General features: G+C 27.6%; 62 protein-coding genes (1 of these 62 running past the window's edge). 37 read left to right on the forward strand and 25 right to left on the reverse strand.

Annotated features, from left to right (window positions below):
• Window positions 1–208 precede the first annotated feature (208 nt).
• From Q1X91_RS02915 to Q1X91_RS02935, 5 genes are all read left to right on the forward strand, one after another.
• Window positions 209–1,075 (forward strand): ankyrin repeat domain-containing protein, encoded by an 867-nt coding sequence (locus tag Q1X91_RS02915; RefSeq protein ID WP_300753256.1) that lies wholly within the window; start codon window positions 209–211, stop codon window positions 1,073–1,075.
• Window positions 1,076–1,097: 22 nt separating this feature from the next.
• On the forward strand, window positions 1,098–1,928 hold the full coding sequence (locus Q1X91_RS02920) for a PD-(D/E)XK nuclease family protein (protein WP_300753258.1): 831 nt from the start codon (window positions 1,098–1,100) through the stop codon (window positions 1,926–1,928).
• A gap of 56 nt (window positions 1,929–1,984) precedes the next feature.
• Window positions 1,985–3,265 carry a GNAT family N-acetyltransferase gene (locus tag Q1X91_RS02925; RefSeq protein WP_300753260.1) on the forward strand — a complete coding sequence of 427 codons (1,281 nt, stop codon included), beginning with the start codon at window positions 1,985–1,987 and terminating at the stop codon, window positions 3,263–3,265.
• Window positions 3,266–3,320: 55 nt separating this feature from the next.
• Complete coding sequence (locus Q1X91_RS02930; protein ID WP_300753262.1) at window positions 3,321–4,286, forward strand: Rpn family recombination-promoting nuclease/putative transposase; 966 nt, start codon at window positions 3,321–3,323, stop codon at window positions 4,284–4,286.
• Between the two features lie 64 nt (window positions 4,287–4,350).
• Window positions 4,351–5,544, forward strand: coding sequence for a class I SAM-dependent RNA methyltransferase (locus Q1X91_RS02935; protein WP_300753264.1), 1,194 nt, complete (start codon window positions 4,351–4,353; stop codon window positions 5,542–5,544).
• 65 nt (window positions 5,545–5,609) lie between these two features.
• On the opposite strand, the gene Q1X91_RS02940 is transcribed toward Q1X91_RS02935, so the two are convergent.
• A complete protein-coding gene (locus tag Q1X91_RS02940; protein WP_300753266.1) occupies window positions 5,610–5,960 on the reverse strand; it encodes a MerR family transcriptional regulator in 351 nt (116 codons plus the stop codon).
• A gap of 152 nt (window positions 5,961–6,112) precedes the next feature.
• On the opposite strand from Q1X91_RS02940, the gene Q1X91_RS02945 reads away from it, so the two are divergent.
• Window positions 6,113–7,006 carry a LysR family transcriptional regulator gene (locus tag Q1X91_RS02945; RefSeq protein ID WP_300753268.1) on the forward strand — a complete coding sequence of 298 codons (894 nt, stop codon included), beginning with the start codon at window positions 6,113–6,115 and terminating at the stop codon, window positions 7,004–7,006.
• On the opposite strand, the gene Q1X91_RS02950 is transcribed toward Q1X91_RS02945, so the two are convergent.
• The 9 genes from Q1X91_RS02950 to Q1X91_RS02990 form a co-directional block, all read right to left on the reverse strand.
• Window positions 7,003–7,671: a DUF4405 domain-containing protein gene (locus Q1X91_RS02950; RefSeq protein WP_300753270.1), complete on the reverse strand. Its 669-nt coding sequence runs from the start codon at window positions 7,669–7,671 to the stop codon at window positions 7,003–7,005. The two genes, Q1X91_RS02945 and Q1X91_RS02950, sit on opposite strands and share 4 nt — an antisense overlap.
• 120 nt (window positions 7,672–7,791) lie before the next feature.
• On the reverse strand, window positions 7,792–9,261 hold the full coding sequence (locus Q1X91_RS02955) for a flavodoxin (RefSeq protein ID WP_300753272.1): 1,470 nt from the start codon (window positions 9,259–9,261) through the stop codon (window positions 7,792–7,794).
• Between the two features lie 104 nt (window positions 9,262–9,365).
• Window positions 9,366–9,815 (reverse strand): cupin domain-containing protein, encoded by a 450-nt coding sequence (locus Q1X91_RS02960; RefSeq protein ID WP_300753274.1) that lies wholly within the window; start codon window positions 9,813–9,815, stop codon window positions 9,366–9,368.
• 32 nt (window positions 9,816–9,847) lie between these two features.
• Window positions 9,848–10,357 carry a flavodoxin gene (locus tag Q1X91_RS02965; protein ID WP_300753276.1) on the reverse strand — a complete coding sequence of 170 codons (510 nt, stop codon included), beginning with the start codon at window positions 10,355–10,357 and terminating at the stop codon, window positions 9,848–9,850.
• Window positions 10,358–10,627: 270 nt separating this feature from the next.
• Window positions 10,628–11,605: an aldo/keto reductase gene (locus tag Q1X91_RS02970; RefSeq protein ID WP_300753278.1), complete on the reverse strand. Its 978-nt coding sequence runs from the start codon at window positions 11,603–11,605 to the stop codon at window positions 10,628–10,630.
• Window positions 11,606–11,885: 280 nt separating this feature from the next.
• A complete protein-coding gene (locus Q1X91_RS02975; protein ID WP_300753280.1) occupies window positions 11,886–12,800 on the reverse strand; it encodes an aldo/keto reductase in 915 nt (304 codons plus the stop codon).
• 96 nt (window positions 12,801–12,896) lie between these two features.
• A complete protein-coding gene (locus tag Q1X91_RS02980) occupies window positions 12,897–13,742 on the reverse strand; it encodes an aldo/keto reductase (protein WP_300753282.1) in 846 nt (281 codons plus the stop codon).
• 129 nt (window positions 13,743–13,871) lie between these two features.
• Window positions 13,872–14,333: a cyclophilin-like fold protein gene (locus Q1X91_RS02985; RefSeq protein ID WP_300753284.1), complete on the reverse strand. Its 462-nt coding sequence runs from the start codon at window positions 14,331–14,333 to the stop codon at window positions 13,872–13,874.
• A gap of 11 nt (window positions 14,334–14,344) precedes the next feature.
• The gene (locus tag Q1X91_RS02990) at window positions 14,345–14,734 is read right to left on the reverse strand and encodes a MerR family transcriptional regulator (protein WP_300753286.1); all 390 of its coding nucleotides are present in this window, start codon (window positions 14,732–14,734) and stop codon (window positions 14,345–14,347) included.
• Between the two features lie 393 nt (window positions 14,735–15,127).
• Between Q1X91_RS02990 and Q1X91_RS02995 the strand changes: the two genes are divergently transcribed.
• From Q1X91_RS02995 to Q1X91_RS03070, 16 genes are all read left to right on the forward strand, one after another.
• Window positions 15,128–15,832, forward strand: coding sequence for a beta-ketoacyl synthase chain length factor (locus Q1X91_RS02995; protein WP_300753287.1), 705 nt, complete (start codon window positions 15,128–15,130; stop codon window positions 15,830–15,832).
• A gap of 50 nt (window positions 15,833–15,882) precedes the next feature.
• On the forward strand, window positions 15,883–16,143 hold the full coding sequence (locus Q1X91_RS03000) for a phosphopantetheine-binding protein (protein WP_300753289.1): 261 nt from the start codon (window positions 15,883–15,885) through the stop codon (window positions 16,141–16,143).
• A 22-nt stretch (window positions 16,144–16,165) separates the two neighbouring features.
• Complete coding sequence (locus Q1X91_RS03005; protein ID WP_300753291.1) at window positions 16,166–17,512, forward strand: AMP-binding protein; 1,347 nt, start codon at window positions 16,166–16,168, stop codon at window positions 17,510–17,512.
• Window position 17,513: 1 nt separating this feature from the next.
• Complete coding sequence (locus Q1X91_RS03010; RefSeq protein WP_300753293.1) at window positions 17,514–17,858, forward strand: 3-hydroxyacyl-ACP dehydratase; 345 nt, start codon at window positions 17,514–17,516, stop codon at window positions 17,856–17,858.
• A gap of 11 nt (window positions 17,859–17,869) precedes the next feature.
• A complete protein-coding gene (locus Q1X91_RS03015; RefSeq protein ID WP_300753295.1) occupies window positions 17,870–18,832 on the forward strand; it encodes a glycosyl transferase family 2 in 963 nt (320 codons plus the stop codon).
• 3 nt (window positions 18,833–18,835) lie between these two features.
• On the forward strand, window positions 18,836–19,276 hold the full coding sequence (locus Q1X91_RS03020) for a thioesterase family protein (protein WP_300753297.1): 441 nt from the start codon (window positions 18,836–18,838) through the stop codon (window positions 19,274–19,276).
• An 81-nt stretch (window positions 19,277–19,357) separates the two neighbouring features.
• Window positions 19,358–19,936, forward strand: coding sequence for an outer membrane lipoprotein carrier protein LolA (locus Q1X91_RS03025; protein ID WP_300753299.1), 579 nt, complete (start codon window positions 19,358–19,360; stop codon window positions 19,934–19,936).
• Window positions 19,923–22,202 carry an MMPL family transporter gene (locus tag Q1X91_RS03030; RefSeq protein ID WP_300753301.1) on the forward strand — a complete coding sequence of 760 codons (2,280 nt, stop codon included), beginning with the start codon at window positions 19,923–19,925 and terminating at the stop codon, window positions 22,200–22,202. Before Q1X91_RS03025 ends, Q1X91_RS03030 begins: the two co-directional genes overlap by 14 nt.
• An 82-nt stretch (window positions 22,203–22,284) precedes the next feature.
• Entirely contained in the window at window positions 22,285–23,457 is a 1,173-nt protein-coding gene (locus Q1X91_RS03035) for a beta-ketoacyl synthase N-terminal-like domain-containing protein (protein ID WP_300753303.1), read from the forward strand.
• 23 nt (window positions 23,458–23,480) lie between these two features.
• Window positions 23,481–23,972 (forward strand): 3-hydroxyacyl-ACP dehydratase, encoded by a 492-nt coding sequence (locus Q1X91_RS03040; RefSeq protein WP_300753304.1) that lies wholly within the window; start codon window positions 23,481–23,483, stop codon window positions 23,970–23,972.
• Window positions 23,973–24,009: 37 nt separating this feature from the next.
• Window positions 24,010–24,738: a 3-oxoacyl-ACP reductase FabG gene (gene fabG, locus Q1X91_RS03045; RefSeq protein ID WP_300753305.1), complete on the forward strand. Its 729-nt coding sequence runs from the start codon at window positions 24,010–24,012 to the stop codon at window positions 24,736–24,738.
• Between the two features lie 121 nt (window positions 24,739–24,859).
• On the forward strand, window positions 24,860–25,528 hold the full coding sequence (locus Q1X91_RS03050) for an ankyrin repeat domain-containing protein (protein WP_300753306.1): 669 nt from the start codon (window positions 24,860–24,862) through the stop codon (window positions 25,526–25,528).
• 40 nt (window positions 25,529–25,568) lie between these two features.
• Window positions 25,569–26,195 carry an SIS domain-containing protein gene (locus tag Q1X91_RS03055; RefSeq protein ID WP_300753307.1) on the forward strand — a complete coding sequence of 209 codons (627 nt, stop codon included), beginning with the start codon at window positions 25,569–25,571 and terminating at the stop codon, window positions 26,193–26,195.
• Between the two features lie 116 nt (window positions 26,196–26,311).
• On the forward strand, window positions 26,312–26,635 hold the full coding sequence (gene gatC, locus Q1X91_RS03060; protein WP_300753309.1) for an Asp-tRNA(Asn)/Glu-tRNA(Gln) amidotransferase subunit GatC: 324 nt from the start codon (window positions 26,312–26,314) through the stop codon (window positions 26,633–26,635).
• Between the two features lie 24 nt (window positions 26,636–26,659).
• The gene (lepB, locus tag Q1X91_RS03065) at window positions 26,660–27,391 is read left to right on the forward strand and encodes a signal peptidase I (protein ID WP_300753310.1); all 732 of its coding nucleotides are present in this window, start codon (window positions 26,660–26,662) and stop codon (window positions 27,389–27,391) included.
• A gap of 36 nt (window positions 27,392–27,427) precedes the next feature.
• Entirely contained in the window at window positions 27,428–28,657 is a 1,230-nt protein-coding gene (locus Q1X91_RS03070; protein ID WP_300753312.1) for a sugar MFS transporter, read from the forward strand.
• A gap of 90 nt (window positions 28,658–28,747) precedes the next feature.
• On the opposite strand, the gene Q1X91_RS03075 is transcribed toward Q1X91_RS03070, so the two are convergent.
• Window positions 28,748–29,701 carry an Rpn family recombination-promoting nuclease/putative transposase gene (locus Q1X91_RS03075; protein WP_300753314.1) on the reverse strand — a complete coding sequence of 318 codons (954 nt, stop codon included), beginning with the start codon at window positions 29,699–29,701 and terminating at the stop codon, window positions 28,748–28,750.
• Window positions 29,702–29,752: 51 nt separating this feature from the next.
• Window positions 29,753–31,918, reverse strand: coding sequence for an ankyrin repeat domain-containing protein (locus tag Q1X91_RS03080; RefSeq protein WP_300753316.1), 2,166 nt, complete (start codon window positions 31,916–31,918; stop codon window positions 29,753–29,755).
• A 121-nt stretch (window positions 31,919–32,039) separates the two neighbouring features.
• On the opposite strand from Q1X91_RS03080, the gene Q1X91_RS03085 reads away from it, so the two are divergent.
• Together Q1X91_RS03085 and hydA are read left to right on the forward strand one after the other, a co-directional pair.
• Window positions 32,040–33,017, forward strand: coding sequence for an Rpn family recombination-promoting nuclease/putative transposase (locus tag Q1X91_RS03085; RefSeq protein ID WP_300753318.1), 978 nt, complete (start codon window positions 32,040–32,042; stop codon window positions 33,015–33,017).
• A 107-nt stretch (window positions 33,018–33,124) separates the two neighbouring features.
• On the forward strand, window positions 33,125–34,564 hold the full coding sequence (gene hydA, locus Q1X91_RS03090; RefSeq protein ID WP_300753321.1) for a dihydropyrimidinase: 1,440 nt from the start codon (window positions 33,125–33,127) through the stop codon (window positions 34,562–34,564).
• 305 nt (window positions 34,565–34,869) lie between these two features.
• Here hydA and Q1X91_RS03095 read toward each other — a convergent pair whose 3' ends face one another.
• Genes Q1X91_RS03095 through Q1X91_RS03115 form a run of 5 tightly spaced genes read right to left on the reverse strand, consistent with a single transcriptional unit; the run spans window position 34,870 to window position 38,346 of the window.
• A complete protein-coding gene (locus Q1X91_RS03095) occupies window positions 34,870–35,919 on the reverse strand; it encodes an ATP-binding cassette domain-containing protein (RefSeq protein ID WP_300753322.1) in 1,050 nt (349 codons plus the stop codon).
• A 20-nt stretch (window positions 35,920–35,939) separates the two neighbouring features.
• On the reverse strand, window positions 35,940–36,608 hold the full coding sequence (gene modB / locus Q1X91_RS03100) for a molybdate ABC transporter permease subunit (RefSeq protein ID WP_300753323.1): 669 nt from the start codon (window positions 36,606–36,608) through the stop codon (window positions 35,940–35,942).
• Between the two features lie 13 nt (window positions 36,609–36,621).
• A complete protein-coding gene (modA, locus tag Q1X91_RS03105; RefSeq protein WP_300753324.1) occupies window positions 36,622–37,422 on the reverse strand; it encodes a molybdate ABC transporter substrate-binding protein in 801 nt (266 codons plus the stop codon).
• Between the two features lie 26 nt (window positions 37,423–37,448).
• Complete coding sequence (locus Q1X91_RS03110) at window positions 37,449–37,925, reverse strand: MogA/MoaB family molybdenum cofactor biosynthesis protein (RefSeq protein WP_300753327.1); 477 nt, start codon at window positions 37,923–37,925, stop codon at window positions 37,449–37,451.
• Window positions 37,897–38,346 carry an MOSC domain-containing protein gene (locus Q1X91_RS03115; protein WP_300753329.1) on the reverse strand — a complete coding sequence of 150 codons (450 nt, stop codon included), beginning with the start codon at window positions 38,344–38,346 and terminating at the stop codon, window positions 37,897–37,899. The genes Q1X91_RS03110 and Q1X91_RS03115 overlap by 29 nt, the downstream gene beginning before the upstream one ends.
• 167 nt (window positions 38,347–38,513) lie before the next feature.
• Between Q1X91_RS03115 and xdhC the strand changes: the two genes are divergently transcribed.
• The 13 genes from xdhC to Q1X91_RS03180 all read left to right on the forward strand — a co-directional run bounded on the left by xdhC (window position 38,514) and on the right by Q1X91_RS03180 (window position 50,208).
• On the forward strand, window positions 38,514–39,374 hold the full coding sequence (gene xdhC, locus Q1X91_RS03120; RefSeq protein ID WP_300753331.1) for a xanthine dehydrogenase accessory protein XdhC: 861 nt from the start codon (window positions 38,514–38,516) through the stop codon (window positions 39,372–39,374).
• A gap of 38 nt (window positions 39,375–39,412) precedes the next feature.
• Window positions 39,413–40,624: a molybdopterin molybdotransferase MoeA gene (locus tag Q1X91_RS03125; protein WP_300753333.1), complete on the forward strand. Its 1,212-nt coding sequence runs from the start codon at window positions 39,413–39,415 to the stop codon at window positions 40,622–40,624.
• Window positions 40,608–41,405, forward strand: a complete 798-nt coding sequence (locus Q1X91_RS03130; protein WP_300753335.1) for a radical SAM protein — start codon at window positions 40,608–40,610, stop codon at window positions 41,403–41,405. Before Q1X91_RS03125 ends, Q1X91_RS03130 begins: the two co-directional genes overlap by 17 nt.
• 25 nt (window positions 41,406–41,430) lie before the next feature.
• Complete coding sequence (moaC, locus tag Q1X91_RS03135) at window positions 41,431–41,883, forward strand: cyclic pyranopterin monophosphate synthase MoaC (RefSeq protein ID WP_300753336.1); 453 nt, start codon at window positions 41,431–41,433, stop codon at window positions 41,881–41,883.
• A 102-nt stretch (window positions 41,884–41,985) separates the two neighbouring features.
• Window positions 41,986–43,287, forward strand: a complete 1,302-nt coding sequence (locus Q1X91_RS03140) for a serine dehydratase subunit alpha family protein (RefSeq protein WP_300753337.1) — start codon at window positions 41,986–41,988, stop codon at window positions 43,285–43,287.
• A 147-nt stretch (window positions 43,288–43,434) separates the two neighbouring features.
• Window positions 43,435–43,914, forward strand: coding sequence for a chemotaxis protein CheW (locus tag Q1X91_RS03145; RefSeq protein WP_300753339.1), 480 nt, complete (start codon window positions 43,435–43,437; stop codon window positions 43,912–43,914).
• 5 nt (window positions 43,915–43,919) lie between these two features.
• A complete protein-coding gene (gene rbfA, locus Q1X91_RS03150; protein ID WP_300753340.1) occupies window positions 43,920–44,276 on the forward strand; it encodes a 30S ribosome-binding factor RbfA in 357 nt (118 codons plus the stop codon).
• Window positions 44,277–44,313: 37 nt separating this feature from the next.
• Complete coding sequence (locus Q1X91_RS03155) at window positions 44,314–45,309, forward strand: bifunctional oligoribonuclease/PAP phosphatase NrnA (RefSeq protein WP_300753342.1); 996 nt, start codon at window positions 44,314–44,316, stop codon at window positions 45,307–45,309.
• 3 nt (window positions 45,310–45,312) lie between these two features.
• Entirely contained in the window at window positions 45,313–45,804 is a 492-nt protein-coding gene (gene rnhA, locus Q1X91_RS03160) for a ribonuclease HI (protein ID WP_300753343.1), read from the forward strand.
• A 67-nt stretch (window positions 45,805–45,871) separates the two neighbouring features.
• On the forward strand, window positions 45,872–47,188 hold the full coding sequence (locus tag Q1X91_RS03165; protein WP_366945485.1) for a cyclic nucleotide-binding domain-containing protein: 1,317 nt from the start codon (window positions 45,872–45,874) through the stop codon (window positions 47,186–47,188).
• Between the two features lie 114 nt (window positions 47,189–47,302).
• On the forward strand, window positions 47,303–48,343 hold the full coding sequence (locus tag Q1X91_RS03170; RefSeq protein ID WP_300753344.1) for an ABC transporter permease: 1,041 nt from the start codon (window positions 47,303–47,305) through the stop codon (window positions 48,341–48,343).
• Window positions 48,343–49,749 carry an ABC transporter permease gene (locus Q1X91_RS03175; RefSeq protein ID WP_300753346.1) on the forward strand — a complete coding sequence of 469 codons (1,407 nt, stop codon included), beginning with the start codon at window positions 48,343–48,345 and terminating at the stop codon, window positions 49,747–49,749. Before Q1X91_RS03170 ends, Q1X91_RS03175 begins: the two co-directional genes overlap by 1 nt.
• 3 nt (window positions 49,750–49,752) lie before the next feature.
• On the forward strand, window positions 49,753–50,208 hold the full coding sequence (locus Q1X91_RS03180; RefSeq protein WP_300753348.1) for a hypothetical protein: 456 nt from the start codon (window positions 49,753–49,755) through the stop codon (window positions 50,206–50,208).
• 4 nt (window positions 50,209–50,212) lie between these two features.
• Here Q1X91_RS03180 and Q1X91_RS03185 read toward each other — a convergent pair whose 3' ends face one another.
• The 8 genes from Q1X91_RS03185 to Q1X91_RS03220 form a co-directional block, all read right to left on the reverse strand.
• On the reverse strand, window positions 50,213–50,980 hold the full coding sequence (locus Q1X91_RS03185) for a hypothetical protein (protein ID WP_300753350.1): 768 nt from the start codon (window positions 50,978–50,980) through the stop codon (window positions 50,213–50,215).
• Between the two features lie 15 nt (window positions 50,981–50,995).
• Window positions 50,996–51,358 (reverse strand): hypothetical protein, encoded by a 363-nt coding sequence (locus Q1X91_RS03190; protein WP_020004317.1) that lies wholly within the window; start codon window positions 51,356–51,358, stop codon window positions 50,996–50,998.
• A gap of 288 nt (window positions 51,359–51,646) precedes the next feature.
• Window positions 51,647–52,360: a 23S rRNA (guanosine(2251)-2'-O)-methyltransferase RlmB gene (gene rlmB, locus Q1X91_RS03195; protein WP_300753352.1), complete on the reverse strand. Its 714-nt coding sequence runs from the start codon at window positions 52,358–52,360 to the stop codon at window positions 51,647–51,649.
• Window positions 52,361–52,363: 3 nt separating this feature from the next.
• Window positions 52,364–53,617 carry an LptF/LptG family permease gene (locus Q1X91_RS03200; protein WP_300753353.1) on the reverse strand — a complete coding sequence of 418 codons (1,254 nt, stop codon included), beginning with the start codon at window positions 53,615–53,617 and terminating at the stop codon, window positions 52,364–52,366.
• A 1-nt stretch (window position 53,618) separates the two neighbouring features.
• Window positions 53,619–54,185, reverse strand: a complete 567-nt coding sequence (locus Q1X91_RS03205) for a hypothetical protein (RefSeq protein WP_300753355.1) — start codon at window positions 54,183–54,185, stop codon at window positions 53,619–53,621.
• Entirely contained in the window at window positions 54,185–55,285 is a 1,101-nt protein-coding gene (gene sppA, locus Q1X91_RS03210) for a signal peptide peptidase SppA (RefSeq protein ID WP_300753357.1), read from the reverse strand. Before sppA ends, Q1X91_RS03205 begins: the two co-directional genes overlap by 1 nt.
• A complete protein-coding gene (locus Q1X91_RS03215) occupies window positions 55,177–57,084 on the reverse strand; it encodes a ribonuclease J (RefSeq protein WP_300753359.1) in 1,908 nt (635 codons plus the stop codon). Before Q1X91_RS03215 ends, sppA begins: the two co-directional genes overlap by 109 nt.
• A 223-nt stretch (window positions 57,085–57,307) precedes the next feature.
• On the reverse strand, window positions 57,308–57,671 hold the final stretch of the coding sequence (locus Q1X91_RS03220) for a hypothetical protein (RefSeq protein WP_300753361.1). The gene runs 1,241 nt beyond the window's last position; 364 of the gene's 1,605 nt are visible here — the last part of the coding sequence; its start codon lies beyond the right edge, outside the window — the gene reads right to left on this strand; the stop codon is at window positions 57,308–57,310.

Consider the following 57,671-nt stretch of genomic DNA (forward strand, 5'->3'; position numbering starts at 1 on the left):
AAAAGAACTGGGGTTTGGGGCAAAGCCCCAACTATAATTTAAAAATCTTAAATAAAAATTTATAAATATTAATAAATTTAGTTTTGAAACAAGTATAATATATTAAATAATATTATATTAAAATTCTTATATTTCTTATTGTGTATTTTAAACTTTTATAATATAATTTGCAACGTTATAATATTAATATGGAAGGATATAATTATTTATGAGAAAACTATATATTATTTTCAGTTTGTTTTTATTAAGTTTTGCCTTATATTCTCAGGAAATAACAAATTCTGAAATTATGACTAATTACGAACAATCTGCTAATTCTAACAATATATTTTTTACTTCTATAGAAAACGGAGATATTAGTAAGGTAAGAGAACTTCTTAAAAATGGTACAGATGTTAATAGTACAAATGCTGAAGGATGGTCAGCTTTGCATTTAGCCGTAAAAGCTAATAAGCCTGCTATAGTAAAAGAGTTATTATCACATAAAAAAATTAATATGAACCCTACACTTCCTGTTGACAGTGTATTTACAGATTCAGATACTAAATGGTATGCTGACGGACAAACACCTCTTTTGCTTGCTGCATATTACGGATATAGTGATATAGTGACTATGCTTTTGAGCTATGGGGCAGATATTTTGGCTAAAGACAGTATAGATGATGCTATGGCTATACATATCGCTTCAGCAAAAGGGTATTATAAGGTTGTTGAAGCTATATTAGATTCTGCTGCTGCTAGAAACTCTAAAATATATATTGTTAATGTAGGGGATAATACGGGTACTACTCCTTTAATGTGGGCTGCTATGAATAATCAGGTAACAGTTATATCTATTTTAATTAGATATAAGGCTGATGTTAATATGCAAGATGATGACGGCTGGACTCCATTACATTTTGCTGCTGCTTCAGATAGTTACAGAGCTGTTGAGATTCTTTTGAATAATGGTGCTGATGCTAATATTGCAGATATAGAAGGTAAAAAGGCTGTTAATGTAACTAATGATACTGATATAGAAGCATTGTTAAATAAATATATGACTGTAAATAATACTCAGACAGAAAACCAATAATTTTTTATATTCTTTATATTTTATGGAAGCAAAAAAATTACAAAGATTTAGTGAATATAGTATGTCTACATATTTGCTTTGTCCTAGAAAGTACAGATATACATATATTGAAAAGCCTTTTAAAAAGCAAAAAAGAAGTGTTAATGTTTACTTTATCTTTGGTAATGCTATTCATTTGGCTTGTAAGGAGTTTTATGAGCAGAGGGCTGAGGAGCGAACTTTAGAGAATTTATATAATATATTTAGAAATGTATGGAAAAGAAGCGGTATAAGAGCTTTCTTTAACAGCAGAGAAGAAGAAAAGGAATTGGGAGAGAGAGGACTTTATATGCTTTCTAATTTCTTTAATTCTTTCTCAAATAAAGTGCCTTATAAAATGGAAAGCTATATGGAAAATAGAGTTAGAGATTACATTTTATTTGGCAGAATAGACAGAATAGATTTATCGGCTGACGGTACATTGCAAATAGTAGATTATAAAACTACTAAATATTATGATGTAGGCGAAGATAATGATGAAAGAGACAGAAAAACTATACAGTTAAAATTATATGCATGTATATTGGACGGTCTTAAATTCAAAGTTACAAGCGGCTCTTATTATCATTTTGAAGATGATAAATTTGATACTGTTGAGTTTACTCCAGAATCTATTAATTATTTAAGAGAATGGTTTGATGAAATAGTTGATGATATAAGATATGATAGAGCCTTTGATAAAAAAATGGGAAGGCATTGTGAGTTTTGCGATTTCTTTAAGCTGTGTCAGGGAAAAGAAGATAATGTTGAGGATTTAGTTCTTCCGTCAGATGAGCTTTTTATGGCTAATATAGAAAATTCTAATGATAATTAATTTTTTATAAAAACTTATTAATTCTACAGGTCATTAATTATAAAATAGGTAATTTTATGAGCAGTCATAATAAAAAAGAATATTCAAAAGAAAATATAATAAAAAGAAAAAAAGATAAGTTTAAAATAAGATATTTAACATTAGAAGATTTAGAAATGTTTAATAATCTTTTAAGATATGCATTTCAGGTAAGCAATAATGAACTTATTACTTTGGGTTATGAAATAGACGAAATAAAACAGGCAAAATCAGCTGTATTAAGTAAGGCTAAAGTACTTGGCTGGTTTGACGGAGAAAAACTGGCTTCTCAAATAGCAGTGTATCCTATGAAGATGAATATACATGGTGTTATATATAAAATGGCTGGTGTTACAGGGGTCGCTACATATCCCGAATATTCTAATCTTGGTCTTATGAATGATTTGATGATAAAAAGTATAGAGATTATGAAAAAAGAAGGTCAGACTATATCAGTGTTATATCCTTACTCTATACCTTTTTATAGGAGAAAAGGCTGGGAGATTATTTCAGATAAGATGAGTTTTGAAATTAAAGATACTCAGCTTCCAAAGACTATTACAAACAGCGGAAGGGTAGAGCGTGTTGCTTCAGACAGTAAGGATTTGAAAGAGCTTTATGATAAGTTTTCTCACATGAGGCATGGGGCATTGATTAGAGGTGATTTAGAGTGGGAAGAGTATTGGCGATGGGACGTTGATGATACTATAGTTGCTATATATTATGATGAAAAAGATGAGGCTAAGGGTTTTTTAGTTTATGTTATAGAAAATGATATTTTTCATGTTAAAGAGATGGTTTATCTTAATTTTGAGGCAAGGCTTGGACTTTGGAATTATATATCGGCACATTTTTCTATGGTAGATAAAGTTCATGGATATAATTATACTAATGAACCTATGGCTTTTTTACTTGAAGACAGTGAGATAAAAGAAACTATAAGACCTTATATAATGGCTAGAATTACTGATGTTAAAGCGTTTATTATCAATTATCCTTTTTTAAGAAAGCCTAAAAATAAAAAGATAAATCTTATAATAAAAGATAATATGGCAAAATGGAATAACGCTAGCTTTTTAATATATTGGGACGAAGATAGAAATACTATATGCAAAAGATTAAATAAAGAATATAAAAGAAACTCTAAAGACAGATATATTATAAAGATGAATATTCAAACTCTTACAGCTATGCTTATGAGCTATAAAAGTCCGTCTTATTTATACAAAATCGGAAGAATAGAATCTACTATAAAAGGTATTAATTTACTTGAATCTATTATACCAAAAGAACAAGTTTATTTTTCTGATTATTTTTAAGTTAATAATATTATGCCTCTTTGACAATTTATATTTATTTTAGTATAATAATGCTGTGAAAGAGATTAATAGACTTAATGATTTATTTGTGCGATACTTAATCGGTACTGAAGGCAATGAGGATATATTAGAAAATATTGTCAATGCTGTTTTAAATGATGTTGGTTTTGAGTCTGTAAGAAATCTTGAAATAATTAATCCTTATAACTTGGCAGAAAATGAGAATTTAAAAGAGTCTATCCTCGATGTTAAAGCAAAAACTAAAGATGGTAAAAAGGTACTTGTTGAAATACAATTAGTAGGAAACAACAATTTTATAAAAAGAATATTGTATTATATTGCAAAAAATATAGCTTCTGAGTTAAAAGAAAGTGATTTGTATATCGGTATAAGTCAGATGATTAGTATTAGTTTTATTAATTTTAATTTAGATATAGGAACTGAAACTGATATAAGAAGAGAGCATAAATGTTTAACATTTGCTGATATTCATAATCCTAGTATTAGACTTGATGATTTTCAGATACATTTTATAGAAATCAAAAGATTTGCAGAAATACTAAAAAATACTAGTATAGACAACTATAATAAAAATAATCTTTTATCTTGGATTGATTTTTTTACAACTAAAGATTTAGAGAAAGATATTGATAAGTTAGTAGGAGGTAACAGCATCATGTCTAAAGTAATAGATAAATATAAAAGATTTGTAGCCGATGAAAAAGAGATGTCTGCATATAATGAAAGAGATACTTTTCTTTATGGACAGGCTGCTATGCTTCAATATGAGAGAGCAGAAGGAAAAAAGGAAGGTATAGAAATAGGTTTTCAGCAAGGTATAGAGAAAGGTATAGAGAAAGGTATAGAGAAAGGTATAGAGAAAGGTATAGAGAAAGGTATAGAGAAAGGTATAGAGAAAGAAAAATATTCATTAGCTAAAAATATGAAAAATAAAAATATGGACATTAATCTTATTAGTGAATTAACAGGACTCAGTATAGAAAAAATAAAAAACTTGTGATTGATTAATATTTGTAGATTATTGCTAGCAAGTTTTTTATATTATAAATGGATAAAATTATTTTATGAAAGTTGAAATTATAGATACGGCTTACGGCGGATATGGAATTGCTAAAAATAATGACGGAAAGGTTATATTTATTCCTCATAGTGTGGATGGGGATATATTAGATATAAATATAACAAAAGAAAGTAAAAAATTTTCTTATGCATATATAGAAAAAATAATAGAGCCTTCCAAATACAGAATAAAACCAAGATGTAAATATACTGGTATTTGCGGAGGATGTGTATTTAATCATATAGATTATAATAAACAGCTTTCTATAAAAAAGAATATAGTTTTAAATGCTGTCAGAAATATTGAATATAAAAAAGATATAAATATTATTTATGATAAAAATTATAATTACAGACTTAGAGTTAATATGATATGTTCAAATGGCAATATTGGTTTTTATAGATTTAAAACTAATGATTTTGAAGCAATTGATGAATGTATTGTTTTGAAAGAGAGTTTATTTAAAAGAATAAAAGATTTCGCAAAAGAAAATAATATTACAGGCAGTATTTATGCTATAGAAAATAATGATAGAGAGTCTCTTGCTTTTTTAGAGTGCAATAAAAAAATAAATATAAAATCATATGAAAAATATTTTAATGGTATAACTATAAAGCATAATAAAACAGTTAGAAGTTTTGGAGATATGAGTATGACCTATAAAACTAAATATGGTAATATAGGCATAGGGCATAAAACATTTTTTCAAAGCAATTTATATTTGCTTGATATTTTTCAAGAGGAAGTTGTAAAATATATAAATCAAGATGATAATACTATAATAGAGCTTTATGCAGGAAGCGGATTTTTTACAGCAGCTATAGAAAGCAAATTAAAAAGTTTTAATAAACAATATAAATTTATTTCTTCTGAGATAAGCAAAGATTCTGTATATACAGCAAATAAATATAATTTTAATATAAAAAATGAAGAGGCTTTTATAACATTAAAAAATATTGATTATTATATTGATGTATTGGTATTAGATCCTCCAAGAGAAGGAATTGATAAAAACACTATAAAAGAGATAATTAGAATTAAGCCCAAAAAAATTATATATGTTTCATGTGATCCTATGACTTTTGCACGTGATATTAATTTATTAAAAGACTATTACAAATTATTAGATTTAAGTATTATAGATATGTTTGCTGATACTTATCATATAGAAACTGTATCATATTTAGAGAGGCGTTAATTTAAATAAAAGTGAATTATGAAGAATAAAATTATTATCTTCATAATTCAAACTCTAATAATTTTTTAATTAAAAAAATCTTTTTCTTCTAGTTTTTTATTTAGCTTTTCTAATTTTATTTTTAAATCATTAAAATGTCTTTGCATTTCATCTCTTTCATTAATTAATATTGATTTTCTTTCGTTTATTGTATTTTGTCCTTTTTTGTATAGCTTAATATATTTAATAATGGAGTCTATTGATATACCTAAATCACGCATTGATTTTGAGAACTCTATACATTTTAAATTATATTCATTATAGTTTCTGATACCGCTTTTGCTTCTTCCTATTTCTGGTATTACACCTATTTTTTCGTAGTATCTTAAAGTGTCTTTTGTTAATCCTGTTAATTGGCTTACTTCTGATATAGTCATGATGTACTCCTTATTATTAATTATGAGGCTATTTTAATATATTAATATTAATATATCAAATACTTATATCTTATAATTAGTTATAATAAAAAAGTATTACTAAATATCATTATATATGATATGATAAACAGAAAATAATAATTGGAATATATATGGATATAAAATCATTAAAATATTTTCTAACTTCGGCTAGAGAGGGCAGTATTACAAAAGCTGCAAATACTCTTAATCTTACTCAGCCTAATCTTTCAAGACAAATAAATAATTTAGAAAAAGAAATAGGTAAGAAACTTTTTGTAAGAAGCAATTACAGTATAAAACTTACATCTGACGGTGTGCTTTTAAAAAAGAGGGCTGAAGAGATAATTGATTTAATGGAAAAAACTAAAATGGAGTTTAAGTCTTCTGAAGATGTAATAGCAGGAGATATTTATATAGGAAGCGGAGAGACATATTATATAAAAATTATAGCGGATATCATAAAAGAGTTAAGAGAGTTGTATCCAAATATAATATATCATATTCATAGCGGAGTATATTCAGATATTACAGAAAAATTAGACAGAGGACTTGCTGATTTCGGACTATTAATAGGAAGTTTTGATGATGCTAAATATGATTATATAGAAATGCCTCATAAAGAATTGTACGGTTTATTAATGAAAAGAGATTCTCATTTATCAAAAAAGAAGTTTATAACTAAAGATGATTTATTAAATATTCCAATAATATGTCCAAAAAGATTTTTTAATAATAAATCAAAAAGCAATAAATTTTATGAATGGATTGGTGAAGATATTGATAAATTAAATATAGTTTTAACTTATAACCTTATTTATAATGCGGCTATTATGGTTGAAGAGGGCATAGGATATGTCATTACTATGGATAAACTTATAAATACGGTGAGTGAAAGTGATTTATGCTTTATACCTTTAAAACCAAAATTATATGTAACTTCGAGTATTATTTGGAAGAAAAATCAAGTATTTTCCAAAGCATCAAAGATATTTTTAGATAAAGTTAAAGAAAAATTAGGAAGTTAATATTTATTTAATTTTTTATTTATCTTATATGAAGCTATGAAAATTAAATGCACTATTTGAGCAGCTCCTATAGTCATCATTATATACTGAAAATAAAAATATAAATCATAAAATGAATGATTTTCTTTAGGTATAAGGAACATGGAGTTAATAATTCCGCTTATTATAAAAGAGTATAATCCTAAAGATAAAACTATTAAAAATAAAACAATATAAATATATTTTAAATATGTATTTTTTACTTTTGTATATATACTTCTGAAAATATTATTAGTATGAAGTCCCAGATGAAATATCATAAGCACAAATCCAGATGATGTTGATACTATATGCAGATTTCTTGCAAACTGATTAGCTATGAAAGGAGAGAATGCAAATATATCCCCAGACATCATGATAGAGCTTACTGCCATTATAATCATATCTAAGAATAATAAAAAATTAATAGTTATAAATAGTTTTTTTATAAAGCCGTATTTTCCTTTTGTAATGCTGCCATACCATTTTATATTTAATATATGATGAAGTATAAATAAAATAAATAGAGTAAAACCGAATATACCATGAAGAAATAAACCTCTTCCTGGTCTGTAGCTCATAAGATAAATAAATATGATGTACATTATAATATCTATTATAATTTTTATTATTTTTTTTAATTTCATTAATAGTCTGCCTTATTAAATTTTTCACTTAACTCCCAATACTTTTATCAATATTGGGAGCATATAAACTATATAAGTAAAAGGAAAATAAAATAAAAAAATTTTATGTAAAAATTCAAATTATATTTCATTTATAGCATTTAATTTTAACCACTCGGAAATTCTATTTTTTAATTCTCTTCCTCCCGAATAATTAAACTCTAAAGCTAATCCTACATAAGCATCTGGTATAAGTTTAGCCAAATCAGAAACGCTTTCTCCAAACATAGTACCGCCATGACTGCTGAATGTAATAACACTTTTTCCAGAAAAATCATATTCTTTTATAAATGAAAATACAGGCATCGGCATAGTAGCCCACCAAGTAGGGTAGCCTAAAAGTATGACATCGTACTCTTCCATATTTTGAACATGATCTGTCAATTCTGGATATACATTATTATTCAAATCTATCTGAGATGTTTCATATATGTTTCCTCTTCCTCTGTATGGGGTTTTCATTTTTATTTCTATTATATCAGCCCCAGTTTTTTCTTTTATAATCTCAGCAGCATTTCTAGTATTTCCAGAATAAGAAAAATAAGCTATTAATATTTTAGGGCTTTGAGGTATTTTTTTATTTATAGAATAAACTGTTTCTATAATATCATTAATAGGTTTGGCATTTCTTGCTATTCTAAATCCTGTATTTCTGTCTGTGCTTAAAGGATTGCAGGCAGAACGGTATGCAGCTCTTAAATGTTTGGCAAAGTCAATATAGCTTCCGCCTCTGCTTACTCTTAAAGAACCATTTTGATTACCATAAGGATTATTATTATTTTCTGTATCATATTCTCCGTAATAATCAAAACACCATTCTGATACATTTCCATGCATATTATAAAGTCCGAATTGATTAGGGCTTAAACTATTTACTTCTAATGTTCTTCCTCTATAACGGCTTGTTTTTACATCAGGGTTATGAGGGTTAACATAATTTTCTTCTATAAGATACGGATAGCTTCCTTCAAAGTTGGCATTGTCGCTTGTAATATGATTAAGAGAATTAAATACTGTTCTTGTGCCTGCTCTTGCAGCATATTCCCATTCTGCTTCAGTTAAAAGTCTGTAGCCATTAGCATTTCTATTCCATTTTACTGTATTTCCTTCTATGGTATATGCTGGAGTAAGTCCTTTGGCTTTGCTTAAAGCATTGCAGTACTCTGCAGCATCATACCAAGTAACATTTTCTACTGGAAGATTTTCACCTTTAAAATGGCTTGGATTTTTACCCATAATATTTTGATAATCCTTTTGACTAACTTCATACGGATCTATGTAAAATGGATTTAGTGTAACTTCATGTAAAACTTCATCTTTATAACGCTGTCTTTCAGTATCTGGGCTTCCCATCATGAAAGTTCCGCCTTCTAATAATATCAAATTATCATTTATCATTTTTTCATCTCCTGAATTATTTGACTGTGTGTTTACTTCCTGAGCAAAAACCTGCTGATTTTGAATTATATTGTTCTTTGATTTGTTTAATGCATAAAAAACTATTACAGCTATAATCAGAACGGATATTGATACTATTTTTTTATTTTTCATAATTTCCTCCCTTTAATTAAAAATGAAGTTTATAATATATTTTATTAATCTTTATTTAAGATGAAAAAGTTATGTAGAAAAAGTTATAGAATAAAAATCATATATTATTTTTTATTCTTTTTATAAGCATTATATTCTTCATCGCTAACATGTTCCAACCAAGTAACATTATTACCGTCTTTATCACCTGTTATTGCAATATGCTTCATTCTGCAGTCTGGGGATGCACCATGCCAATGTTTTTTATCTTTAGGGCAGTAAAGTGCTTCTCCTTCATGAAACTCTAAAATCTCTCCTCCTTCTTCCTGAGTAAGCCCTATGCCTTCAACTACTATCAAATGCTGACCGCATGGGTGAGTATGCCATGCACTTCTTGCACCTGCATCAAATGTTACATAGGCTACAGAGAAATGAGAATCTTCATTAGGCTCAGTCAATAATTCTACTTCAACATCGCCCGTAAAACATTCTTTAGAGCCTTTAAATTTTTTACCTTCTCCTTTTTTTATAAATATTGTTTTTTCTGGTGCTTTTTGGTATTCATAATCTGACATTTTATTTCTCCTTATTTTAATAATTTAATTTTTTATTTTACGTTTATTTTTATATTTTTAATCCATTTTGCTATTTCACTTTCTGAATTATTTATACTGCTTGTACTTCCATATACACTTAATATTTTTCCAACTTGTTTTGATTTACTTAATTTTTCTATATCTGCTCTAATAATGCCAGCTCCGCCTCCGCCATGTGTACAGAAAGGCATAATAATTTTATTAGAAAAGTCAAAACTGATTATAAAAGAGCCTACAGGACTTGCCATTGTATTCCACCAATTAGGACTTCCTATAAATATAACATCATAATCCTCTATGCTTCCAATATTGTTTTTTAATTTTGGTTTGTAATTATTTTTTATATCTCTTTTAGCTTCATCTAGTACTTTATTATAGTTTGATGAGTATGGTTTTTCCGGTTCAGTATAGAAGAAGTCTATTTTTATATTTTGAAATTCTGATTTTAAAACTTTTCCTATAATTTCAGCAAGTTTTTTAGTATTTGCTGAATGCGAATAATATGCTATTAATGCTTTCATAATTTCTCCTATTATTGCTAATAAAAATTGTTCGCTTCGATTATCTGCTAAATAAATTTAGCAGATGCTCACAATTTTTATGATTATTGCTAATAAAAATTGTTCGCTCGCTTTGCGTGCCTTTGGCAGATTATCTGCCAAATAAATTTAAGAGATGCTCACAATTTTTATGGTTATTGCTAATAAAAATTTCGAGCTTAAAGCCTCTTAAAATACGCCCCAAATTTTTATATTTGCCGCTGTTAATAAACTTATTCTTAAGTTGCTACTTTATTTTCCTACTATCTCTAAATGCTCCTTTGGATATCTGTCTCCATATATTTTTATGCCTGAAATAGCTTTATTAATATCTTCTAATTCCTCTTTGCTAAACTCTACATTGACAGAAGCTATATTCTCTCTTAATCTCTCTATTTTTCTTGTTCCAAATATTGGTACTATAAATGGTTTTTGATTTACTACCCAAGCTAATGCTATTTGAGATTTTGTTGCATTTTTTCTTCTTGCTATATCTTCCAAAACTTCAACCAAAGTATAATTATCTTTTATATTCTCTTTTTGAAATCTAGGAATAGAACTTCTAAAATCATTATTCGAAAAGTCTGAAGCATTATTAAATCTTCCAGTAAGGAATCCTTTACCCAAAGGTGAGAAAGGCACAAAACCGATATTTAATTTTTCTAATAACGGTATAAGTTCTTTTTCTGGCTCTCTCCACATTATAGAATATTCGCTTTGTATGGCTGTTAATTTGCATACTTCATCAGCTTTTTTTATAGTATTAACACCTGCTTCAGAAATGCCCCAATGCTTTATTTTACCTTCTTTTATTAAATCTTTCATTGTGTCGGCTGCTTCTTCTATTGGGGTATTAGGATCAACTCTGTGAATATAGTACAAATCAATACAGTCTGTTTTAAGTCTTTTTAATGAACCTTCTAATGATTTTATTATAGTTTCTCTTTTAGCATTTAATACAGGTTTGCCGTTTACAGTTTTTATTCCGCATTTTGTAGCTATCACAACTTTATCTCTGTATTTTTCTAATGCCTCTCCTACAACCTCTTCATTTTTGTATGGACCGTACGCCTCTGCTGTATCAAAAAAATTAACACCCAATTCTATAGCCTCATGTATAACGGATATTAATTCTCTTTTGTCATAATGCTCATCATACACTACACCATATCCCATACAGCCTAAACCTATTTCTGATACTTCTAAATTTCCTAATTTTCTTTTTTGCATAATTTCTCCTATTATTGTTAATAAAAATTGTTCGCTTCAAGTATCTGCCAAATAAATTTAAGAGATGCTCACAATTTTTATGGTTATTACTAATAAAAATTGTTCGCTCGCTTTGCGTGCCTTTGACAAATCATCTGCTAAATAAATTTAAGAGATGCTCACAATTTTTATGTTTGCTGCTATCAATAAACTCATTTAAAATGAGATATTAACAAAACTTACTATATAATTTTTTATTTACTTAAAAAATCTATATATACAGGCACATTACAATTAATTTTTAATACCAATCATGTTTTTCATCACGGTTTAATTCTGCTATTTTCCTCATATCTTCATCACTTAATTCAAAATCATATATTTCTGTATTTTCTATTATATGCTCTCTATTACTAGAACCTGGTATTACAATTACTTCTCTTTGCAAATTCCATCTTAATATAATTTGTGCAGCTGACTTATTATATTTTTGAGCAATATCTTTTAATACTTTATCATTTAAAAGTTCTCTCTGATGTCTTCTTCCTCCCAAAGGATACCAGCCTTGAACAGCTATACCCAAACTTTGAATATACTCTATAACATCACTATCCTGATAATAAGGGTGTATTTCATTCTGAACTAAGGCAGGCATTATATTTATTTTAGGAAGAAACTCTTTTAATTCTTTTATGTACCAATTAGAAAGTCCAATAGAGCGAATCTTACCTTCTTTTACCGCTTTCTCCATAGCCTTGTATGCTTCAACATCGTTTACGCTTGGGTGATGAAGAAGCATCATATCAATATATTCAACATCTAATTTTTTTAATGCCTCATTTATAGCATTTTCTGCATCGCTGTATTGATTAGGATATAATTTTGTAATAATAAAAATATCTTTTCTATCAATCTTTGAATCTCTTACAGCTTTTCCTACTTCTTCTTCATTTCTGTATATATAGGCTGTATCAATTAATCTTACACCATTTTGTAATGCGAAAAGTATAGAATTGTAGCATTCGTCATTTAATAGACTGTATGTTCCTATTCCGTTTAATGGTATTTCATATCCGCTGTTTAATTTTGCTGTTTTTGTATTAAAGTTAAAAACTACTTTATTATTTTCCATATTAGTATTTGCCTCTGCTTTTTTGTTTAATGAAAATATTGTTATAATGAAAGTAAATAACAAAGCAAAAAATATTTTTTTCATTATTTATCCTTTTTATTAATTTATAAACTATACACCTATAGTGCATTACAATATTTATTATTCTATGGAAGAAATTTATAATTAAGTTACAAACTATCAAATTTTATAATTGCATAAATATTTTACAGTTTCAATATCCGTATGCGATAAAAATAAGCTATTTTTTGTATCGAGCTTTAATATTTCATTCATATCACTATCATCTAATTCAAAATCAAATACATTAAAGTTTTCTATAATTCTTTCCTTATGAACACTTTTAGGTATTACAACAACATTTCTTTTTATGAGCCAATTTAATATAACTTGAGCAGCAGTTTTATTATATTTTTTTGCTATTTTTGTGAGGGTTTCATTTGTAAACATATTATTTCTTCCTTCTGCAAAAGGTGCCCAAGATTCTATTTGAATGCCGTATTCTTTCATAAGTTTATTATCTTCTTCTCTTTGAAAAAATGGGTGAGTTTCTATTTGATTAATCATAGGAGTTATTTTATTATGCATAACTAAATCTAATAATCTATCTGGATAAAAATTACAAACTCCTATAGCTTTAATTTTTCCTTCACTATATAAATCTTCCATAGCCCTCCAAGAACCATAATAATCCCCGAAAGGCTGATGTATCAAATATAAATCCAAATAATCTAAACCTAGTTTTTCCATAGATACTTCAAAAGCTTTTTTGGCATTATCATATCCTGCATCTGTTATCCATAATTTAGTAGTTATGAATAATTCTTTTCTGTTAATACTGCTTTCTTTTATAGCATCGCCCACAGCTTTTTCATTAAAATATGCTGATGCAGTATCTATCAATCTGTACCCTGCTTCGATGGCATTTAATACTGATTTTTTACATTCTTCATAATCTGGTACCTGAAAAACACCGAATCCTAATATAGGCATTTCAAGTCCGTTATTTAATTTTACAGTTTTCATGTTTGCTCCTGTTATTGCTGTAAATAAACTCACTTATAATAAAATTTACATTCAACCTTATTTATCAATTATTTTCAAATTATAGCATTAGAGTGCACTCCAATGTCAATAGTTATTTTTATAATTTTTTTAATTTGCACTAAAAGTTATTTCAACGCTTCCTCTTCCAAGTGATTCTTTTAAACCCTCTGTGTTTTCTATATATCCAAGTCTTGTATAACTATATGAAGTTCTAAAACTTTCATAGAACAATACTATGCAGTTATTGCCATATAGTAAAAAATCACCTGTTTTTATACTGCCTATATCTTCAGTTTTAGTTGTAAGATTTTTACTCAAGTTATAATATTTTTCATTTCTGTTTAAATCATTCATATCAATAGTCAAAGGAAGAATAGCTAAAAAATCTTTTGCTGTTTGATTATCATATAATTTTAATTTGTATTCTTTATCTTTTATTTTTACATTAACTGAAGTATTTAAAACATTTAAATTTTCCATAGTTGTATTATCTCCATAAACTGAATTGCAGGCAATAGATGACATAATAGAAAAAATTAATAAACTTAAAAAATATTTTTTTATTTTCATTATATTTATCCTTAATCATTTTTAGTTTTAAGCATATCTTTTTCATGTACTGACATTTGATGCCCGTAATTTTCTATTTTTCTATTTAGTTTATCTAAAGTTGCCTGAAGTTCATTTAATTTTTCCTGCATTGCATCTCTCTGACTTACTAAAAGCTGTTTTCTAGCTTCTAATGTAGCATCACCTTTATTGTAGAGTTTTATATACTCTATTATTGATTCTATGGACATACCAGAGTTTCTCATACATTTTGAAAACTCTATCCAGCCCAAGTCGTAATCAGTATAATTTCTTATTCCGCTTTCGCTTCTTTCTACTTCTGGTATTATTCCTATTCTTTCATAATACCTCAAAGTATCAGCGGATAATTCTGTTTTTTTGCTTACTTCTGCTATTGTCATAATCTTAATTACCTCCTTAATTTTTATACATTATAGCATTAGAGTTTACTCCAATGTCAATATTTATTTATTGAAAAATGATGATATTAGTCTAAATTATTAGTAAAATATATCAAATACTTATGTATTATAATTATTTATAACAAAAAAGTATTGAATAATGAAGCTTAATATTTTTATATACACTTTGTTTTATAAGTTATTATAATGCTTTATATTTGATTTTATTTGTAAGTTATATATTTAATAAGATGTTTTAAAATATGCTTTAAATGATTGAATAATGTTTTAAATTATTTAATTTATTATGAAACAAGTATTTAATAGTTGACTTTATAGTATAATTTAGTATAATTTGTAAAAGTAGAATTACAATTTTTATTTAGGAAATTTATGTCAGATTTATGTTTTAAAGTTTTAGATTGGGACTTTTTTGCTCCTAATATAGATAAAAAATTTATATTGGATAATATAAATAATGATATAAAAATTACTTATGATGAGGCTAATCCCGATTTGGATTTTATACCAAGAGCTCAGAAACGAAGGCTTAGTCAGATAACTAAATTATCATTTGAATCTGTAAAAAATATACTTAAAGAAAATGATCAAATGCCTATATTCTTTGTATCTAAATATGGCGAGATAAAACAGCAGTATAATATATCTAAAAAGATAGTTACAGAGCATGAGGTTTCTCCTGCACTTTTTAGTTTTTCTGTTTTTAATACGGCAGCAGCACAGCTTACTATATTTTATAAAAATCATGAAAGAGCAGTTGCTGTTACCTGCTATGATAATTTTGTAGATACAGCACTTATACAGGCTATTTCTTTTTTAAATAATTCTGAACATACTAAAGCACTTATAATAATAGCTGATGAAAAACTGCCTGAAAGCTATGAAGCTATATCAAAAGATATTAATTATTCTTTTGCCTTTTCATGCATTATTTCAAAGGAAGATGCTGATATAAATATGAATATAATTGACAGTGATATTAAAAAAGATGAAAACTCTATTATTGATTTTATTAAATTTATATCAACAGATAATGCCAATTTGAAATTGGGAAAAATCGAATTAACAAAAAAATAACTTAATTATTATTAGATTTATGTAAAATTATTATTAAGGAGAATTATAACATGACAATTGAAGAACAAATAAAGCAAATAGTGATAGAGGCGGCAAATTTGGAAGGTATGACAATAGATGATATAGATACAGATGCTCCTTTATTTGGTGATGAATTGGGGCTTGATTCTATAGATGCCTTAGAAATAGGTGTTGCTATTAGAAAAAAGTTTAATATAAGTTTTTCTGATATAGAAGAGAATAATAAAAAACATTTTTATTCTGTTGCAGCATTGGCAAAATATATAAGAGAAAATTCAGATAATAAATAAAATTAAGAAACATAAAAACATTATGAGAAAATTAAGCAATACAAATTTTTATTCATTAAAAGATTCAGAAGATATTTTTCTTTTGCATAAGGAAAATACAAGTTCTATAAAATATAAAGACTTTATTTGTGATATAGTTAGAGCTTTAGAGTATATTTCTAAATATGATGAAGATACCATTACAATCTTTATTGAAGATGCATACAGATTTATTGTAATAACTGTATCCGGATTTATACTCAAAAAAAGGGTGAATGTATTAAATAATAATAGTCCTAAATATGTAGAAAGTATAATAAGCAGTTCTATGGTTTATATATCAGACAATGATAAATCAGATATAAATTTGGATAAAGTATTTGAAAGTGTATGTAATGATAAATGGTTTGATGTACTTAAAGAAACTGTTATAGATGAAAATATTAATATCAATTTTTATACTTCAGGCTCTACTGGATACCCTAAACTTATAGAAAAAACTCTTAAGCAATTTGAGGCAGAGGCTTCAAAAATAGTTAATCAATTTGCTGATGATATGAAAGATTCTGTATTTTTGTATACAGTGCCTCATTATCATAGTTATGGTTTTGTTTTTGCAGTATTAGTCCCTTATATGCTTGAACTTAGATTTTTAGATAATAGAATAAATTATTTAGAAACAGTTAATAATTTTCATGAATATAAAAAAATTACTATAGTTACAACGCCTGCATTTTTAAAGAGAATAGATAGATCTTCATTAAAAATAAGAGCGGATTGGCATTTATTTTCATCTACAGGATTATTAGACAAAGAAGTTAATGAACTTGCTAAATATGTATTTGGTGTTGATGTTACAGAGATTTACGGCAGTACTGAGGCGGGGGCTATGGCTTATAGAAGAAGAAGCGAAAATGATTTATGGACAAGACTTAGTGTAGTAAGTCTCAAAGTTGATGAGCATGGAAGTATAGAATGCTGTTCTGGATACACTGGAGATAATGTTTGGATACATGTCGGCGATGTAGTTAATATGAAAAATGAAAATGAGTTTGAGCTTATTGGAAGAGAAGATTCTATAGTAAAAGTTGAAGGAAAAAGAATCAGTGTGCAGCAGATAGACAGACAAATACTTATGGATAAGCATTTTAAAGACAGCTACACAATATACTGCAGGTCGGATAAAAGGGAATATATAGCTTCTTTTATAGTGCTTAATAATAGCAATAGAAATTTAGAAGATATGAAGAGATATGTCATAGATTATTTAAAAGGATATTTTGAAACAGTTGTACTTCCTAAAAAGATATATTTTGTGGATAGTATTCCAAGAACTGAAATAGGAAAGATAGACAGAAAAGCACTTGATACCATAATGCAAGGAAATTAATTTGGATAATTATATTGATTATAAAGATTATAAGATAGAAGAAAAAACTTCTGATATGTTTAGAGTAAAAATTTTTATAGATGAAAGAATGCCTTATTTTGACGGGCATTTTGAAAACTTTAAACTTTTACCTGCTATAGCTCAGGTTAAAATCGCTCTTGATATATATAGAAGTATTTTCAGCAGAGATTTTTCTGTTAATAAACTTATGAAATTAAAATTTGTTAATATGATTTTTCCAAATACTATTATTACATTAGAATGTTATTATTTAAATAATACTCTTTCTTTTAAGATGTATGATGAAGATAAAAAATATTCTGACGGTAAGATTTATTTAAAATAAAGGTTCATCTTATGAGTCATTGGAGCGAAGAAAAAGAGATAGGCACAAGATGGAAAGCTATATTTTCAGCTTTTGTTTATAAACTTCTTGGAAGAACTTTTGTTATAATATATCTTATTCCAATAAGTATAGTTTATTTCTTTTATTCTAAAAGCAGAATGAAAGCTTCAAGAGAATACCTTAAAAGAATGTCTAAGTATAATAAAAAAGTAAAATCTAACTTTATTTGTTCTTATAAGCATTTACTTTCATTTGTTGTTTCTGTAGCTGAAAAAATAGCAGCTTGGAATGGGGATATACCTATAAAAGACCTTATAGTAAAGACTGAAGATGAATATAAAAAAGTTATTGATTTGCTTAACAGTAAAAAGGGAATGATAATATTATTTTCTCATATTGGAAATGTTGAGCTTTTAAAGGCACTAGCAGTTATAAACGAAGGAAACCCTATAAAAAATTATAAGATAAATATAATAATAGATTCGCGTGTTAATAAAAATGTCAATCTATTAATGGGAGAGGGTAAAAATAATTCTTTTATAGATTTTATTGATGCTTCCAATATAGGACCTGAAACTATTTTAAGTATTGAGAACAAACTTGATAACGGAGAGATAGTTGCTATAGCAGGAGATAGAACATCCAATAAAACTGACAGAGTAAATTATATAGAGTTTTTAGGTGATGAAGCTCCTTTTCCATGCGGTGCTTTTCTTATACCTATTTTACTTAAATATCCTGTTTACTATTTCTTTGCCTTGAGAGAAAATGATAAAATACTTTCAAAAAAATATAACTTTTATATATATTCTTCCAAAATAAAACTTGATAATACAGAATTAAAAAACAGAAAGAAAAAAAATGAAACTATTTTAGATTTAACTAAAGAATTTGCTTCTATTATTGAAAAAAAAGCTATAGAATATCCTTATCAATGGTATAATTTTCATGATTTTTGGTATAAGGGGAATTAATTTATGAAAAAACGTACTGATAATAAAAAAGTTTATTTAGAAAATGATTATTATATAAAGCCTTCTTTTTATGATTTGGATCCTATGGGTGTAGTTTGGCATGGGAATTATATAAAGTTTATGGAGCAGGCTAGGGAGGCTATGCTTTCCATTATAGATTATGATTATGATATTATGACAGCTAAAGGTGTTATGTGGCCTATAGTAAAACTTGAAATAAAATATATTAATTCTATAAAATTAAATCAAAAGGTTAGAATACATACTGAAATTACAGAATATTTAAATGGTATGAAGACAGAATATACTTTTTATGATGAAAATGATAAAATTATATCAAAGTCAAGTACATTGCAGATGCCTATAGATTCTGAAACTAGAAAAGGTTTTTTAAATAGTCCTAAAGATTTTGTTGAAAGAATAGAAAAACTTAATAAACTTTGATGCTATTTATATAAAATTTTTTTACAAATTATTGTTTTTTTTGTATTATAATATATACTAATAATAATTGGGGAATAATAAATGAAAAAATTTTGTTTATTAATGATATTAGCTCTTTCTTCTCTATTATTTGGACAAGTAAAAGATGAATATAAAAATGCCAAACTATTAAAAGGTACTTATACTCAGATAGTTAGCCAGAAAGGAAGAAGTTTTGAATCATCTGGAGATTTTATAGTTGCAAGCGGATACGGTATATGCTGGATTACAAAATTGCCTAAAGAATCAATAACTGTTATGGGAGAGAAAAATGTTGTGCAGATACTTCCTAACGGAAAAAAGAAAGTTATGGCTGATTCAAGCAATGCTATGTTTTCTGAAATAGCTAATATTATAAAGTCAATTTTTACATATGATGAAAAAACTATATTAGAATCATTTAATCAAAGTAAAGAAAACAATAATATAGTTTATACTCCTAAAACTGAAGAGTTAAAAAAGATAATAGAAAAAATAGAGGTGAGTTTTGCAAAAGAAGGATATATAGAAAAGATAAAAATGTATTCTTCAAATAACAGCACCACAGAGTATATTATGAAAGTTTTATCCAAATCAAATACTTTAACTTCTGAGGAGATAAAATATTTTGAAGAAGAATAAACTTCTAATAGCTTTATGGATATTTTTTCATCTATCTGTTTTAATTTTATTTATAGCAAGATATGATAAAACGGCAAAGATAGATACGAATTTTTTGTCCATAACGCCTAAATTTTTAGAAGACAAAGATTTTCAAAAGCCTTTGGAAGATTTCTTTTTAAAAAACTCAAGCAGTATTAAAATATTTATAGAAAGCGATAATTTTGATACTGCTAAAAATAGTGCATTAAAATTAGAAGAATATATAAATAACTTAGACAGCAATGTTTTAGTTAATCTATATTCAAGAGATTATGATGATATTTTAAATATAATGATAAAATATAAATATCAGCTTCTTCCAAAAGAGATAAGAGATTATCTTTTAAATGATGAGGCTTATATTGTTGCTGAAAATTCTATTCTTAACTTTTATTCTCCTTTTTTTATTCCTATAGTTGATAATATTGAAGATGATCCTTTTTTTGTAGTTAATTCAAAAATAAATGAAATTTTAGTTTCTGAAAATAATATTCAGTCAAGGGACGGCATTCAGTTTGTAAATTATAATAATAAATATAATATACTCATCAATATAGATATGCCCAAAAAGATAGATAGTGAAAGTTTTTTTAATAATCTTACAGTTTTTTTAAATGATTTGTCAGTAAGTGATAATGTAAAAACATATATATCAGGTGTTCCTATTCATACATATTATAGTCAGAAAAGTGCTAAAAAAGAAATTACAATTATATCTATAGTTTCTTTTGCAGTTATATGTATAATGTTTATATTTATATTCAAATCACTAAAGCCGTATATTATTTCAATGTGTACTATATTTATAGCAGGTGCTGCAGCATTTTTGTATTCATCGGTGTTTTTTAATTCTATTCATATATTTACTTTTGTATTCGGAACTAGTTTGATAGGCATATCAATAGATCATTCAATACATTTTATCACAGAGTGGTACAATGAAAAAGATAAAAAAGAAGTATTAAAAAAAATATTTCCAAGTATGATTTTAGGTTTTTTAACAACCATAATAAGTTATTTATCACTTTTCTTAACTTCTCTTACATTATTAAAACAGATAGCATTATTTTCTATATTCGGGCTTATAAGTTCTTTTCTTACTGTAAATATAATGTATCCAATTATATTTAAAAATGATAAAAGAAATATCAAACAGTCTGTATTATCAGGCAGCAGAAATATATTAAGTGAATATGTAAAAATAATAAATATAAAAACTGTTTCTGTTATTTTTGTAATAGTTATTATACTTTCTATAATATTTATACCTAGAATAAAGGTTAATTTTTCTGCAAATCAGCTTTATGATACTCCGGATTTTCTTCTTGAAAGTGAGAGTGAAGTTTATAAGAGATTGAATACATCACTTGCAAAAAATATTATAATATCAAGCGGAGAAACTCTTTCAAAGGCACTTGAGGCTGAAGAGAGTATAGAAAATTATTTTACTAATAATTATAATGCTATATCGAGAATATTATATTCTGAAAAAAAGCAGATAGAAAATATAAAACTTACAGAAGAGAAATTAATGCCTCTTTTAAGAGAACAGATAAGAGAGCTTAATTTAGATGAAAGTTCGTATAATACAATAAAAGCAGAGTTTGAAAGTATAAAAAATGATGTTCTTGATATAAATAGTATAATAGAATCAGACAGTTTTTCTGAACTTAAAAAAATTATTACTACCAATAATAATAAATATTTTATTATAGCTACAAGTGATTATGATACTAACAATACTATAAAAATTACAAATAATAATGTAAAAGTGTTTAATCTTAATGAAGAGATTAATGATGCATTAGACAGCACGGCAAAAACAGCAGTAAAAATGGCTTTGATAGCATATATTTTAATATTCATAGCCATGTCTATATTTTTTAATAATAAACAGGCTGTGGTTATAATACTAGTTCAATTAATGTCTGTTTTGATAAATTTATCTATACACTCTATATTTGGTATTAATATAAATATATTTTCTATATTTGCCTTGATACTTTCTATAGGGATATCTATAGACTATGCAATATTTTTCTCAAATAGTGCTGCTGATAAGGAGATTACATTTTTGGCGGTATTTTTATCTATGATGACAACGGTATTATCATTTGGTACTTTGGCATTCAGCAGTTTTATACCTGTTAAATCTTTTGGTTTATTTTTGTTTATAGGAGTTTTATCATCATTCATAATTTCTCCTGTATTATTTAAATTTAATAGATTAATAGATAAAGTTTAATATAAATAGTATATTTTATGTATATATGAACTATTTGACATTTTTTTTATAGAATTATATACTTGACGTTTGAGGTGATAACATGAGCAATATATTACTTGATTTCGGCATTATTAATTGTTTGGCTAGAGATAAAGAAGAGCTTTATAATAAGTATTTCATAAAAGGAGAATACGGCTTAAAAGAGAATAATGATTATAATAAAAAATTTTTTCTTGGTAAAATAGATAATGACTTTTTTAATTTTAAGCTTGAAGATCCTTATAATAATAAAATAAACAAAATGGCTTTGCATGCTGTAAATCAATTAAAGCCTATTATAGATGAAGCAAAAAAAAGATATAAAAAAAATAGAATATCTGTTATAGTGGGTACATGCGAAAACGGAAGCGATGAAACTAAAGATTATATACTAAAAGGTTCTGTTTCTGATGAGAGAAGAATATTAGTTATGCAGAGCCTTAATATATGCTGTAATTTTTTACAAAAGTATTTTGATGTTTCAGGACCTTCTTTTACTATATCTACTGCATGTACATCAAGTGCTAATGCTTTAATAGCTGCTGACGAGCTTATAAGAAGCAACATAATAGACGCTGCTATAGTTGGCGGTGCTGATGTTGTAACTGATACTGTTGTTTATGGTTTTGATTCTCTTGAAGTTGTTTCATATAACAAAACAAATTCTTTTTCAAAAAACAGAAGCGGAATAAATTTGGGAGAGGGTGCTGCTTTTACAGTTTTGGCAAGAGAGAATTTTATTGATTCTAAAGATGCTGTATACCTTAAAGGCTACAACAGTAATTCTGACTCTCATCACATGACAAGCCCTGATATAGACGGAAGCACTACAAGCAAATGTATCGATGACGCTTTAAAATATGCATCTATGAATATTGATAATATAGATTATATTAATCTTCATGGCACAGGTACTTTGATAAATGATAAAATGGAGAGTACTACACTAAACAGAGTAAATGCTTCTGATATATGGTGCAGTTCTAGTAAAACGTCATTCGGTCACACTATAGGGGCAGCTGGTGCTATGGAGCTTGGGGTTTGTTTTATTACTCTTTCATCTATGAATAAAGAAAAAATACTTCCACCGCATTTATATGACGGAGTGTATGATGATACGCTTGAAAAAATAAAATTAGTTACTGGCAAGGTTGTATCTGAAAGACTTGAAAATTGTATGAGTGTATCGTTCGGTTTTGGCGGAAGCAATACTTGTTTGATAGTTGGAAAATAATTTATTATTGATTTGTTATTGCTATGGGAAATAAATATAAATTAAATATACCGCATAAAGGCAGAATGCTTTTGATAGACGGTATTGTTGATATTAATTTTGATGATAATGAAATACTTACTTTTTCTCAAATAAAAAAAGACAATGTTTTTTATGATAATTCGGAAAATGAAGGTATTGATTCTTATATTTTTACTGAATATGCGGCACAGACTGCTGCAGCCTATAACGGTGCTTTGGAAAATAGTACTGATGATAAAAGAATAGGTTTTCTTTTAAATATTAAAAAAGCTGATTGCTATATTGATAAAGTTAAAGCAGGAAATAAAGTTTATATATTTGTAAAAGAGACTTTAAAAGACGGAAGTATTGCCTATTATGACAGTAATGTAATTATTTGTAATGATGATATAAAAAGTATAGAAGAATATAAGAATATAATTAATAGTGATAGTACAAAAAAAGTTATGGACTGTTCTATAATGGTAATGGAGAGTTCTGCACAAGATTTTTGATTTTAGTTTTTTATTTTAATAAAGAATGGATACAATTATGAAAAATAAATCTATTTTAGTAACAGGTGCATCTGGAAGCATAGGGCTTGCAATATCAAAAAAGATTATATCAAGCGGTTATGATACTGTTATGTGCTATAATAAAAATGATTCTTTTATAGATGATATAAAAACTTATTCAAGAGACTATGATGTTAATATAAGATTTTTAAAAATAGATGTTACAAACAGAGAAGAAGCTAAAAATATTTTACTAAAAGATATAGAAGATAATGCAGCATATTATGGGGCAGTACTTTCATCTGGAATAACTATGGATAATGCTTTTCCTGCTATGACTTCAGATGAATGGGATAAAGTTATAGATGTTAATTTAAAAAGTTTTTATAATATAGTTAATCCTATAATTATGCCTATGATAAGGTTAAAAAAGGGAGGTCGTATTATAGCTATAAGTTCTGTTTCTGGTATAATAGGCAATAGGGGGCAGGTTAATTATGCTGCTTCTAAGGCTGGGCTTATAGGTGCTGTTAAGTCTTTGGCTATAGAATTGGGAAAAAGAAATATTACTGTAAACTGTATTGCTCCCGGTATAATAGAAAGCGAGATGATTAATGAAGAAATAATAGAGCATGCCAAAAATATGATAGCATTAAAAAGAATAGGAAAACCTGATGATGTTGCCAATGCTGTAAACTTTTTGCTATCTGAAGAAGCTAATTACATAACTAAACAGGTTATTAGTGTTGACGGCGGAATGTTTTAGTTAATTTTTATATTTAAATAATTGTTTTTTTCTGTATAATTTATATATTTATAAAAAATATTTTACAAATACAGTTTTAATCTTATTTTATATTATATGATTTATATATAATGGATTGTTTATGAAAAAATTATTTTTTGTATTTTTTATATTTATTCTGATTTTTAATGCAGCTTATACATTAACTGATAATGAAACTAGTTTTCTTAAATCATGCGAAGAGGGTAAATACGACAGAGTAGTTTCTCTTATCAATAAAAAAGTTAATGTAAATACTGTTTCAGAAGATGGAGTTACAGGCTTAATGCTGGCAGCTCATCATGGACATAGTGCTATTGCGAGGCTTTTAATTAATTCAAATGCTGATGTTAATATCGCTGATAAGGTAGGATATACTGCTTTAATAATGGCATCTACTGGAGGATATACTGATATAGTAAAAATACTTTTGAAAGCTGGTGCCGATGTTAATGCGGCTAATACATACGGAGAAACCGCTTTGCATACTGCATCATATAAACTTTATTCTGATATAGTTCAGACTTTGGTTGATTATAAAGTTAATATAAATGCTGTAAACAATGACGGCGATAATGCTTTAATAATGGTTTTTATGTCGGCAGATAAAAGCGAGAATATGCTTCCTGTTGCTAAGATATTATGCGATAATGGAATAGATGTTAATGCCAGAGATAAAAATGGAAGAACAGCTCTTACTTATGTTAAAGAAAATTATAAAAAAGCAGATTCATTAATAGCTTTTTTAAATGAATATGGTGCTTTGGAATAATAATTATTTTTATATTTTAATTTTTGAGGTAAAATAATAAATGATAGAAGATTTAATAGAGAGACTTCCTAAATTGGAAGGTATCAAAAAAGATATAGAGAATGCTATAAATGAAACTATAAATGCTTATGAAAGAGGCAATAAAGTATTAATAGCTGGAAATGGCGGAAGTGCCTGCGACAGTGAGCATATAGCGGGTGAGCTTTTAAAAAGTTTTTTAAAAAAGCGTCCTATAAAAGAAGAGATAAGAAAAGAACTTCTAAAAATTGAAGATGGAGAATATATTGCTGATAATTTGGAATCTCCGTTAAGAGCAGTAGCTTTAACATCACATTTGGGACTTTCAAGTGCTTATCTTAATGATAAAGAGCCTTATTTGGTATTTGCTCAGCAGTTATTAGGTTTTGGTGATAAAGGGGATATTTTCTTTGCTATAAGCACTTCTGGTAATGCTAAAAATATTATTTATGCTGCTAAACTTGCTAAGGCTATGGGTATAAAGGTTGTATCTTTTACAAATGAAAATGGAGGAAAATTAGCTTTAATGGCTGATATTGCAATTAAAGCTCCTGCTAAAGAAACTCATATATCACAGGAATATCATGAGGCGATATATCATGAGATTTGTATAAGAGTTGAAGAACATTTTTTCAAAGAAAATAGATAATTAGTTTTTTAATTCAAAAAATTATTATTAAATATAAAAAGCTAAGCTATTGAAAAATTATTGATTATAATATATTATATTCAAAATAACTAATTATAATTTTTAAGGATATAATAATGACTACAGATAGAGAAGAATTAGAAGCACTTTTATATCAAACCAGATTAAGAATAGAAGAAAATCAAAAAGATGAAGTATTAGATAGATTAAACAAAGATTTAAAGTTTATAGAAGAATTATTTGAAGTTAATGTTGATGGTATAGACCCTTTATATCATGTTATAGATTTGCCTGAATATTTGAGAGAGGATGTAGCTGGTAAAACTTTAGATAATGAAGTTATAATGAGTCTATGCCGCAGCGGAGAATATGGTTATATTGTAGTTCCAGCAGTACCTGCAGCTTTAGAAAACAGCGAGCATCAGGCTAAAAAATCATAAAATATTAGAGGTCATCAATTATAGATGAATTATTCTTACGATAGAGAAGAATTAAAAAAAGAAAAGCGTAATGCTCTTAAAGCTATATTAAAGCCTTTTATATTTATCTATTATAGAAGTAATAGTCTGCTTTATAGAGCTGCTGCTAGGCTTGTATTGGGGTTTATTATAGCTTTTGTTTTATTTGGCATTCTTACTTTATTTATCAGATTTGACAGAATGAAAAGCTCAACTATGATGAATACTATAGAGCCTAATGATATAGTTATAACTTCAAAATTGAGATATGCTGTTTCATTAAGACCTTTTGTTTCGTCACTTACAGGTAAAACAATAATTTTTTCAAGACCTAAAAGAGGGGATATTGTATTTATGATAGACCCCAGAACAAAGAGAGAATTTTTTTTTAAGAGATTTGCGTCATATTTTGTATATTTTGTAACTTTCGGAAATGTTAATATATCAAAAACAAGATATTTAATAAAAAGAATAGTAGGGCTTCCTAATGAAACTATAGAGATAAAAAATAAAACAGTTTATATTAATGGAGAAATGCTTAATGAACCTTGGGCTAATATCGATTCTGACAGCAGAATATTAAATAAAGAAATATCTGCCAGAGATAATTTCGGACCTCATATTATAGGGTATAATGAGTATTTTGTAATATCGGACAATAGGGATTATGGATATGACAGCAGAGATTTTGGTAATGTGCATTTTTCTAATATAGACGGAAAGGTTATTTCCAAATAATTTTTATTTATTATCTAATTATACAAGAGTTTTATTATGAAACTTAAAGATAATCATAAATTAACATTATATTCCTGCTACATAGGATATATAACTCAGGCAATTATTAATATATTTCCGCCGCTTGTTTTTATAATGTTTCAGAAAAATTTTAATATATCATTAACGCAGATAGGTTTTCTTTCATCTTTTAATTTTGCTGTGCAGATGATTGTAGATTTTTTATCAATTAAATTTATAGATAAAATAGGATACAGAGTTCCAATAGTATCAGCACATATATTTTCTGCTTTGGGATTATTTTTGCTTGGAGTGCTCCCTTTTTATATAGATCCTTATTTAGCTATGTTAATATGCTTTTTTATTAATGCTGTAAGCGGAGGTCTTATAGAGGTTTTGGTAAGTCCTATAGTAGAGGCACTTCCAGAAAAACAAAAAACTAAAGCTATGAATATACTTCATTCATTTTATTCTTGGGGTTCTATGTTGGTAGTGATGCTATCAACTTTGTATTTTAATATATTTGGAATTGAAAATTGGGGATATATGTCTATGCTTTGGGCTTTAGTTCCTTTTATAAATATATTTTTATTTGCAAATGTTCCTCTTAATGTATTAAAAACTCATGAAGATAATATGAATGCTAATAACGTAGTTTCTATAAGAAAATTATTGTCTGTAAAAATAGTTTTAGTGTTTTCTATTTTGATGATATGTGCAGGGGCAAGTGAACAATCTATAGCTCAGTGGGTATCATTATTTGCAGAGGCTGGTCTTAATGTAGATAAAACAATAGGGGATATATTCGGTGCTTGTATGTTTGCATTTTGTATGGGCATAGTGAGACTAATTTACGGAATGAACTCTGAAAAAATAGATATAAAAAAGTCACTCCTTATATCGTCTTTTTTCTGTGTAATTGGGTATTTAATAACAGTATTTAGTCCGTATGCTTTTTTATCATTAATAGGATGTGCTGTATCTGGTTTATCTGTTGCTATCATGTGGCCTTCTGTATTTAGTCTTGCTTCAAAAATATACAACAAAGGAGGTACTGCTATGTTTGCATTGCTTGCTTTGGCAGGTGATGCAGGCTGTTCTTTAGGTCCTTTTATAGTTGGTATTGTTTCAAATAATATTTATAATAATTTTAATAATAATATAATTGAATCATCATTAAAAATAGGAATTTTATTTGCTGTATTTTTCCCTGTTATGATGTTTATAGTTTTACTATTTTTCAAAAATAGTAAAACAAATTCGTAAAAGTAAATTGATACAGTTATTTATTATAATTTTTTATTAAATATTAATAACGGGCGTATAATATATTTATTATACACTTACAAGTTTTTATTATAGTTCTTCTATTTCTCTTATACTCAATCCTGTTAATTCACTGATAAGATTTAAATCCATATCTCTATTTTTCATATTTTTAGCCATAGATATTGCCTTATTTTTTTCACCTTGTTCTATACCTTGTTCTATACCTTGTTCTATACCTTGTTCTATACCTTCAATTATTCCTTCTTCTTTTGCTTTCTTCAAGTCTAGTTCTCTACTTTTATCAAAAAAATAAGTATCCACTTCACGCTTTTTATATTTATCCATTACTGGACTATCATTAACAAATATACGGCATTTCTTTTCTACTTCTTCAAATATAGTATTTTCTTTCATTAAGATAGACATATCCTCTCCTTTAAAAAATTTTACCCAAGAAATGAATTCTTTATGTATATTATCTAAACTTTCTATTGTAGAAATATTTTTTAAATTGAATTTAGGCAGCTCCAGAAAATGAATCTGACAATGATCTGTTAGAATTTTATTATTATTTAATTCTTTTAAAACATAGCAGCTATGTACTTTATCTTCATTTGTAAGTATGAAATTTGTAATATTGATACTTACGGTTGCTTTTAATTCATCATAAAAAGAACCTCTATTTAAACTGCTGCTGTAATTATAAGCCCAATAATACAAAGCTCTTTTTATAAAATCTTCATTTCCTCTAGCTTGTATCTCTATTAAAACAGTTATACCTGTTTCTGTTGTTGCTTTTATATCTACAATACTTTCCTTTTCATCATAGTTATCCGCTATATTAAAAGGATTAAGTATTTCTATTTTCTTAAAAGTTTCAAAGTTTAAATCTTTAAATACAGCATTAATGAAATTTAAAGCTATATTTTCATTGCCTTTATGTGAAAATAAATAGCGTATAAAATAATCATTAATTCTATTTAAATTATTTATTGTAACTGTTTCATTTAGTATTTGCTTTAATTTATCTAAATCTTTCATAGCTTTATTATACTAAATTAACTATAAAGTTACAAGTTTAATCATCAAAATTTAGTTTCTATTTCTTTGAGCTTTTTTTAGAATACCTGTAATCTTTCTAAGTTTAAAATACTCTGCCATATCTAAAGCAGTATCTCCATGGTCATTTTCTATATTTACATCGGCTCCTTTTTCTACTAGAAATTTGACAAATGGTTCAGCAAACCTTGATCCTGATGATGCACAAGCCCAAATTAAAGAAGTGTATCCATTATAATCTTGAGCATTAATATCTGCACCTTTTTCTAATAAAACTTCAGCTAATTTTATACGATATTCCTGAAAACTTTTATTATTAAAATTACCTTCACCCATACCAAGATATATTAAAGGAGTATATTCTCGTTTATTCTTTATGTTTACATCAGCACCTTGCTCTATTAAAAAATGAGCTATTTCAAAGTCTAGTATATCAATACTTCCTTCATCTGAAGTATCAAGAGTTTTATTTAAAGCTGTGTCTCCTTTATTATCTTGTGCATTTATATTGGCTTTTTTTGAAACTAAATATTTTATTACATCTATATTTCTTTCAGGACTATAGTCACATGCTGATATTAAAGCAGTACTTCCTCCTTTATAAAAGTTTACATCAGCACCATTTTCCACTAATAATTTTACTGTTTCTAAATTATTTACACCATATATTAAGGCTGTATTTCCATAATTATTGAAAGCATTTATATCAGCACCTTTTTGTATTAGAAGTTCTGCCACTTTTATATTATGAAGTTTGGAAGCATACATTAAAGGTGTCTCTCCATGATTATTTTTTACATTTATATCGGCACCATTATTTATTAAAAATTCTGCAGCAGATGAATTTTCATCATATCTAGATTCAATATGTTCATAATCTAATGAGAGTAATAGGGGAGTTACTACTGAGCTATATTCAGAATGTGTTTTGGCATTTACATCGGCACCTTTTTCAACTAAAAATTTAACCATATCATAGTCATTTCTTAAAGCTGCTATCATTAAAGGAGTATAATCATAATCTTCTGGATAATGCTCCCCAGCCTTTATTCTTGATTCTAAGTCAAAACCATTTTCTACTAATACTTTAAACATTTCCCTATTTTGTGCCAATGCTGTTGAAGCTCTATAAGATTTATTAAGAAGTGATGCTCCATCATTGTCTTTAGTATTTACATCAGCACCGTATTTTATTAATAAATTAAATATTTTTTTAGCATTTTCTAGCATTTCTTCTTCTCCATAATGATCATAATAAATATTATAATATAATACAGTGTTTCCATCATTGTCTTTAATATTTATATTGGCACCATTTTCTAATAAAAATTTAACCATTTCATAGTTTCCGCTTACAGCAGCGTACATTAATGCTGTACAACCGTCTTCATCTTGTGTGTTTATATTGGCACCTTGTTGTATAAGTAATTTTGAAATATCATAATTTCCATTTCCATCATCATTAGCAATAATTAAAGCTGTTTTGTTTTCATTATTTGCTGCATTAGGGTTGGCACCTTTATCAAACAAATATTTAACCATATCATAGTCTTCTTTATAAACAGCAATCATTAAAGGAGTATAATCATAATCAGATCTATCCGCCTTTATTCTTGACTCTAAATCAAAACCATTTTCAACTAATATTTTAAACATTTCTTTATTTTTATCAAAAGATTCTGAAATTCTATAGGATACATCAAGAAGAGATGCTCCTTCATCGTTTTTAGTATTTACATCAGCACCGTATTTTATTAATAAATTAAGTATTTTTATAGCATTTTCTGTTTCATTTTCTTGTCCGCGACTATTATGCTCAATAGTATAATATAATGCAGTTTCTCCTTCTATATCTCTAATGTTTACATCGGCACCATTTTTTAATAAAAATTCAACCATTTCATAATTTGTATCTCTAGCAGTATACATTAATGCTGTAGCACCTGCTTTATCTCGAATATTTACATCAGTACCTTCTTTTATAAGTAATTTTGCTATATCATCATATCCGCATACAGAAGCATTTATTAAAGCTGTTCTATTATAAGAATCTAATGCATTACAGTTTGCTCCTTGCTCTAAATATGATTTAACTTTTTTTATATTATTATCCTCTACAGCGGAAAATAACGATTCATCTAAAGTCTTAGAATACAAAAGAGTATTAAACAAGAATAATATAATAAATAACTTTTTCATATATCCCCCCATATGCTTATCTCATATAACTGCATTCTATATTTAAAATTATATTATGTCAATGATATAGTTTTTTTGTTTTATAAATTGCTATTAATAAAATTTTTAGTATAATTAAGTTATGAAAGAGATTAACAGACTTAATGATTTATTTGTACGATATCTAATTGGTACTGAAGGTGATGAGGATATTTTAGAAAATATTGTTAATGCTGTTTTAAATGATGTTGGATTTGAATCTGTGAGTAATCTTGAAATAATCAATCCTTACAATTTAGCAGAAAATGAGAATTTAAAGGAATCAATCCTTGATGTTAAAGCAAAAACTAAAGATGGTAAAAAAGTGCTTGTTGAGATACAGTTAGTAGGAAACAACAATTTTATAAAAAGAATATTGTATTATATTGCAAGAAATATAGCCTCTGAGTTAAAAGAAAGTGATTTATACATTAATATAAGTCAGATGATTAGCATTAGTTTTATCAATTTTAATTTAGATATAGGAAGCGAGACTGATATAAAAAGAGAGCATAAATGTTTTACATTTGCTGATATTAATAATCCTAGTCTTAGACTGGATGATTTTCAGATACATTTTATAGAGATTAAAAGATTTGCAGAAATATTAAAAAATGCCAGTATGGATAAATATAATAGTAATAATCTTTTATCTTGGATTGACTTTTTTACTACTAAAGATTTAGAAAAAGATATTAATAAACTCATAGGAGGAAATACAATTATGAGTAAGGTTATAGATAAATATAAAAGATTTGTAGCTGATGAAAAAGAGATGTCTGCATATAATGAAAGAGATACTTTTCTTTACGGACAGGCTGCTATGCTTCAGTATGAGAGAGCGGAAGGAAAAAAAGAAGGTATAGAAATAGGCTTTCAGCAAGGTATAGAGAAAGGTATTAAAGAAGGTATAGAACAAGGTATAGAGAAAGGTATTAAAGAAGGTATAGAACAAGGTATAGAGAAAGGAGAAATAAATAAAGCAAAAACTATAGCATTAAATCTAAAAAACATAAATATGAGTATTGAAGATATAAGTAAAATAACTGGTTTAACTATAGAGGAAATAAAGGAGCTATAATGAAAAATTATGTGTATCTGATAATGAATATAGTTTTTGTCAGATATTTTTTACAAGTAAATTTTTTATGTATAAAAAATAAATAAAAGTTATAATAGGAATACAATATGAAAAAAATTATTATAAAAAACGGTACAGTAGTTAATGCCTCAGAAACTTATAAAGCTGATGTATTAATAGAGGGTGAAAAAATTTCAAAAATAGGTGCTGATTTAGAATGCGATGATGCAGAGATTATTGATGCTTCAGGCAAATATGTAATGCCGGGCGGAATAGATGTTCATACTCATATGGATATAGATGTCGGCATAGGGCGAGCAGTTGATGATTTCTATACTGGTACTATTGCTGCTGCCTGCGGAGGTACTACTACTATAGTTGATCATATGGGGTTCGGACCTAAAGGCTGTGATGTATTTCATCAATTAAAATATTATCATACTCTTGCTGACAATAAGGCAGTTATTGATTATAGTTTTCATGGAGTTTTACAGCATGTTGATGAAGATGTGCTTAAAGGTCTTGAAGTATTAGCTAAAGAAGAAGGTTTGCAAAGTACAAAACTTTATTTAACTTATAACTATAAAATAGAAGATGATAATGTTGTGCGTGTATTAAAGAAGATGAAAGAGCTCAATGCTGTTTCTGCTTTTCATGCTGAAAATCATTATGTCATAGAGTATTTAAAAAAGAAATTTGTTGAAGAGTGTAAAACTTCTGCACATTATCACCCTATAAGCAGACCTCCTGAAGCTGAAGCTGAGGCAGTTAATAGAATTATACATTTATCTGTTATAGCTGGAAATGCTCCTGTATATATAGTACATACTTCTGCGGGAAAAAGTGTTGATGAGATAGTTAATGCTAGGGCTTTAGGTCATAAAAATATTTTTTCTGAAACTTGCCCTCAATATTTAGTTTTAACAGATAAAGAGTATGACAGAGAAGACGGACTTAAATTTGTAATGTCTCCTCCTTTAAGAAAAAAAGAAGACAGTGAAAGATTATGGAAAGCTATTGCCGAAGGACATATTCAGGTTATAGCAACAGATCATTGTCCTTTTAATTATGAAACTGATAAAATTAAAGGAAAAGATAATTTTACTAAATGTCCTAATGGAGCAGGCGGAGTAGAGGAGAGATACCCGCTAATGTTTTCAGAAGGAGTGATGAAAGGAAGAATAACAATTAATAAATTCGTTGAAACTTTATGCTATAATCCAGCTTTGATATACGGACTTTACCCAGAGAAAGGTGCTATTATACCTAATGCTGATGCTGATATTACTATAATAGACCCTAATAAAAAATCAGTTATTACAAAGTCAAATATGCATGGAGCATGCGATTATACCGCTTATGAAGGAATGGAGCTTTTATGTTCTGTTGATACTGTTATATCAAGAGGAAAAATAGTATTTAAAGATAATAAGTTTTTAGGCAGTAAGGGGGACGGAAAGTTTATAAAAAGAAAAACTTTAGATAATTATACCGACTTTAATAATCATTTCAAATTGGGTGATTATATAGATATTGACTGTAATTAAAAATTATAATAGACTTGTTTCAAAAGTACTTGACAAGATTATATATAAAATTTTTATAATTTATAAATTATAAAAGTAATGTTTTGCATGTTGTATAACTTATTATTGTAAATATACATTCCTTCGCTGCCAACACCATACTTAACAGTACTTACTTCAGTCGCAGGTGGACTTCGTCGGCAGGAAAAAGAAGTGGGGGGTACGAAGTACGCAGAGCGGTGGGCAAAGCCCCAACTATAATTTAAAAATATTAAATTAAAAATTTATAAATATTAATAAATTTAGTTTTGAAACAAGTCTATTATTTATTTTAAAAATATAACATCATCAATATCAAAACCCAAATTTAAATCATTCCCTTCTTTATAATTACTTTTATAATTTTCTTTATTAAGTCTCCAAGTTATTTGAGTATTTGTATTGATTGGTACTGATGTTATAATATAGGAAAACATATCTTCTGTAATATTTGTTATTTTAGATTTTATATGTATATTATTATTTAAATTATCATCATAATCAAAAAATGAGTACGGACGTATACCTATATAGTTAGCATTTCCAATATTTTCTTTATCCTCTTTTAACGTTATTGTAATATTCCAGTCCAAGCATTCTATTTTTTTATTTGAAAGTAATTTTATTTTTGAGAAGTTTTTATATCCTGTTAATAATGCTGAAAAATATGTCTTTGGATTTTCAAAAAGATTGTATTTGGAATCTATTATATCAAATTTTCCATTATTGATTATACCTATATTGTCGGATAGTCTGTATACTTCATCTCTGTTATGCGATACAAATAGAGTAGTAAGATTAAACTCTTTTATACTGGACGATATAAATTTTTCCAATTCCCATTTTATATGATAATCCAATGCACTCAAAGGCTCATCAAGCATTAATATATTCGCAGATGATACGAATATTCTTGCAATTGCTGTTCTCTGCTGTTCGCCTCCTGATATTTCTCTTGGCTTTTTATTTCGTATATCATATATAAAAAACTTTTTCATTATAAAGTCTATATTATGATTTATTTTTTTATCCCTTATTCCGCATTTAATATTTTCTTCAACAGTCATATTTGGAAATAATGCATAATTTTGAAATAAAAAACCTACATTTCTTTTCTGAGGCTTTATATTAATTCTTTTTTTGGAATCATAAAAAACTTTTCCGTCAAGTTCTATATATCCGCTGTCTGGATTTTCTATTCCAGCAATGCATTTTAATGTCATGCTTTTTCCGCTTCCAGATGCCCCTAAAATAGAGAATACTCCATTTTTTACTTCGAACTGCAAATCTAAATTAAAATTAGACAATCTCTTTTTTATATCAACTATTAAACTCAATATAAACCGCCGTATATTTATTATAATCTTTTTTTAAAAGTATTAGAAATAGGCTGTATCATATTCATAAACATTATACTGATAAATGATATAGCAACTATTATCATCACCCATTTAAAAGCAAGCTCTCTGTCTCCAGCCTGTACCGCAGTATAAACAGCAAGCGACATAGTCTGCGTTTTATTAGGTATATTTCCAGCTATCATTATAGTAGCACCAAACTCTCCCAAAGCCCTAGTAAAAGAGAGTATAGTACCTCCTAATATAGAATGCCAGCTGTTTGGCAGTATTAATTTCCAAAAAATCCAATTTTCTGATTTTCCTAATGTTCTTGCTGCATTTATTATATTTTTATCTATTTGTTCAAAAGCCCCTTTGCTTGTTCTGTACATTAGAGGAAATGATACTATAAAAGAAGCCAATACTGCACCTCTAAGTGTAAATACAAATGGAAATCCTAATTTATAAGCTAAACTTCCTATAAAAGAATTACGCCCGAAAAATAATAAAAGAAAAAATCCCACAACAGTAGGAGGAAGTACTAAAGGAAGTGTAAATATTATATCGAAAAGAGATGAAAATTTTTTTATTTTCACTGCTATAATAGCGGCATATATTCCAACAAAAAAAGTAATTATTGTAGAATAAAATGCCGTTTTTATAGACAGTATTAACGGAGTATATTGCATAATTGATGATTTCTTATTGTATTACAGTAAAGCCGTAAGCTTTAAATGTTTCTATAGATTTGTCAGATGATATATAATCTATAAACTTTAAAGCTTCTTCTTTATTTTGAGAAGATTTTATTACAGCTATAGGGTAAATAACTTTTTTATGTGTTCCTTCAGGGGCTTCTGCTATTATATTAATATCTTTTGCTATTTTTGCATCAGTGGCATAAACTATGCCGCAGTCAACTTCTCCTATCTCTACCCAAGAAAGTACATTCCTAACATCAGAACCATAAACTGCTTTTTGTTTGACCGCATCAAGTATGGATAAATTACTTAATATTTCTTCTGAATACTGACCTACGGGTACGCTTTTAGGCTCTCCGAGTCCTACTTTGGCAACATCAGCATTTGTTATGTCTGTAAATGATTTTATATTTAATTTTGAATTACTAGGAGTGATTAATACCACTTTATTTTCAAGCAAATCTTTTCTTGTATTAGTATCTATCAAATCTTTTTCCTGTAATGCGTCCATTTGTTTTTGTGCGGCTGAGAAAAATATATCTGCTGGTGCTCCTGATTCTATTTGAGACTGCAATGCACCAGATGATGCAAATGAAAATGTAACTTGAGTTCCTGTTTCTGTTTTATAATTATTAGCTAATTCTGTAAGTACATCAGTCAGGCTTGCAGCTGCCAAAACCAAAATTTCTTTATTATTAGATGATGTGTTAGATGATGAAGTTTTATTATCAGCAGTGTTTGAATTGCTGCATGATACAAATATATACGATATTATTAAAGTTATAAGTATTAATTTTTTCATAAGTTAAACCTTTTATATATTTTTATTTAATGACCTTCGCCTTTAATCATACTTATTATATGCTCCAAAAGAGGTATTATCAGATTAGTGCAGTACTCAGCACCTTTTTCACTTCCGGGAAAGTTTACTACAAAAATATTATCATTAATACCAGCATACACTCTTGAAAGAGAAGCAAATATAGTTTCTTTCATAGATTCTTGTCTTAGATAATCAGATACCCCTCTTACTTCTTTTTTACAAAAACTTTCTGAAGCTTCAGGAGTTACATCTCTTTTTGATAAGCCTGTTCCTCCTGTTGTGATTATTATATCAAATTTTTCTTTATTTTCTTTTAAAGTGTTTAATATAATATCAAATTCATCTGGTATAATAATTTTTTCTATATTTGTAATTTTATTTTTTAATTTCTCTTCAAGAGTTTTTATTATAACAGCACCAGATTTATCTTCATATATTCCTTTATATGCTCTGTCAGAAACAGTAATAACAAGTATTCTCAAGATTTATTTCTCCTCCCTTAATAACCCTTGCAAATATTCCTCTTTTTGGCATAATGCAGTAGCCTACTAGATTTTTTATATCACAGCCTTTATGACATTCTTTTCCTATTTTTGACACTTCTAATATTGTATCACCTATATATATTTTAGTACCTAAAGGCAGAGTAAAAAGCTCTATTCCTCTGGTAGTGATGTTTTCTGCAAAATCGCCTGCTTTAAGAGTGCTTTGCATTTTACTGTTTGTATATTCAATATCTTCAATTGCCAATATAGAAACTTGTCTGTCTGTTAATTTATTGAAATGAGCGTCATTAAGTACACCTTTATCTTCTACTAATGTAATTTTATCTACTGGAGTTTTTACTGTACCTGTATTTTTAGATATGTTTAAAGAAACGAGTTCAAAATATTTCTTTTCCATCATATTATCCGTTTATCTTACATTTATTTTAAAACTGCTATTATTTAGAAGTTTATACAAAAAAGTAAAATATTCAATATTATAATAAATTTTTTTTAGAATTTTGTTTAAAAATTGAAAAAAATTTATTATAATATTATTTGAAATTAATTTTATGGTCAAAGTAAATGAATAATAAATATATATTAGATAAGGCATTAGAGTTTGCGGATAATAATATAGAAATAGAGCTTATAAAAATAGATAAAACTTCAGGCTCATCTCCAAGAACATTGGACGCTTTTATGATAGTGTACAATGAAGATAATAAGCAAAAAACTATGGGTACAATCGGAGGCGGTATATTAGAATTTGAGGCTGTTAAAGACGCTTTTGAGTTTTTAACTAAAAAAGAAAATCATAATAAAAAATATAATTTAAGCCCAGAGTCTTCTGGCGGAATAGGTATGGTATGCGGCGGCAGTGCAGATATATCTTTTACATACTTGAATAACAATAAAGATTTTATATATACTCTAAAAAAAGAAATAGAAGATAAAGAAATAAATGTTTATATATTTGGTGCGGGTCATGTATCTTTTGATTTGGCAGAGGTTTTATATAAAATAGGATTTAATTGTATCGTTATAGATGACAGAGAAGAGTTTGCTAATAAAGAGAGATTTCCTAATGCATATAAAGTATTGGCAGAAGATTATAATAATGTATTTGATAAAATAAATATTACAAATAAAGATTATATAATTATAGTAACTAGAGGTCATGCTGATGACTATATAGTAGAAAAAAATGCTCTAAAAACAAATGCAGCTTATATTGGTATGATAGGAAGTAAGAATAAAATAAAAACTCTTCATGAAAGATTAAAAAAAGAAGAAAATTATACAGATGAAATGATATCGAGAGTGCATGCCCCAATAGGTTTGTCAATAGGGGCAGAAACTACAGAAGAGATAGCAATAAGTATAGCAGCAGAACTTATACTCACTAGGGCTATATCTGAAAATAGAAGAAAAATAAAAAAATAATTTTTTGTTTTTTAAAATATTTATAAATGGGAATTGTTATGGGAAGAACTTTTTTGCATCCGAATGAGGCATTGGAATTGGTATTAAAAAATTGCGAAGATTATGGTAATGAAAAAATATCTGCACTTGATTCTTATAATAGAGTTTTGCTTAATGATATTTATGCTTTAAATGATGATCCTCCTTTTAGTAAATCTTCTATGGACGGATATGCTTACAAAAAAGAAGATGAGAATAAAGAAAGCTATATTTTAAATGAAGATAAAGTTATATATGCAGGTCTTTGCGGTAAAATAAGTATTGGCAGCGGGGAATGTATAAAAATAATGACTGGTGCTATGATACCAGATAATTGCAATGCAGTTCAGAGGGTGGAGTGGACAGAAGAAAAAAAAGAGAATAATAAAACAATTATTAAATTTACAAAGAAAGAAATATCCAATAATATAATAAATAAAGGCAGTAATAAAAAGTCTGGAGATAAAATATTATATAAAAAATTCTTGTTTCCAAAAGATATTGCCATACTTGCAGGATTTGGATATAGTAACATAGAAGTAAAAAAGAAAATTAATACTGCTGTTATATCTACAGGCAATGAGATAGCAAATATAGGCGAAGCTTTGAAAGATGGACAAATATATGATGCTAATGCCCCTATGCTTGTTTCAAGAACTTCTGCCTTATCATGTAGTAGTAAATTTTACGGAAAAGTTGATGACAATGAAAAAGAAATAAGAGATATACTTTCAAAAGCAATAAAGGAAAATGATATTATACTCATAAGCGGCGGGGTATCTATGGGTGATTTTGATTACGTGCATAAGGAGCTTATTAATCTTGGAGTTGAACAGATATTTCATGGAATAGCTATGAAGCCAGGTAAGCCTTTATTTTTTGGTAAACTTGATAAAAAGGCTGTTTTTGCTTTGCCCGGTAATACAGTTTCTTCTTTTATGACTTTTGAGATAATGGTTAAGCCTTATATATTAAAATGTTTAGGTCTTGAATATGATAATAATTATACTAAAGCTGTACTTTTGGAAGATTTTAAAAGAAAAGACACTGAAAGGCTTGAGTATGTACCTGTAAAATTATTTTATGATGAAACTAGATTGTCTGTACATCTTATTAAATATAATAACTCTTCTATGATATCGTCTTTTTCTGAGGCTAACGGTATATTAAAAATAGATATTGGTGTTTCTTGTATCGATAAAGGGAGTATAGTGGATGTTAGATTCCTTTAATAGAGAAATAAATTATATACGAGTATCAGTTACAGACAGATGCAATTTAAGATGCGTATATTGTATGCCTGAAGAGGGGATTATAAAAAAATCTCATAATGAAATACTTACCTTTGAGCAAATATATAGTATAGTTAAAGAGGCTTCAGAGCTAGGTATAACAAAGGTAAGGATAACAGGCGGGGAGCCTTTAGTTAGAAAAAACATTGAAGAGCTTATATCCATGATTAGAAGTATAGAAAAAGTAGAGATAATAGCTATGACTACAAATGCTGTTTTGCTCTATAACATGGCAGAAAAATTAAAAAATGCAGGGCTTGATTCTATAAATATATCTCTTGATACTTTAGATAGTGAAAGGTACAAACATATTACTAGAGGCGGAAATATATATGATGCTATTAGAGGCATAAATAAGGCTTCTGACTTGGGTTTTAAATTAAAGATTAATACTGTAGTATATGATGAGAAGAGTAAAGCAGAACTGCCATTATTAAGAGATTTTGCAAAAAGTGTCAATGCTGAACTTCAGACTATTCAATGTTATGATATTAATAAACAAAAAGAGGACGCTTTGGAATATGACAGACCTGCAAAGTGTAAGTACTGCAATAGAATAAGGCTTTTATCAGACGGATATTTACTCAGCTGTCTGCATAGTAATATAAAGTTTAAAGTAGATTTTGATGATATAAGAGGCTCTGTAATAAAATGTATTGAAGGAAAACCTGAGAATGGTTCTTACAGCGATGTTAAGTCTGTCAGTATGATAGGCGGATAATATTTATATAATAATTGAGGTTAATATGAATAATAAATTAACACATGTAGATAAAAACGGTAGTGCCAATATGGTTGATGTTGGAGATAAAGATATTGTAAAAAGAACAGCAGAGGCTTGCGGAAAAATATATCTATCAAAGGAAACTTTAAAATTAATAGAAGAAAATAATATAAAAAAAGGTGATGTAATATCTGTAGCTAGAATTGCTGGTATAATGGGTGCTAAGCAGACATCTAATTTGATTCCTTTATGTCATAATATTAATATAGAAAAAGTATCTTTGGATTTTACTTTAGAAGAAGATGGAATATTAATAAAATCATACTTAAGATGCAGCCATAAGACTGGCATAGAAATGGAGGCATTAACTGCTGTTAGTATTGCCGCACTTACTATATGGGATATGTGTAAGGCTGTTGACAAAAATATGAGAATATCTGATATTACTTTACTTTCAAAAACAAAAGAGATTTAGTATTATATACTTTTTTAGTTTGATTATCATAAGTTTTTATTATATAATAAAAATACTATTTGATTAGAATTAAATAGCATTAAAACTTATGGGTTATTAAAAATGAATGAAAAACTTAATAGATTAACTTCTCTAATAAAATATGATATGAAGCCTGCATTAGGTGTTACAGAGCCTGCTGCTATAGCTTTTGCAGTATCTAAGGTTAGAAGCTATACTAAAGGCGATATAGAAAGTGCTGAAATAGTATTAAATTCTGGTATATATAAAAATGCTTTTACCTGCGGAATACCAAATTCAAATGAATTCGGTAATCTGTTTGCTGCTGCTTTAGGATTAGCTGCTGGAAATTATGAAAAAGGCTTGGAAGCATTGGAAGATGTAAAAGATGAAGATAATGATAAAGCTAAAAAGTTAATAGATGAAAATAAAATAAAAATTGTACTTGGAGATATGAGCTCTAATATATATATAAAGGCTTCTGTTAAAACTAAAACGGATACTGCAGAAGTTATTATAAAAGATTATCATACTAATATTGTAAGTATAAAGGTTAATAATACTGTTATATTTAATAAAGAAGATGATGAAAAACAAAAAAATGAAAATGAATCAGAAAATATTTCTTCAAAAGAGATACTTGATTATACAGTAAATGAAATATTAGAATATATAAATAATGTTAGTATAGAAGACATATCTTTTATAATGGAAGCACATAAAATGAATATAGATTTATTTTATTTATCTTTAGAATCAAAGCGTACAGATATAGCAAAAAAGTTATTAAAAATGAATAATAATACAGTATTTTCAGATAATGAGATGTCTACAGCACGTTTACTGACAGCAGGAGCAATAGAGGCTAGGGTTTTAGGGCTCAATAAACCAGCTATGAGTATTACAGGAAGCGGTGCACATGGTATAATATGTACTATGCCTTTATATGCTTTATTTAAAGTTAATAAACTTAGTGAGGATATTCTGCTTAGAGCAACGGCATTGAGTTTTTTGATAACTATGTATATAAAAGAGCATTCCGGCAGACTTTCAGCATTTTGCGGATGCGGTATAGCTGGAGGTACTGGGGCTGCCTGTGCTATAGGGTATTTAAAAGGTGCTGATTATAAAGAGATAGTTCATATAATTAACAATATGTCAGCTGGAATAACTGGAATGATATGCGATGGAGGAAATCAGGGCTGTGTTATGAAAGCTATAGTTGCTTTGGATGCAGGATTTAGAGCGGTTGAACTTTCTTTAAGCGGTTCTTATATATTTCCTATTCATGGTATAAATGCTGAAACGCCTGAAGATACTATGAGAAATATGGGGCTTATAGCTTCTGAAGGTATGGTAGAAACAGAAAAAACTATAATCAAAATAATGGAGAGTAAAAGTTAATTATATCGATAAAAAAGTGACTATTAATTTTTAAATAGATTGTATTTTTATTAAATATAATATAAAATGTTTATTAAAGAACAATAAAATTACTTGACTTATATACATTATATATTATAATTTATAGTACGATTTAAAGGAGTTAACATGAGTAGTGCTATATCAAATCAAATACTTGTATTTAAGATAAATAACGAATTATACGGAATAGATATTCTTAAAGTTCAGGAAATATTAAATTTTATGCAGCCTTCGCCTATACCTAATTGTCCGGAATATTTAAAAGGTATTATTAATTTGAGAGGTACTATAATTCTTGTTATAGATTTAAGGGCTAGATTCCATTTTGATGAACCTATGAATCCAGAAAACTGTGTAATCGTTGTTGTTGCTATAGGTGATAAAAAATACGGATTAGTTGTTGACTCTGTATCTGATGTTCTTACTATAAATAGTGAAAATATACAGGAAGATATAGATATGCATGTTGGCATAGACAGCAGATATATAATGGGATTGGTAAAAGCCAATGAACAGATGATCATTTTAGTTGATATAGATAAAGTATTTATTAAAGATGAACTTGATGATTTAAGTACTGCTATTAATAATTCTATAGTAAAATAATATATATGTCTTCACATAGAATACTTAGAGTAAATGAAAATATTAAACAAACTCTCTCTATGATTATAATGAGGGAGATAGAAGACCCTAGAATTAAAAATAATCTTGTTACAATTACTAAAGTAGATACAGCTAAAGACTTGAAAAATGCTAAAGTTTACTTTGTATGCCTTAATGAAGATAAACACAATGAGGTTCTTAATGGTCTTAATAGTGCTAAAGGTGTAATATTTTCTTATCTTAAAAAACAGCTTACTATTAGATATGTTCCTAATCTAACATTTCATTATGATAAAAATTTGATAGAAACTAACAAGGTATTAACAGATATAAAAAATTTAAATATACCTGAAGATAATTAATTTATAAAAACATTACAATATATTAAAGGCCTATTTAATGTCTACTGATAATATAAATACAACAAAAAAAGAGATAATAGAAAGATTATCAAAAGCTCAGAATATTACAATAACAGGGCATAGAAATCCAGACTGCGATTGTATATGTTCCGGTCTTGCTTTATCTTTGATTATAAAAAATATCTTTAACAAAGAGGCTATTGTTGTTAATACTGATAAAATGCAGAGAGATTTGCAAAATGTTTTATTTGTTGATAGAGTAATTTTTGAAGTTAATGAAAATACTCTTCCTAAGAAAGATGTTTTAGTTATTTTGGATTCAGGAGATATAGATAGAATAGGCTGGCTTTCTGATATTACAGATAAATATAATGAAGTAATTTTCATAGATCATCATAAAGTGAGAAACATTAAAGGTGTTACTATGTTTTATGATGATACTTCAGCAGGTGCTACTTGCGAGATAATATTTGATATATTTCAGGATTATGCCGATAAAATGGACTCTTCAATAGCAACACTTTTATACAGTGGAATTTGTACTGATACTGGAAGTTTTATATTTAGCAATACTACAGAAAGAACGCTTCTTTATGGTTCAAAGTTAATGAAAATAGGTGTTATACAGGAAAATCTTGGAAATGTTGTAAGAAAGAGATATACTAGAAATGATGTATCTGCATTGATGGAAATATATAGAAGAATGATAATAGACTATGATAGAAAAATAGGCTATATATGTCTGGAAGATAGTATTTGCGGTATTAATATAAAAGAGCTTGGAGTTAGTGCGTCAGACACTCTTATACAAATGGACGATGTTCTTATCGGCTTTATTATTCATGAAAATAAAGATGATTTCAGAGTAAGTATGAGAAGCAGAGCATCTAAAGATATCAGAGATATTGCAGAGAGTTTCGGCGGCGGCGGACATCCTAAAGCATCTGGTTTTTCTGTTTCAAAAAAAGAATATACTAGAGAAAAATTGATAAAAGAGATAAAAGATAAATTAATTGCTTTATTAGATTCATAATTTATGACAAGAGATAATATTATAATATATACAGACGGCGGCTGCAGAGGAAATCCGGGGCTTGGGGCTTGGGGAGCTATACTTATAAGCGAAAAGCATAATTTGCGTCTTGAAATAGGTGAAAGCGAAGATAATACCACAAATAATAGAATGGAGATGAAGGCTGCTATTAAAGCACTTGAAAGATTAAAACATTCTCATAATATTAAATTATATAGTGATAGTGCATATTTAGTTAATGGTATGACAAAATGGATATACTCTTGGCAGAAAAATAATTGGATAAAAAGCGATAAAAAGCCTGTTGAAAACAAAGAGTATTGGCTTAAATTGATTGAATTATCAAGTAAACATAATATAGAGTTCATAAAAGTAAAGGGACATTCCAATAATAAAGAAAATAACCGTGCTGATGAAATAGTTAATATTTTGATGGATAAGCATATTGAAAGCGGTAAAACAGTTTCATTTAATGAAAAAACTCAGTATTGTTAATTTCTTATTGACATAATTGATATAAAATATATAATATCGTATATTTATATCATTATTGTTTTTTAGTATGGACACAAGACACAAGACACAAGACACAAGACACAAGACACAAGACACAAGACACAAGACACAAGACACAAGACACAAGACACAAGACACAAGACACAAGGACACAAGACACAAGACACAAGACACAAGACACAAGACACAAGACACAAGACACAAGACACAAGACACAAGACACAAACTCATAAAATATCCTAAATCATCTATAATATTCAAAAGCAGTGAAAAACCAGAAAACTATTTTTATATAATCATAAAAGGTAAAACATTATCTTATAATAATTTTATTAAAGACTCTAATTTTTTTAGTAAAAATGGCGATATTATAGGTTTAATATCATCTATAACAAACGAACCATATTTTTCTTCAATAGAAGCTATAGAAGACTGTGAGCTTTTTGAGATAGAAATAGAAAGTATAAAAGATATTCATAATAAAAATATTATTAAAAGAATATCCAGTTATTTATTGTTTACTCTTGAGGTGTGGCTTAGTAAATATTATAATATTTTAATCAATAACAAAATAGATTTGTATAATAAAGAAGATACATTACTAATGGCTAAAATATATAAAAACAATGGTTTTGAAGATGCAGGATATAAGCTTTGCATATCTCATATAAATACATTTCAAGATTGTGAAAATTGCGATGATGTAGCAGATTTCTTAAAACATTTAAAACCAGCTTCTGAACCCATAAAAATTGATAAAAATGTATATAAATTTCAAAAGGGATATTGTTTATACACTGAACTTGATATCATTAATAATATTTACCATATAAAATCTGGAAAAATTGGAATATATAATATAATTAATTCAAAGCATACAGTAGGAGTTATATATAAAAGTAATCATATTTTAAGCTTTGTAAATCCTAAACAGGAATATAAACCACTATTGATGACAGCAGTAGTGCTTGAGGAGGCTGTAATAGAAATATTGCCGTATGATGATTTTATAAAAAAGTTATATACAGATATTAGTTTAAGATTAGATTATATAAAAATGAATTCTATGAAGATTATAACTACAATATTAAAAATAAAGGCTTTAAATAAAAAAAATATAAAAGAAAAGATTATTGTTTTGATATATTCTATATTAAAGATAGAAACATTATTTAATGACAATAAAAAAATAAAATTATTATATTCTTATGAAGATATAAAAAATATGCTGAACTTATCAATATCTCATACAGAAATATATTTACTTCTTAGCAACATAAATCATATTGAAGCTGATTTATTTAATAATATTATAATTACTGATGCCGAGAGCTATCTTAATGAATATTCCAATTATATATAACAGCTTTTCTCAAGTTATTTTTATATTTTATAAAGGGCAACATAATTAAATTAACATAATAATACTTTACAATTTTTCTTCTTTTTAGTATAATGTTTTTTAAAGGATTATATTATGTTTACTTATTTTGTTATAAAACGTATATTAAAAGGCATAATCATGTTTATAATACTTATGTTTATGTCATCTGCTATATTCAATACTGTAAGCGAAAAAACTCTAAAATCTCAGATAGAAGAAAATATAAATGCAGAAGTTAGAGGGCTTAGTAATATGCGTACTGAAGATATAGAGAATTTTATCAAAGAGAGAAGGGCATATTACTACGATATATACTGGCTTAATAGGAGTATAGGAGAGAGAATATTTATACGTGCTGTTAATACAATAACTTTTCAGTTTGGAAAATCGGCTATTATGATGGATTCAAACGGAAATAGAGAAGTTATAAAAATAATAGGGGAAGCACTTCCTCGTTCTATAATACTTTTTACAACAGCTTCAGTTATACAAATGATAATAGGGCTTATAATAGGACTTATAAAGGCAAGAAAAGCAGGAGGATTATTCGATAGGACTACAAGCATTATTACTATGATAGTATACGGCATGCCTACTTGGTGGCTTTCTATGATACTTATAATGGTATTCGTTTATAAGTTCAATTTATTTCCTTCTGGAGGGGTACATTCAATACCTGTACCTACTGGTATAATGTATTATTTAGATATGTTATGGCATATGTCTCTGCCTTTGATTACATTAACATTAATAGGTTTTTGGGGACTTTCATTTGTAGTAAGAAACATAGTATTATCTACTTTGCAGGAAGATTATATAATGGCTGCACGTGCCAGAGGGATATCAGAAAAATCAGTTTTACTTGGACATACTTTGAGAAGTTCAGCTCCTCCTATAGTTACTATAACATTATTAGGGCTTCTTGGTTCTATTGCAGGATCTATTATATTTGAGGGTATATTTTCTTGGCCTGGTCTTGGAAATCTTTATTGGATATCAGTTCAGCAAAATGATATACCTGTGTTAATGGGGAATTTAGCTATCACTACAGCACTTTATCAATTCGGACTTGTAGTTCTTGATATATCTTACGGATTTTTAGATCCTAGAATAAAAGTAGGAGGCAGGTTATAATGAAAAATAATATAATGAAAAAACTTGCTCCGCTAATAGAATTTTTTGAAGAGTTCAAAAAAGATAAAACAGGAGTTGTAGGTTTATGTATATTAGTTTTGGCAATATTAGTATCATTATTTGAGCCTTTGCTTTTAACCTATAAAGAAGCTCCTAAACGCTGGAGAGATATAACATATTGGCAGGATAATCCAGCTTCAGCAGCTCCGCAGTGGCTTAATTTTTTTCAGAGAGAGAAATCAGCTATTACTGCAGATATAAATCCTATAAGTGTTGAGACTAATTATATAGACAATCAATTAACTTACAAAGCAGTATTTGAATATGATTATAAATTTGACAAATCTCCAGTTGATTTAATATTTCATGCAAATGTAAATGGTTCAGCTGCATCGGTATGGACTGTTACAAGACCAGATGGGGCTATGATTACATTATCAGATAGTTTACATAATATAAACGGTGATTTGAGAATATCAGCCTTTAATGATTCAAAAAATAGAATATTTAGGTTTTACAGAGATTCTGTACCTAGAATGCTTGCAAGACAGATTGATATTCTTACTACCAATCCTATGAAAATACTTTTTAATACTAAAAAAGATGATATGGCTAAAGATTTTAAAGCATTAAAAGGTATTTACAAATTTGAAGTTTTGTTAAAGTTTTCGGACAATAATAATACGAGTTTTGAAAATCCTTATATGGTATTAGTAGGTTCTATGTCTGGTATAATGGGTACTGATAATATGAAGCGTGATATATTTTCTGGGCTTGTATCAGGTCTTAAATGGGCATTATTTATAGGAATAGCTACTAGTTTTATATCGGTTATAATTGGTGTAATGTACGGGATAGTGTCTGCGTATTTTGGAGGAATAGTTGATAATATTATGCAGTTTATTTATCAGATATTTATAGGTATTCCAGTTCTTCCAGTGATGATAGTTATGAGTGCGATATTTAAGCCAAGTATATGTACTATGATAATGATGATGATATTTTTCTCTTGGACTGGTTCTGTTATGACGGTTCGTTCTATGGCTATGCAGCTTAAAGAAGAAACCTATATTGAGGCGGCACGTACAATAGGGGCTGGGCATTTTAGAATAATATTTAATCATTTAGCTCCATTACTTCTTCCTTTTTCATTTGCTTCTATGGCTTTAGCTGTGCCTTCTGCTATAGTTTATGAATCTTCTTTATCATTGCTTGGACTTGGAGACGCTTCCATAGTTACTTGGGGACAGATTCTGCATGATGCTATGAAAGGTTCTGCTGTATTATCAGGGCTTTGGTGGTGGATAATACCTCCGGGCATATTAATTGCTATTTTAGGTATGTCATTTGCATTTTTGGGTTTTGCTTTGGATAAAATACTTCACCCTAAATTAAGGAGCAGATAATAAATGTTTAAAAAAATAATAATATTTAATACACTTATATTTATTTTAATATCATGTTCAAATAAATCCAATGATACTTTGGATATTGTGCCAGTGGATTCTACTAAATCTTTTTCTGTATTAGGTTATTGTACACCAGCACCGGAGAATGCTTTTAATGTTAGGTATTCTATTGTTAATAAAACTATTGCAGAGTCAAATTTTGATTATAATAATATTAACTTCTATTACAGAGCTTCAAAAAATTTAGACGAGCTCTTAGCATTGTATGATAATCTAAAAGAATATAAAACTTATACTGATAATGAAACAGGAATAGAAGTAATAATGGAGACTTATGATAAAGAATACATTGCTCATTGGAATGTTAAAGGAATATATTACTCTTTATCAGGGGGAGATGAGAACGAGCTTTATAATTTAGCTTTGATACTTATAAAAAATAAGGCTTTAAATTAACTTATTATTCCAATTCCAAATCTATTACTATATCAATTTCTGTAATAGAGCAGTTTAATTTTTTAGCAATATCTTCTTTGCTCATGCCTTCTTTATATAGTTTGATAATATTGGCATTTTTATCATCTGATGATACTGCTGTATTATCCTCTTCTTTTGATATTTTTTTATCAGTATCATTATGTTTATCATATATAGACATATTAGACTTTATAGTTCTGTCTAATTTGCTTCTCAATCTCTCTATAGCCTCTTTTCTAGCTTCATCATCTATAGCTTTTGCGGCAGTATCTATATTATTTTTTTTGACAGTTTTTTTAACTTCTTCTTTTTTTACTTCTTTATTTTCTTTAACTTCTTTTTTACTTTCTTTCTCTTCAGGCTTTATATTTAATTGTACATTTTCATCTTCTACTCTTATATCCAATTTTTTCTTTTGGATTTCTGTATTAATAGTTATATTATTATTAACTTCTTCTTTATTTTCTTTAACTTCTTTTATATTATTCTCTTCAGTACGTATTTCTTTATTATTAGAAGTTAATTCATCTGTGAGTTTATTTGCTCTTGTTATAGCATCTTCCAATATTGAAATTCTTGACAATGCTATATTATTAAACTCTTTTACCAAAGCCTCTATTTCTTCTCTAGCCTTAGACATAGTTTCTTTTTCTAGTCTTTCTCTAGCTTTAGAAACTATATATATATAAAAGAGCGGCAGGACAACCGCTAATATTGTTACATTGATTATTACACTGATTAAAATTTGCATAACTTGAAAACTGTACTAGCCTAAAAGATCTATTTTTGATCCCTTAGTTTTCTCTGTGGCAGAAACCTCTTCTATTTCTATAATATTATTATCATTTTCATTATTATCAATAATTCTTTTCTTATTTTTTTTTCTATAGGACATATAACCTTGATCTTTTTGTTTTTGTTCATCATCTTTTTTTTCTTTAACTTTTGTTTCATCAGAAATATTTTCAGATTTCACAACAGTAGAATCTTTTATATAAGAATCTCTATGTATATCTCTATCTTCGGATTGCATAGCAATGGTTTTGGCGGCCATTCTCGTATGCTCCATACGTCCTATATGCGACTGCTGCATATATAATTGCTGTAAATCCAAAGGTGCTATAGGCATTTTTTAATCTCCATATAATATGCCTTAAATTTTATATCCTATATTAATTAATATATATATTTTTTATTATTATTGCAAGCAAAAAAATAAAAATAATGTATAAAAATAAAATATTATATTTGTTTCAAGACTAATTTTATTTATAATTTTTGTAACTAACACACATAGTGCTTTTTTAGTTCTTTTTGTATATTTTATTTATAAGAGAATAAGTTATATGACAATTACAAACATTATATTTATAATTTTAAATAATTTTTATCGATAATCTTTGAAATAAGTCTATTATTACTTTTTATATATAGAGTATGCATACCCCATGACAGCAGATGCGGCAGATACATTTAATGAATCAAAATCATTAAAGGCATTTATTATAATACTTCCGTCAGAGTTTTTCTTTAATATATCTCTCACTCCGCTATGTTCATTGCCGAGTATAATTGCAGTAGGAGTATTAAACTTGAAATCTTCTAAAGATGTATCTCCTTTTTCGCTTGCATAATATATCCAAAAACCTTTATCTTTCATAAGTTCTATAGTTCTGTTAAGATTGGTTTCTATAGAGATTGGAAGATGATAAGCAGCACCTGCAGATATTTCATAAACTTTTTCATTGATAGGAGCTGAGTTATCTTTTGGTATTATTATTCCAGATACATCAAAGAAGTATGCATTTCTGATAATAGCACCCAAATTATGAACATCAGTTATAGAATCTAGTATAAATATTAAAGGATTATCCTTTTTTTCAAGTGCTTTTTGTAAAAAGTTTTCAATACCTATTTCAGCATTTTCTTTTATATCAGCTGCTATGGAATATACTTTTCCTACTATTTTTTCCATCTCATTTTTATCAACATTTTTTATTAATACTTTCTTTTTTTCAGCTAATTTTATAATATCTTTTTCTCTTTTTGATATTGGAAATTTTATATATAAAACTTCTACTAGATTTTTTGATATAGCTTCTGTTATCGCATTTTTACTTGTTATAAACATACTTTATTTTCCTCTGCTAAAGAAAGATCTTATCATAAAAAATCCGCCCATAAGTGCCAGTACTATATTTGGAAACCACATAGCTAAAAAAGGCGGTACCTTTTTACCTCCTGCTAATAATTCAGCTGCTGTTATAAGAAGATAATATATAACTACAACTATTACAGATATTCCAAAACCAAAACCTTTACCGCTTCTTTTACCTACAATTCCTAAAGGAGCACCTATTAATACCATAAATAAACAAGCTGCAGGTATAGATATGAACTTGTAAAATTCAACATAATAAAAATAAGGCACTGATTCATCAATAGCTTTCTCACGTATTGATACCAACTCGGCAGAATTAGTTTTAATATACTCATTAGAAAAAGATGTTATATCTATTCCAGTATTTTGTACATTACTGTATGAATTATTTATCATACCTGCTATTTGTTCATCTACAGATTTATTTGCATTAATTTTAGCTTCATTAATTTTTTTTAATATTTCCCAAGAAGGCATTTCTCTTAATCCTCTTTCATGAGAAGTAAGAGTGCTTACATTTCTAATTATATTAATATCCATAGAATCAAAAACTGTATAGTCATTGGTTACAAATCCGTAATTAGGCATTTCCTGCACCACTCCGTCATAGAGTGTTAATGTTACAACCTGAGAATTAGCTTCATTATTTTTCCATAAGCCATATTTTGCTGTAATAACTCTTTTTGTTTCAGATTTATCATATATTACAACATTTGATATACTTCTGTCATCAGCATATTTTGCTCCTATTGAGAATCCCATATCCGAAATTTCTGTAAACTCTAATTTTCCTACAGCAATAGAAGGTCTTATATTTACCATATATGAAATTAATGCTCTGTATCTGTAATTGGATTCGGACATAATAACATTATTAAAAAATAATGAAAACAGAAAAGTAAAAAAACCTAATATTATTATAGGCATATATATTCTCATATGAGGAAATCCCAAAGCCCTCATAACTATTATTTCATTATCTGAAGAAAGTCTTCCGTATCCTATTATACTTGCCATAAGTATTGACATAGGTATAGTTATAGCTATGTTAAATGGAAGCATATAAACAAAAGTTTCTAATGACATTAGAAGCGGAGCTCCGTTATTCATAATAAGCCTTATTAATTCTGGTAAAAGCTGTATTACAAATACAAATGTAAAAAATAATATACCCGCTAGAAACGGACCTATAGTTTCAAGAATAACATATTTAGTAATTTTTTTCATGTTATATAATGTTTATAAAACTTCCAAATATTAATATTGCTAAAGCCATATATGCTAAATAATCATATATTAAAGGGGCAAACAAAACTAAAACAGCTCTGAATGAACTTTTTATATTAAATGAATACTTAATATTATTATACATAAGTACTATATAATATAACTGCAGTATTAACAGTGTTCCTGCCTGTATCCAATATATAGAACTAAAATTTCCAAATATCAAAGTTATAGGAAGTATAAAAATAAATATTCCATATATACCAAAACAGTTATTAATAAAAGTAGTTATATTCTTTTTGTCATTATTTTTAAAAAATACTGATACTGTAAGATTAATGATGGCTATTTTTACTATATTTGATACTGCAATATAAACAGCTATTGCAAAAGCAAGCAGAAATAATTTTACTATATTACATCTTGAATTTGATGTATATAGTGCTGATACAGCAATACTTAATATAGAAAGTAAATATATCAAAAACGAAGATTCAAAATTAATATTATGCCTCATAGCATATTTGGGATGCATCATGTATAAATATATTGCTTTTGATATTCTCATCAGTTTTCTCCGATATAGTTTGGAATATAAATATACATAGGCACTCCTATATATTTTGTGTTAATAATCTCTTCATATGGTATAGGAAGTGAAGATTTAGGCTTTATATTTTCAGATATTCCAGAAAATAGCATATTAAGTAAATTATCTTTCGGCTTAGGCTTTTTAATAATGTAAGGCTCTTCATCTTTTATGCCGCCCAATTTTGCAGCATCTTTTATAGCGTCCTGCAATGTACCTATAGCATCTATAAGTCCTACGTCCAATGCTTTTTTACCGCTGAACACTCTTCCGTCAAATAGTTCCTCTCTGTTTCCTTTTATTTTATCGCCTCTTGCCTGTTCTACTACATTTGTAAACTGAGCAACAAATTCATAAGTCATATCCTGCCAGTATGCAAGCTCATCTTCTCTAGGTTCTCTGAAAGGGGAGAGCGAATCCTTATTTCTTCCGCTTTTTATTGTATACATTTTTACACCGTATTTATCCATTAAGTCAGAAACATTAAGAAATTGTGATATGACTCCTATACTTCCAGTAAGAGTGGATTCATTAGCATATATTTTATCGGCTATCATAGACATATAGTATCCGCCGCTTGCTGCCATACTTCTAAATGAGGCTACTATTGGTTTGGGATATTTTGCTTTTAAATCATGTAAATATTTTAAAGCTTCTTCACATGAAGTTAAAGCTCCTCCGGGACTGTCTACCTGAAGAACTATTGCTTTTACTTGGGGATTTTTTAGATAGTATTCAAAATCGTCCATAAGTTCTTCGGTTACAGAAGGATATTCCAAACCTATACTGGTTTTTCTCTTTGCATGTGTTATAACTCCAGTCAAATCTATAATAGCAATACCATCTTGCGTATTTGCTGATATTGTATTAATTTTTTTTGTTATTTGTATAGAAGGAGTTTTACTTTCATTGTTAAAAAATAAACTGTATATTCCAATTATAATTGATGCCAAAACCAAAGCTGTAAATATTAACTCTCTTTTACCGCCTTTTTCTTTTTGGATTTTGTTCTTTTTATTTGGGCTGTTTTCTTCTTGGCTGTTATTTTCTTTATTCTCTTTTTCTTCTTCGTATGACATTTTATCTCCTCTTCATTTTCTGTTATTATTTTTTCATTATTGAAATTATCTATATTATCAATATTAATATCATTTTCTGATGTTTCTGTATTTTCTATATAAACATGATCCATATATAAACATACAAATATTACAGGCTCACGACCTATTATCTGCATGAATTTTTTACGCAATGCTTCTCTTACTTCGTATTTTATTGTTGAAGGAGTTCTTTTATTTCTATCGAGCAGTTTTTTTACGGCTGCCATTGCTGAGTTAATTCCTTCTTCTCTGAGCTGTTCTGTTTTATGTATTAAACCTTCTTTTTCTCCTCCGTTATAAGTAAAGCCTTTGCTTTCCAAATCTACTTTTATATCATATTGTCCTGTTTTATTTTTTTTGGCTATTACATTGGCAACAACGACACCATTAAGTGATAATTGTTCTCTGTCATGAAATATACTCTCTTCTAAATCGCCTACGCCTTTACCGTCAACATATATATTTCTAATTTCTATAGGTTCAGCCAATTTTGCTTCTAAAGTTTCATCTATTTCAAGTACATCTCCATTGTAGAGTAAAAATCCTTTAGTATCTAATCCATTTAAATTTTCAACTAATTTTATATGAGTTATTAAATGTCTCTTCTCTCCATGAATAGGTATAAAATATTTTGGCTTTACCAATCTGTACATTAATTTTAAATCTTCGCTTGAAGCATGCCCAGATACATGAAGCAGTTTTTTATCTTCGCCTACCATTTTTGCACCTAGATCAAATAGGTTATTTATCATTCTAGTAACAGCCATTTCGTTTCCCGGTATAACGCTTGATGAAAATATTACCATATCTCCGTCTTCTACCTTTATATGCTTATGAGCCTCTGCTGCTATTAAAGAAAGAGATGAATAAGGTTCTCCCTGCGTTCCAGTAGTTATACATACTATTTTCTCTCTTGGATATCTGTTTATTTTATCTATCGGTATTACTATATCATAAAGATTTAAATATCCCATATCCTGAGCTATTTTAGTAAATTTAATCAAACTTCTTCCAGAAAATGCCACGTATTTATTGTTCACTTTTGCAGCAGTTACTAAATCCTGTATTCTCTCTATACTGCTTGCAAATACTGCAACAATAATCATACCGTCTTCATAAGCAAAAAGAGGCGTCATATTATTTTGAACAACGCTTTCGCTCATAGAAAAACCTTCTTTTTGGCAGTTAGTGGAGTCGGCAAGCATTAAAAGCACTCCGTTTTCTCCGTATTCAGCAAACTTATACAAATCTATAAATTTATCAGTTGTAGGATTTAAATCTATTTTGAAATCACCTGTATGTATTATTATTCCAAGAGGCGTAGTTATAGCAATTCCCACTCCGTCTGGTATACTGTGATTAACTCTTATAAACTCTATATCAAAATTCATACCCAGCTGTATTTTATTTCTAGGCTCTACTTCATATAATTTTGTATCTTTATATTCATTTTTATAATCATTAAGTTTAGCCATTAAAAAGGCTATAGTCAGTCTTGAACCGTATATAGGAATATCTGGGAAGTTTCTTAAAAAATGAGGTATTGCTCCTATATGATCCTCATGCCCATGTGTAAGTATAAGCCCTATAACATTTTTATTTTCCAAATATGATGTATCTGGTATAACATAATCTATTCCAAGCATATGATATCTAGGAAACATAAAGCCGCAATCAATTACTAAAACTTCATTTCCGTATTCTATGACTGTCATATTCATACCAATTTCCTGCACGCCGCCAAGAGGTATGATTCTTATTTTATCATTACTATTCATTTACATTAACTACTTTATTATTTAAATTTTCAATATATCAGACCCATTACTATTTTTCTTTATTTTAACTATAAAAAAATATTAAGTCAAGCTATAAAATAATGTACTTTTTTAGTGTAATAATATTTTTATACAGTAATTATAATATGATTTGTCTAATAAAAAATAATGCATAGCAAGTTTTTTAACCTGCTATGCATACTTATAAAAAAATAATAGAGATTTAGTTTTGCTGATTATCATTCATAATCATGCCGTTTTTTATTATGTATATGTTTTTTCCGTCAGAAACTATTGACATAGCATTTTCATTAGTATCATCTAAAGGCGATACATAATCATATCCGCCGAATTCTCTTCTTAATGAAGCATTTTTATTTAGTATAAAATAATAATATTTACCTAATCTTTCTCCAGTAAAAGCAAATGAATCACCTAAAAACTTAAATGAAGTTATATTATTGTATGAAGGGCTTTCAAAATCATTTCCTATAATATACTCTCTTTCATTTTTACTTGCATTATAAACTAGATTATTATTTGTAGAAAAGTATATATCATTTATAGCATCATAGTTATTAGGAAGT

This window comes from uncultured Brachyspira sp., assembly GCF_949287625.1.
Taxonomy (GTDB): Bacteria; Spirochaetota; Brachyspiria; order Brachyspirales; family Brachyspiraceae; genus Brachyspira.

Excerpts from the sequence above, each read along its gene's own strand:
- Q1X91_RS02915 (WP_300753256.1), top strand. The coding sequence starts at position 209 with ATGAGAAAACTATATATTATTTTCAGTTTGTTTTTATTAAGTTTTGCC.
- Q1X91_RS02920 (WP_300753258.1), top strand. The coding sequence starts at position 1,098 with ATGGAAGCAAAAAAATTACAAAGATTTAGTGAATATAGTATGTCTACA.
- Q1X91_RS02925 (WP_300753260.1), top strand. The coding sequence starts at position 1,985 with ATGAGCAGTCATAATAAAAAAGAATATTCAAAAGAAAATATAATAAAA.
- Q1X91_RS02935 (WP_300753264.1), top strand. The coding sequence starts at position 4,351 with ATGAAAGTTGAAATTATAGATACGGCTTACGGCGGATATGGAATTGCT.
- Q1X91_RS02940 (WP_300753266.1), bottom strand. The coding sequence starts at position 5,960 with ATGACTATATCAGAAGTAAGCCAATTAACAGGATTAACAAAAGACACT.
- Q1X91_RS02945 (WP_300753268.1), top strand. The coding sequence starts at position 6,113 with ATGGATATAAAATCATTAAAATATTTTCTAACTTCGGCTAGAGAGGGC.
- Q1X91_RS02950 (WP_300753270.1), bottom strand. The coding sequence starts at position 7,671 with ATGAAATTAAAAAAAATAATAAAAATTATAATAGATATTATAATGTAC.
- Q1X91_RS02955 (WP_300753272.1), bottom strand. The coding sequence starts at position 9,261 with ATGAAAAATAAAAAAATAGTATCAATATCCGTTCTGATTATAGCTGTA.
- Q1X91_RS02960 (WP_300753274.1), bottom strand. The coding sequence starts at position 9,815 with ATGTCAGATTATGAATACCAAAAAGCACCAGAAAAAACAATATTTATA.
- Q1X91_RS02965 (WP_300753276.1), bottom strand. The coding sequence starts at position 10,357 with ATGAAAGCATTAATAGCATATTATTCGCATTCAGCAAATACTAAAAAA.
- Q1X91_RS02970 (WP_300753278.1), bottom strand. The coding sequence starts at position 11,605 with ATGCAAAAAAGAAAATTAGGAAATTTAGAAGTATCAGAAATAGGTTTA.
- Q1X91_RS02975 (WP_300753280.1), bottom strand. The coding sequence starts at position 12,800 with ATGAAAAAAATATTTTTTGCTTTGTTATTTACTTTCATTATAACAATA.
- Q1X91_RS02980 (WP_300753282.1), bottom strand. The coding sequence starts at position 13,742 with ATGAAAACTGTAAAATTAAATAACGGACTTGAAATGCCTATATTAGGA.
- Q1X91_RS02985 (WP_300753284.1), bottom strand. The coding sequence starts at position 14,333 with ATGAAAATAAAAAAATATTTTTTAAGTTTATTAATTTTTTCTATTATG.
- Q1X91_RS02990 (WP_300753286.1), bottom strand. The coding sequence starts at position 14,734 with ATGACAATAGCAGAAGTAAGCAAAAAAACAGAATTATCCGCTGATACT.
- Q1X91_RS02995 (WP_300753287.1), top strand. The coding sequence starts at position 15,128 with ATGTCAGATTTATGTTTTAAAGTTTTAGATTGGGACTTTTTTGCTCCT.
- Q1X91_RS03000 (WP_300753289.1), top strand. The coding sequence starts at position 15,883 with ATGACAATTGAAGAACAAATAAAGCAAATAGTGATAGAGGCGGCAAAT.
- Q1X91_RS03005 (WP_300753291.1), top strand. The coding sequence starts at position 16,166 with ATGAGAAAATTAAGCAATACAAATTTTTATTCATTAAAAGATTCAGAA.
- Q1X91_RS03015 (WP_300753295.1), top strand. The coding sequence starts at position 17,870 with ATGAGTCATTGGAGCGAAGAAAAAGAGATAGGCACAAGATGGAAAGCT.
- Q1X91_RS03020 (WP_300753297.1), top strand. The coding sequence starts at position 18,836 with ATGAAAAAACGTACTGATAATAAAAAAGTTTATTTAGAAAATGATTAT.
- Q1X91_RS03025 (WP_300753299.1), top strand. The coding sequence starts at position 19,358 with ATGAAAAAATTTTGTTTATTAATGATATTAGCTCTTTCTTCTCTATTA.
- Q1X91_RS03035 (WP_300753303.1), top strand. The coding sequence starts at position 22,285 with ATGAGCAATATATTACTTGATTTCGGCATTATTAATTGTTTGGCTAGA.
- Q1X91_RS03040 (WP_300753304.1), top strand. The coding sequence starts at position 23,481 with ATGGGAAATAAATATAAATTAAATATACCGCATAAAGGCAGAATGCTT.
- fabG (WP_300753305.1), top strand. The coding sequence starts at position 24,010 with ATGAAAAATAAATCTATTTTAGTAACAGGTGCATCTGGAAGCATAGGG.
- Q1X91_RS03050 (WP_300753306.1), top strand. The coding sequence starts at position 24,860 with ATGAAAAAATTATTTTTTGTATTTTTTATATTTATTCTGATTTTTAAT.
- Q1X91_RS03055 (WP_300753307.1), top strand. The coding sequence starts at position 25,569 with ATGATAGAAGATTTAATAGAGAGACTTCCTAAATTGGAAGGTATCAAA.
- gatC (WP_300753309.1), top strand. The coding sequence starts at position 26,312 with ATGACTACAGATAGAGAAGAATTAGAAGCACTTTTATATCAAACCAGA.
- lepB (WP_300753310.1), top strand. The coding sequence starts at position 26,660 with ATGAATTATTCTTACGATAGAGAAGAATTAAAAAAAGAAAAGCGTAAT.
- Q1X91_RS03070 (WP_300753312.1), top strand. The coding sequence starts at position 27,428 with ATGAAACTTAAAGATAATCATAAATTAACATTATATTCCTGCTACATA.
- Q1X91_RS03075 (WP_300753314.1), bottom strand. The coding sequence starts at position 29,701 with ATGAAAGATTTAGATAAATTAAAGCAAATACTAAATGAAACAGTTACA.
- Q1X91_RS03080 (WP_300753316.1), bottom strand. The coding sequence starts at position 31,918 with ATGAAAAAGTTATTTATTATATTATTCTTGTTTAATACTCTTTTGTAT.
- Q1X91_RS03085 (WP_300753318.1), top strand. The coding sequence starts at position 32,040 with ATGAAAGAGATTAACAGACTTAATGATTTATTTGTACGATATCTAATT.
- hydA (WP_300753321.1), top strand. The coding sequence starts at position 33,125 with ATGAAAAAAATTATTATAAAAAACGGTACAGTAGTTAATGCCTCAGAA.
- modB (WP_300753323.1), bottom strand. The coding sequence starts at position 36,608 with ATGCAATATACTCCGTTAATACTGTCTATAAAAACGGCATTTTATTCT.
- modA (WP_300753324.1), bottom strand. The coding sequence starts at position 37,422 with ATGAAAAAATTAATACTTATAACTTTAATAATATCGTATATATTTGTA.
- Q1X91_RS03115 (WP_300753329.1), bottom strand. The coding sequence starts at position 38,346 with ATGGAAAAGAAATATTTTGAACTCGTTTCTTTAAACATATCTAAAAAT.
- xdhC (WP_300753331.1), top strand. The coding sequence starts at position 38,514 with ATGAATAATAAATATATATTAGATAAGGCATTAGAGTTTGCGGATAAT.
- Q1X91_RS03125 (WP_300753333.1), top strand. The coding sequence starts at position 39,413 with ATGGGAAGAACTTTTTTGCATCCGAATGAGGCATTGGAATTGGTATTA.
- Q1X91_RS03130 (WP_300753335.1), top strand. The coding sequence starts at position 40,608 with ATGTTAGATTCCTTTAATAGAGAAATAAATTATATACGAGTATCAGTT.
- moaC (WP_300753336.1), top strand. The coding sequence starts at position 41,431 with ATGAATAATAAATTAACACATGTAGATAAAAACGGTAGTGCCAATATG.
- Q1X91_RS03140 (WP_300753337.1), top strand. The coding sequence starts at position 41,986 with ATGAATGAAAAACTTAATAGATTAACTTCTCTAATAAAATATGATATG.
- Q1X91_RS03145 (WP_300753339.1), top strand. The coding sequence starts at position 43,435 with ATGAGTAGTGCTATATCAAATCAAATACTTGTATTTAAGATAAATAAC.
- rbfA (WP_300753340.1), top strand. The coding sequence starts at position 43,920 with ATGTCTTCACATAGAATACTTAGAGTAAATGAAAATATTAAACAAACT.
- Q1X91_RS03155 (WP_300753342.1), top strand. The coding sequence starts at position 44,314 with ATGTCTACTGATAATATAAATACAACAAAAAAAGAGATAATAGAAAGA.
- rnhA (WP_300753343.1), top strand. The coding sequence starts at position 45,313 with ATGACAAGAGATAATATTATAATATATACAGACGGCGGCTGCAGAGGA.
- Q1X91_RS03165 (WP_366945485.1), top strand. The coding sequence starts at position 45,872 with ATGGACACAAGACACAAGACACAAGACACAAGACACAAGACACAAGAC.
- Q1X91_RS03170 (WP_300753344.1), top strand. The coding sequence starts at position 47,303 with ATGTTTACTTATTTTGTTATAAAACGTATATTAAAAGGCATAATCATG.
- Q1X91_RS03175 (WP_300753346.1), top strand. The coding sequence starts at position 48,343 with ATGAAAAATAATATAATGAAAAAACTTGCTCCGCTAATAGAATTTTTT.
- Q1X91_RS03180 (WP_300753348.1), top strand. The coding sequence starts at position 49,753 with ATGTTTAAAAAAATAATAATATTTAATACACTTATATTTATTTTAATA.
- Q1X91_RS03185 (WP_300753350.1), bottom strand. The coding sequence starts at position 50,980 with ATGCAAATTTTAATCAGTGTAATAATCAATGTAACAATATTAGCGGTT.
- Q1X91_RS03190 (WP_020004317.1), bottom strand. The coding sequence starts at position 51,358 with ATGCCTATAGCACCTTTGGATTTACAGCAATTATATATGCAGCAGTCG.
- rlmB (WP_300753352.1), bottom strand. The coding sequence starts at position 52,360 with ATGTTTATAACAAGTAAAAATGCGATAACAGAAGCTATATCAAAAAAT.
- Q1X91_RS03200 (WP_300753353.1), bottom strand. The coding sequence starts at position 53,617 with ATGAAAAAAATTACTAAATATGTTATTCTTGAAACTATAGGTCCGTTT.
- Q1X91_RS03205 (WP_300753355.1), bottom strand. The coding sequence starts at position 54,185 with ATGAGAATATCAAAAGCAATATATTTATACATGATGCATCCCAAATAT.
- sppA (WP_300753357.1), bottom strand. The coding sequence starts at position 55,285 with ATGTCATACGAAGAAGAAAAAGAGAATAAAGAAAATAACAGCCAAGAA.
- Q1X91_RS03215 (WP_300753359.1), bottom strand. The coding sequence starts at position 57,084 with ATGAATAGTAATGATAAAATAAGAATCATACCTCTTGGCGGCGTGCAG.